General features: G+C 72.3%; 57 protein-coding genes, 1 pseudogene and 1 riboswitch (1 of these 59 cut by a window edge). Of the genes and pseudogenes, 40 read left to right on the top strand and 18 right to left on the bottom strand.

Features of this window, described 5'->3' with window-relative positions; translation table 11 throughout:
• From ABIA35_RS19275 to ABIA35_RS19265, 3 genes are all read left to right on the top strand, one after another.
• A protein-coding gene (locus ABIA35_RS19275) for a DUF5304 family protein (protein WP_370341317.1) crosses the window boundary here: on the top strand, positions 1-39 show its final stretch. Its footprint begins 489 nt before the window's first position; the window shows 39 of its 528 coding nt (coding positions 490-528); its start codon lies beyond the left edge, outside the window; its stop codon occupies positions 37-39.
• The gene (locus tag ABIA35_RS19270; RefSeq protein ID WP_370341316.1) at positions 39-977 is read left to right on the top strand and encodes an ROK family glucokinase; all 939 of its coding nucleotides are present in this window, start codon (positions 39-41) and stop codon (positions 975-977) included. The genes ABIA35_RS19275 and ABIA35_RS19270 overlap by 1 nt, the downstream gene beginning before the upstream one ends.
• Positions 978-1,044: 67 nt before the next feature.
• Complete coding sequence (locus ABIA35_RS19265) at positions 1,045-1,752, top strand: endonuclease/exonuclease/phosphatase family protein (RefSeq protein ID WP_370358776.1); 708 nt, start codon at positions 1,045-1,047, stop codon at positions 1,750-1,752.
• Here ABIA35_RS19265 and ABIA35_RS19260 read toward each other — a convergent pair whose 3' ends face one another.
• Positions 1,753-2,397, bottom strand: coding sequence for a hypothetical protein (locus ABIA35_RS19260; RefSeq protein WP_370341314.1), 645 nt, complete (start codon positions 2,395-2,397; stop codon positions 1,753-1,755).
• Between the two features lies 1 nt (position 2,398).
• On the bottom strand, positions 2,399-3,172 hold the full coding sequence (locus ABIA35_RS19255) for an alpha/beta hydrolase (protein WP_370341313.1): 774 nt from the start codon (positions 3,170-3,172) through the stop codon (positions 2,399-2,401).
• Between the two features lie 143 nt (positions 3,173-3,315).
• Between ABIA35_RS19255 and ABIA35_RS19250 the strand changes: the two genes are divergently transcribed.
• From ABIA35_RS19250 to ABIA35_RS19230, 5 genes are all read left to right on the top strand, one after another.
• A complete protein-coding gene (locus ABIA35_RS19250; RefSeq protein WP_370341312.1) occupies positions 3,316-4,125 on the top strand; it encodes a lysophospholipid acyltransferase family protein in 810 nt (269 codons plus the stop codon).
• A gap of 10 nt (positions 4,126-4,135) precedes the next feature.
• Entirely contained in the window at positions 4,136-5,491 is a 1,356-nt protein-coding gene (gene macS / locus ABIA35_RS19245) for a MacS family sensor histidine kinase (protein ID WP_370358775.1), read from the top strand.
• 19 nt (positions 5,492-5,510) lie between these two features.
• A complete protein-coding gene (locus ABIA35_RS19240; protein WP_370341310.1) occupies positions 5,511-6,215 on the top strand; it encodes a response regulator in 705 nt (234 codons plus the stop codon).
• On the top strand, positions 6,215-6,646 hold the full coding sequence (locus ABIA35_RS19235; RefSeq protein ID WP_370341309.1) for a GNAT family N-acetyltransferase: 432 nt from the start codon (positions 6,215-6,217) through the stop codon (positions 6,644-6,646). The genes ABIA35_RS19240 and ABIA35_RS19235 overlap by 1 nt, the downstream gene beginning before the upstream one ends.
• A gap of 91 nt (positions 6,647-6,737) precedes the next feature.
• The gene (locus tag ABIA35_RS19230; protein ID WP_370358774.1) at positions 6,738-7,451 is read left to right on the top strand and encodes a maleylpyruvate isomerase family mycothiol-dependent enzyme; all 714 of its coding nucleotides are present in this window, start codon (positions 6,738-6,740) and stop codon (positions 7,449-7,451) included.
• Positions 7,452-7,500: 49 nt separating this feature from the next.
• Here ABIA35_RS19230 and ABIA35_RS19225 read toward each other — a convergent pair whose 3' ends face one another.
• Entirely contained in the window at positions 7,501-8,802 is a 1,302-nt protein-coding gene (locus tag ABIA35_RS19225; RefSeq protein ID WP_370341307.1) for an alpha/beta hydrolase family protein, read from the bottom strand.
• 220 nt (positions 8,803-9,022) lie between these two features.
• Here ABIA35_RS19225 and ABIA35_RS19220 point away from each other — a divergent pair, with 220 nt between their 5' ends.
• The 10 genes from ABIA35_RS19220 to ABIA35_RS19175 all read left to right on the top strand — a co-directional run bounded on the left by ABIA35_RS19220 (position 9,023) and on the right by ABIA35_RS19175 (position 18,633).
• Complete coding sequence (locus tag ABIA35_RS19220) at positions 9,023-10,051, top strand: 6-phosphofructokinase (RefSeq protein ID WP_370341306.1); 1,029 nt, start codon at positions 9,023-9,025, stop codon at positions 10,049-10,051.
• Positions 10,052-10,126: 75 nt separating this feature from the next.
• A complete protein-coding gene (locus tag ABIA35_RS19215) occupies positions 10,127-11,152 on the top strand; it encodes an SMP-30/gluconolactonase/LRE family protein (protein ID WP_370358773.1) in 1,026 nt (341 codons plus the stop codon).
• A gap of 110 nt (positions 11,153-11,262) precedes the next feature.
• Positions 11,263-12,540 (top strand): sensor histidine kinase, encoded by a 1,278-nt coding sequence (locus ABIA35_RS19210; protein WP_370358772.1) that lies wholly within the window; start codon positions 11,263-11,265, stop codon positions 12,538-12,540.
• Positions 12,537-13,211, top strand: a complete 675-nt coding sequence (locus ABIA35_RS19205; RefSeq protein ID WP_370341303.1) for a response regulator — start codon at positions 12,537-12,539, stop codon at positions 13,209-13,211. Before ABIA35_RS19210 ends, ABIA35_RS19205 begins: the two co-directional genes overlap by 4 nt.
• A 233-nt stretch (positions 13,212-13,444) precedes the next feature.
• Positions 13,445-14,809, top strand: a complete 1,365-nt coding sequence (locus ABIA35_RS19200) for a class II 3-deoxy-7-phosphoheptulonate synthase (RefSeq protein ID WP_370341302.1) — start codon at positions 13,445-13,447, stop codon at positions 14,807-14,809.
• Positions 14,810-14,874: 65 nt separating this feature from the next.
• Positions 14,875-15,921: a low specificity L-threonine aldolase gene (locus tag ABIA35_RS19195; RefSeq protein WP_370358771.1), complete on the top strand. Its 1,047-nt coding sequence runs from the start codon at positions 14,875-14,877 to the stop codon at positions 15,919-15,921.
• A gap of 56 nt (positions 15,922-15,977) precedes the next feature.
• Positions 15,978-16,784, top strand: coding sequence for a hypothetical protein (locus tag ABIA35_RS19190; RefSeq protein WP_370341300.1), 807 nt, complete (start codon positions 15,978-15,980; stop codon positions 16,782-16,784).
• Positions 16,785-16,917: 133 nt separating this feature from the next.
• Entirely contained in the window at positions 16,918-17,160 is a 243-nt protein-coding gene (locus ABIA35_RS19185; RefSeq protein WP_370341299.1) for a hypothetical protein, read from the top strand.
• 60 nt (positions 17,161-17,220) lie between these two features.
• A complete protein-coding gene (locus ABIA35_RS19180; protein ID WP_370358770.1) occupies positions 17,221-17,964 on the top strand; it encodes a methyltransferase domain-containing protein in 744 nt (247 codons plus the stop codon).
• A gap of 81 nt (positions 17,965-18,045) precedes the next feature.
• Positions 18,046-18,633 (top strand): hypothetical protein, encoded by a 588-nt coding sequence (locus tag ABIA35_RS19175; protein WP_370358769.1) that lies wholly within the window; start codon positions 18,046-18,048, stop codon positions 18,631-18,633.
• Between the two features lie 13 nt (positions 18,634-18,646).
• Here the strand turns inward: ABIA35_RS19175 and ABIA35_RS19170 are convergent, their stop codons facing one another.
• The 4 genes from ABIA35_RS19170 to ABIA35_RS19155 all read right to left on the bottom strand — a co-directional run bounded on the left by ABIA35_RS19170 (position 18,647) and on the right by ABIA35_RS19155 (position 21,489).
• The gene (locus ABIA35_RS19170; RefSeq protein ID WP_370358768.1) at positions 18,647-19,315 is read right to left on the bottom strand and encodes a LuxR C-terminal-related transcriptional regulator; all 669 of its coding nucleotides are present in this window, start codon (positions 19,313-19,315) and stop codon (positions 18,647-18,649) included.
• Complete coding sequence (locus ABIA35_RS19165) at positions 19,308-20,432, bottom strand: sensor histidine kinase (RefSeq protein WP_370358767.1); 1,125 nt, start codon at positions 20,430-20,432, stop codon at positions 19,308-19,310. Before ABIA35_RS19165 ends, ABIA35_RS19170 begins: the two co-directional genes overlap by 8 nt.
• Positions 20,433-20,523: 91 nt before the next feature.
• Positions 20,524-21,006, bottom strand: a complete 483-nt coding sequence (bfr, locus tag ABIA35_RS19160) for a bacterioferritin (protein ID WP_370341292.1) — start codon at positions 21,004-21,006, stop codon at positions 20,524-20,526.
• Between the two features lie 147 nt (positions 21,007-21,153).
• On the bottom strand, positions 21,154-21,489 hold the full coding sequence (locus tag ABIA35_RS19155) for a (2Fe-2S)-binding protein (RefSeq protein ID WP_370341291.1): 336 nt from the start codon (positions 21,487-21,489) through the stop codon (positions 21,154-21,156).
• Positions 21,490-21,619: 130 nt separating this feature from the next.
• Here ABIA35_RS19155 and ABIA35_RS19150 point away from each other — a divergent pair, with 130 nt between their 5' ends.
• Positions 21,620-22,267 (top strand): sulfite oxidase-like oxidoreductase, encoded by a 648-nt coding sequence (locus ABIA35_RS19150; protein ID WP_370358766.1) that lies wholly within the window; start codon positions 21,620-21,622, stop codon positions 22,265-22,267.
• A 71-nt stretch (positions 22,268-22,338) separates the two neighbouring features.
• Here ABIA35_RS19150 and ABIA35_RS19145 read toward each other — a convergent pair whose 3' ends face one another.
• Positions 22,339-22,518, bottom strand: coding sequence for a hypothetical protein (locus tag ABIA35_RS19145; protein ID WP_370341288.1), 180 nt, complete (start codon positions 22,516-22,518; stop codon positions 22,339-22,341).
• Positions 22,519-22,623: 105 nt separating this feature from the next.
• Positions 22,624-22,750, top strand: a riboswitch (cobalamin riboswitch).
• 87 nt (positions 22,751-22,837) lie between these two features.
• On the opposite strand from ABIA35_RS19145, the gene ABIA35_RS19140 reads away from it, so the two are divergent.
• From ABIA35_RS19140 to ABIA35_RS19075, 14 genes are all read left to right on the top strand, one after another.
• The gene (locus ABIA35_RS19140) at positions 22,838-24,910 is read left to right on the top strand and encodes a putative cobaltochelatase (RefSeq protein WP_370358765.1); all 2,073 of its coding nucleotides are present in this window, start codon (positions 22,838-22,840) and stop codon (positions 24,908-24,910) included.
• Complete coding sequence (gene cobO, locus ABIA35_RS19135; protein WP_370341286.1) at positions 24,910-25,530, top strand: cob(I)yrinic acid a,c-diamide adenosyltransferase; 621 nt, start codon at positions 24,910-24,912, stop codon at positions 25,528-25,530. The genes ABIA35_RS19140 and cobO overlap by 1 nt, the downstream gene beginning before the upstream one ends.
• Positions 25,524-26,909 carry a cobyrinate a,c-diamide synthase gene (locus tag ABIA35_RS19130; RefSeq protein ID WP_370341285.1) on the top strand — a complete coding sequence of 462 codons (1,386 nt, stop codon included), beginning with the start codon at positions 25,524-25,526 and terminating at the stop codon, positions 26,907-26,909. The genes cobO and ABIA35_RS19130 overlap by 7 nt, the downstream gene beginning before the upstream one ends.
• An 11-nt stretch (positions 26,910-26,920) precedes the next feature.
• A complete protein-coding gene (gene cobI / locus ABIA35_RS19125; protein ID WP_370358764.1) occupies positions 26,921-27,667 on the top strand; it encodes a precorrin-2 C(20)-methyltransferase in 747 nt (248 codons plus the stop codon).
• Positions 27,664-28,503, top strand: coding sequence for a precorrin-4 C(11)-methyltransferase (gene cobM, locus ABIA35_RS19120; RefSeq protein WP_370358763.1), 840 nt, complete (start codon positions 27,664-27,666; stop codon positions 28,501-28,503). The genes cobI and cobM overlap by 4 nt, the downstream gene beginning before the upstream one ends.
• Positions 28,504-28,594: 91 nt before the next feature.
• Complete coding sequence (locus ABIA35_RS19115; RefSeq protein WP_370358828.1) at positions 28,595-29,719, top strand: cobalt-precorrin-5B (C(1))-methyltransferase; 1,125 nt, start codon at positions 28,595-28,597, stop codon at positions 29,717-29,719.
• Positions 29,716-30,894: a precorrin-6y C5,15-methyltransferase (decarboxylating) subunit CbiE gene (gene cbiE, locus ABIA35_RS19110; RefSeq protein ID WP_370358762.1), complete on the top strand. Its 1,179-nt coding sequence runs from the start codon at positions 29,716-29,718 to the stop codon at positions 30,892-30,894. The genes ABIA35_RS19115 and cbiE overlap by 4 nt, the downstream gene beginning before the upstream one ends.
• On the top strand, positions 30,891-32,618 hold the full coding sequence (gene cobJ / locus ABIA35_RS19105; protein ID WP_370358761.1) for a precorrin-3B C(17)-methyltransferase: 1,728 nt from the start codon (positions 30,891-30,893) through the stop codon (positions 32,616-32,618). Before cbiE ends, cobJ begins: the two co-directional genes overlap by 4 nt.
• Positions 32,615-32,821 carry an indolepyruvate ferredoxin oxidoreductase subunit alpha gene (locus tag ABIA35_RS19100; RefSeq protein ID WP_370341280.1) on the top strand — a complete coding sequence of 69 codons (207 nt, stop codon included), beginning with the start codon at positions 32,615-32,617 and terminating at the stop codon, positions 32,819-32,821. The genes cobJ and ABIA35_RS19100 overlap by 4 nt, the downstream gene beginning before the upstream one ends.
• Positions 32,818-33,432, top strand: a complete 615-nt coding sequence (locus ABIA35_RS19095) for a precorrin-8X methylmutase (protein ID WP_370358760.1) — start codon at positions 32,818-32,820, stop codon at positions 33,430-33,432. Before ABIA35_RS19100 ends, ABIA35_RS19095 begins: the two co-directional genes overlap by 4 nt.
• Entirely contained in the window at positions 33,429-34,295 is an 867-nt protein-coding gene (locus tag ABIA35_RS19090; protein ID WP_370358759.1) for a sirohydrochlorin chelatase, read from the top strand. Before ABIA35_RS19095 ends, ABIA35_RS19090 begins: the two co-directional genes overlap by 4 nt.
• The gene (cobC, locus tag ABIA35_RS19085; RefSeq protein ID WP_370358758.1) at positions 34,288-35,331 is read left to right on the top strand and encodes an Rv2231c family pyridoxal phosphate-dependent protein CobC; all 1,044 of its coding nucleotides are present in this window, start codon (positions 34,288-34,290) and stop codon (positions 35,329-35,331) included. The genes ABIA35_RS19090 and cobC overlap by 8 nt, the downstream gene beginning before the upstream one ends.
• 23 nt (positions 35,332-35,354) lie before the next feature.
• Positions 35,355-36,794 carry a TldD/PmbA family protein gene (locus ABIA35_RS19080; protein ID WP_370341276.1) on the top strand — a complete coding sequence of 480 codons (1,440 nt, stop codon included), beginning with the start codon at positions 35,355-35,357 and terminating at the stop codon, positions 36,792-36,794.
• Positions 36,791-38,194: a TldD/PmbA family protein gene (locus ABIA35_RS19075; protein WP_370341275.1), complete on the top strand. Its 1,404-nt coding sequence runs from the start codon at positions 36,791-36,793 to the stop codon at positions 38,192-38,194. Before ABIA35_RS19080 ends, ABIA35_RS19075 begins: the two co-directional genes overlap by 4 nt.
• Before the next feature lie 11 nt (positions 38,195-38,205).
• On the opposite strand, the gene ABIA35_RS19070 is transcribed toward ABIA35_RS19075, so the two are convergent.
• Genes ABIA35_RS19070 through ABIA35_RS19060 form a run of 3 tightly spaced genes read right to left on the bottom strand, consistent with a single transcriptional unit; the run spans position 38,206 to position 42,161 of the window.
• On the bottom strand, positions 38,206-38,985 hold the full coding sequence (locus ABIA35_RS19070) for a 1-aminocyclopropane-1-carboxylate deaminase/D-cysteine desulfhydrase (protein ID WP_370358757.1): 780 nt from the start codon (positions 38,983-38,985) through the stop codon (positions 38,206-38,208).
• The gene (locus ABIA35_RS19065) at positions 38,982-41,210 is read right to left on the bottom strand and encodes an ATP-dependent RecD-like DNA helicase (RefSeq protein ID WP_370341273.1); all 2,229 of its coding nucleotides are present in this window, start codon (positions 41,208-41,210) and stop codon (positions 38,982-38,984) included. The genes ABIA35_RS19070 and ABIA35_RS19065 overlap by 4 nt, the downstream gene beginning before the upstream one ends.
• An 18-nt stretch (positions 41,211-41,228) precedes the next feature.
• Positions 41,229-42,161 (bottom strand): EamA family transporter, encoded by a 933-nt coding sequence (locus ABIA35_RS19060; protein ID WP_370341272.1) that lies wholly within the window; start codon positions 42,159-42,161, stop codon positions 41,229-41,231.
• Positions 42,162-42,270: 109 nt separating this feature from the next.
• Here ABIA35_RS19060 and ABIA35_RS19055 point away from each other — a divergent pair, with 109 nt between their 5' ends.
• Together ABIA35_RS19055 and ABIA35_RS19050 are read left to right on the top strand one after the other, a co-directional pair.
• Positions 42,271-43,167: a LysR family transcriptional regulator gene (locus tag ABIA35_RS19055; RefSeq protein ID WP_370341270.1), complete on the top strand. Its 897-nt coding sequence runs from the start codon at positions 42,271-42,273 to the stop codon at positions 43,165-43,167.
• The gene (locus ABIA35_RS19050) at positions 43,164-44,714 is read left to right on the top strand and encodes a cobyric acid synthase (protein WP_370358756.1); all 1,551 of its coding nucleotides are present in this window, start codon (positions 43,164-43,166) and stop codon (positions 44,712-44,714) included. The genes ABIA35_RS19055 and ABIA35_RS19050 overlap by 4 nt, the downstream gene beginning before the upstream one ends.
• 134 nt (positions 44,715-44,848) lie before the next feature.
• On the opposite strand, the gene ABIA35_RS19045 is transcribed toward ABIA35_RS19050, so the two are convergent.
• Complete coding sequence (locus ABIA35_RS19045; RefSeq protein ID WP_370358755.1) at positions 44,849-45,808, bottom strand: ArsR/SmtB family transcription factor; 960 nt, start codon at positions 45,806-45,808, stop codon at positions 44,849-44,851.
• Between the two features lie 122 nt (positions 45,809-45,930).
• Between ABIA35_RS19045 and ABIA35_RS19040 the strand changes: the two genes are divergently transcribed.
• The gene (locus tag ABIA35_RS19040; RefSeq protein WP_370358754.1) at positions 45,931-46,467 is read left to right on the top strand and encodes a hypothetical protein; all 537 of its coding nucleotides are present in this window, start codon (positions 45,931-45,933) and stop codon (positions 46,465-46,467) included.
• A gap of 16 nt (positions 46,468-46,483) precedes the next feature.
• Here the strand turns inward: ABIA35_RS19040 and ABIA35_RS19035 are convergent, their stop codons facing one another.
• From ABIA35_RS19035 to ABIA35_RS19015, 5 genes and pseudogenes are all read right to left on the bottom strand, one after another.
• The gene (locus tag ABIA35_RS19035; protein WP_370358753.1) at positions 46,484-47,503 is read right to left on the bottom strand and encodes an acetamidase/formamidase family protein; all 1,020 of its coding nucleotides are present in this window, start codon (positions 47,501-47,503) and stop codon (positions 46,484-46,486) included.
• A gap of 20 nt (positions 47,504-47,523) precedes the next feature.
• Positions 47,524-48,065: pseudogene (locus ABIA35_RS19030) on the bottom strand (MFS transporter); the annotation flags it as partial.
• 78 nt (positions 48,066-48,143) lie between these two features.
• Positions 48,144-48,608, bottom strand: a complete 465-nt coding sequence (locus ABIA35_RS19025) for a MarR family winged helix-turn-helix transcriptional regulator (protein WP_370358752.1) — start codon at positions 48,606-48,608, stop codon at positions 48,144-48,146.
• A gap of 111 nt (positions 48,609-48,719) precedes the next feature.
• On the bottom strand, positions 48,720-49,061 hold the full coding sequence (locus ABIA35_RS19020; RefSeq protein ID WP_370341264.1) for a hypothetical protein: 342 nt from the start codon (positions 49,059-49,061) through the stop codon (positions 48,720-48,722).
• Between the two features lie 28 nt (positions 49,062-49,089).
• Entirely contained in the window at positions 49,090-49,839 is a 750-nt protein-coding gene (locus ABIA35_RS19015) for a hypothetical protein (protein ID WP_370358751.1), read from the bottom strand.
• A 97-nt stretch (positions 49,840-49,936) separates the two neighbouring features.
• Between ABIA35_RS19015 and ABIA35_RS19010 the strand changes: the two genes are divergently transcribed.
• Both ABIA35_RS19010 and ABIA35_RS19005 read left to right on the top strand, forming a co-directional pair.
• A complete protein-coding gene (locus ABIA35_RS19010) occupies positions 49,937-50,734 on the top strand; it encodes a DNA alkylation repair protein (protein WP_370341262.1) in 798 nt (265 codons plus the stop codon).
• Positions 50,735-50,877: 143 nt separating this feature from the next.
• Complete coding sequence (locus tag ABIA35_RS19005) at positions 50,878-51,951, top strand: winged helix DNA-binding domain-containing protein (RefSeq protein WP_370358750.1); 1,074 nt, start codon at positions 50,878-50,880, stop codon at positions 51,949-51,951.
• Positions 51,952-52,060: 109 nt separating this feature from the next.
• On the opposite strand, the gene ABIA35_RS19000 is transcribed toward ABIA35_RS19005, so the two are convergent.
• Positions 52,061-53,122: a phosphodiester glycosidase family protein gene (locus tag ABIA35_RS19000; protein WP_370358827.1), complete on the bottom strand. Its 1,062-nt coding sequence runs from the start codon at positions 53,120-53,122 to the stop codon at positions 52,061-52,063.
• Positions 53,123-53,251: 129 nt separating this feature from the next.
• Here ABIA35_RS19000 and ABIA35_RS18995 point away from each other — a divergent pair, with 129 nt between their 5' ends.
• On the top strand, positions 53,252-53,833 hold the full coding sequence (locus ABIA35_RS18995; protein WP_370341260.1) for a DUF4365 domain-containing protein: 582 nt from the start codon (positions 53,252-53,254) through the stop codon (positions 53,831-53,833).
• Entirely contained in the window at positions 53,830-54,642 is an 813-nt protein-coding gene (locus tag ABIA35_RS18990; protein WP_370358749.1) for a hypothetical protein, read from the top strand. The genes ABIA35_RS18995 and ABIA35_RS18990 overlap by 4 nt, the downstream gene beginning before the upstream one ends.
• The last annotated feature ends 64 nt before the right edge of the window (positions 54,643-54,706 follow it).

Here is a 54,706-nt window from a genome sequence, read left to right as displayed (position 1 = left end):
GACCGGATCGATCCGTCCGAACAGAAGAACAGGGACTAATGACTCTCACCATCGGCGTAGACATCGGCGGCACGAAGATCCTGGCCGGCGTGGTCGACGAGAAGGGGAAGATCCTCGACTCGGTCAAGGTCTCCACTCCGGAGAACTCCGACCAGACTGCCGACGCCATCGCCGAGGCGGTGCGCAAGGTCCGCGGTGACCACGAGGTCGTCGCCGTGGGCCTGGGCGCCGCCGGCTTCATCGACGCCGACCGCGCCACCGTGCTGTTCGCCCCCAACGTCTCCTGGGTCAACGAGCCGCTGAAGAACCGCATCGAGGAGCGCATCGGCCTGCCGGTGGTCGTGGAGAACGACGCCAACGCCGCGGCCTGGGGCGAGGCCAAGTTCGGCGCCGCGGCCGGCCACGACGACGTCGTGGTGATAACCGTCGGCACCGGCATCGGCGGCGGCCTGATCCTGGGCGGCTCCCTGTACCGCGGCCGCTTCGGCATCGGCGGCGAGCCCGGCCACTACCGCGTGGTCCCCGACGGCCGGCCCTGCGGCTGCGGCAACCGCGGCTGCTTCGAGCAGTACGCCTCCGGCAACGCCCTGGTCCGCGCCGCCCGCGAGCGCGCCGCCGCGGCCACGGGGCGGGCCAAGGAGCTGCTCGCGCTCGGCGACGGCACCGTCGAGGGCATCCAGGGCTCGCACGTCACCGAGGCCGCCCGCAACGGCGACACGATAGCGCTGGCGGCCTTCAACGAGATCGCCGACTGGCTCGGCCAGGGCATGTCGGACATCGCCGCGCTGCTGGACCCCAGCGCCTTCGTGCTGGCCGGCGGCGTCTCCGAGGCCGGCGACCTGCTGCGCGCCCCGGCCGCCGAGGCCTACCGGCGCAAGCTGGCCGGCAAGGGGCACCGGCCGTACGCGCAGGTGCTGACCGCGACGCTGGGGCCGGACGCCGGTCTGATCGGCGCCGCGGACCTCGCCCGGGTCTGAACCTCTGGTCTCACAAGGACCCCAGCACTTTCCTCCATAGCGATCACCGCTTAGCGTGGTGATCGCTATGGAGGAGACGATACGGGTACTCACTTACAACGTGCGGTCCTTACGAGACGACCGCGCAGCCCTGGCACGCGTCGTGCGCTCATGCGCTCCCGACGTGGTGTGCATCCAGGAGTCGCCGCGCTTCTTCGGGTGGCGCCGCGCCGCCCGGACGATGGCGGCCTCGTTCGGCCTGAAGATCGTGGCCGGCGGCGCCGACGCCTCGGGCAACCTGCTGCTGGCCGGGCCGAACGTCACGGTGGAGGACACCGAGGTGCTCTACCTGGAGCACCGCCGGGGCTACCACCTGCGGGGACTGGCGCTGGCCGCGCTCAAGATCGGCGACAGCCGGTTCACCGTCGCCGGGACGCACCTGAGCATGAACCTGGAGCAGCGCGTCTACCAGGCCGGGGAGGTGCTGGGGCATCTCGACGGGTTCGCGGAGCGCAACCAGACCAAGCCGCGGATCCTGGCCGGGGACTTCAACAGCTACCCCGGCAGCGTCGAGTGGGGCATCCTCACCGACCGCTTGGCGGACGCGTGGATGGCCGCGCCGTTCGGGGCGGAGTTCACCTCGACCGGCAAGAACCCGTATCAGCGGCTGGACGCGGTGTTCGTCTCCCGGGACATCGACGTGGTGCGCGCGGGGGTTCCCACGGACCTGGTCAGTCCGGCCGACACCGCGCTGGCCACCGACCACCTGCCGGTGCTGGCGGTCCTGCGGATCTGATCAAACCACCGCGCCGTTGTCGGGGTCGTCGTACTCGTCGCGGTCCGGCTTCATCCGCATCACCAGGGAGATGATGCCGCCGAAGACGCCGATCACCGCCAGCCAGCCCAGGTACTCCGGCGTCTGCCACTGAAGCAGCGTGTGCAGCACCAGGAAGCCCACGCCGCCGAGCAACATCACCCAGGACGCCAGGGTCGCGGCGGCGACCTGCGGCAGCGGCGGATCGGGCTGCTCGTAGTGCTCGACGTGGTCCAGCGGGTCCGAGGTGGTCTCGTCGCTCGGCTCCAGGATCTCCGAGGGCCACTCCGGGCGCGGGTCCAGCACCGGGTAGCGGACGATCTTGCGCGGGGCCGAGCTGTCGGGGCGGTTCGGCTGCGGGTCCGGGGCCGACTCGCCGTGGAAGGCGGCGACCAGCTTGTCGAACTCCACGCGCTCGCGGGCGACGCGCTCTTCCTCGGTCTCGGGATGGTCGGCGGGGGCGGTGGGCTCGTTCTCGGGCTCGGACGGCTCCGGCGCTTCGGCGGCCACGTCGGCGCCGGCCCCCGCGGCCGTCGCCACCTCCTCGGCGGGCCCTTCGGCCGGCTCCATGGACTCGACGGGCTCCTCGGGCAGACCGGGACCCGGTTGTTCGCTGGCGGTGCTCACATCAATTCCCCAACCCGGCGACCCGCCGGACGAATTCCACGCTTCCGGCAAAGATCCGCTCCGCGTCGTGGTCCAGGGTGGCCACGTGCGAGCTCTTCTCCAGCACCTGCTCGGTGACGTCGGTGGAGGAGATGCGGGACAAGATCACGGCGCTGTTCGACGGGTGCACGACCGGGTCCGCGGTGGACCGGAACAACAGGGTCGGCTGCGTGACCTTCGGCAGGTCGGCCGCCACGGTCCGCCAGCCGCCGGCGAAGGAGTCCAGGGCCTTGAGCGGCACCCGGTCATAAGCCAGTTCGCTGACACCCTGCTTGTTGATCGCGTTGCCGATGCCGGCGACGCTGGGCACCAGGTGCTTGAGCACCGGCACCGCCTTCAGGACCGCCTTGTCGGGCTTCACCGAGGCGTTGACCAGCACGATCCCGGCCACCTCGGCCCCGTGCCGCTCGGCCAGGCGCAGGGTGAGCGTGCCGCCCATCGACAGGCCCATCACGAACACCTGCTCGTAGCCGGCCCGCAGTTCGTGGAAGGCCCGGTCCACCTCGGCGTACCAGTCGTCCCAGGTGGTGACCTGCATGTCCCGCCAGTGCGTGCCGTGGCCGGGCAGGCGCGGCAGCCGCACCCCGAAACCGGCCTCCACCAGGTGCTCGGCCCAGGGGCGAAGGGATTGCGGGGAGCCGGTGAAGCCGTGGCACAGCAGTACGCCGATGCGCGGGCCTGCGGGCTCGGAGTCGTGCGAGAAGGGTTCGGCACCGGGGAGCACGGGCGCGGTCATGGTCACCATCGTTCCACGGCGGACGGGGGGAGTACAGCGACGCCGCACGCAGTAGTGTTCGCTTCGGAAACCCGAAGAAGACCCCGCGCGTTGACGGTATGGAGTCACTGTACGCGCATACCGCCCTACGGAGAGGCAGACGGTTGTTCTACGGCTTGCTCAAGGTGATCTTCCTGGGGCCGCTTCTCCGGGTGCTCTTCCGTCCGTGGGCCAAGGGCCTGGAGAACATCCCGGCCGAGGGTCCGGTCATCCTTGCCAGCAACCACATGTCCTTCTCCGACTCCTTCTTCATGCCGCTGATGGTCCCGCGGCCGGTGTACTTCCTGGCCAAGAGCGACTACTTCACCGGCAAGGGCGTCAAGGGCCGGCTGACCGCGGCCTTCTTCCGCGGCGTGCGCTCGGTGCCGATCGACCGCTCCAGCGGCAAGGCCGCCGACCCGGCGCTGAAGACCGCCCTGCGGATCCTGTCCGAGGGCAAGGCCCTGGGCCTGTACCCGGAGGGCACCCGTTCGCCCGACGGACGCCTGTACAAGGGCCGCACCGGCATCGCGCGCATCGCGCTGGAGTCCGGCATCCCGGTCGTGCCCTGCGCCATGGTCGGCACCTACGAGATCCAGCCCACCGGCCAGGTGATGCCGAAGATCAAGCGGGTCGGCGTCCGCTTCGGCGAACCGCTGGACTTCTCCCGCTACCGCGAGGTCCCCGGCGCCGTGGACGACCGCTACATCCTGCGGTCCATCACCGACGAGATCATGTACGCGCTCCTGGACCTGTCGGAACAGGAGTACGTCGACATGTACGCCACCGACGCCAAGAAGATCCTGTCCGCCGAGAAGGCCGCCGAGCGCGCCGAGCAGCGGGCCGAGGCGAAGAAGGCCGCCGCCGAGGAGCGCCGCGCCGCGATCGAGGAGCAGCGGCAGCAGGAGGCCGACGAGGACGCCCGGCGGCAATGAGCGGGGAGCGATGAGCGGGCTGGGGGAGCCGGCGGCGGCTGCGGTGCCGCAGCCGGTCATCGAGGGGGCTGTGGAGGCGCTCGCCGGGTCGGCCGGGTCGATCGAGAAGACCGCCACGCCGGCTTTTGCCGCCGCCGCGCCGGAGCCGCGCTCGGCCGTCGACACCGCCCTGTGGCGCGCGCTCGGCTTCTTCCGCTCCCTGGCCCTCCTCTACGCCATAGCCCGCTTCGCAGCCTCCTACAACCAGTACGCGCACATCGGCCCGGCGATCGCGGTCCTGTTCACCATGTCCGTGTGGACCGCCTGGACCGGCATCGTCTACCACCGCACCACCACGCCCCGGCGCGCGCTGCTGTCCTTCCTGGCCGCCGACCTCGCCGTCGGCGCGGCCGCGGTCCTGAGCACCGTCCTGGTCGACACCCCGACGCGGATCCAGGACGGCGCCCTGACCCTGCCCACCGTCTGGTCCTCGGCCCCGGTGATCGCCGCGGCCATCGCACTGGGATGGCGCGGCGGCGTGGGCGCGGCGGCCCTGATGGGCGGCGCCGACCTTCTCGAACGCGGCGCGCTGAGTCCGGACTCGATCCACAACATCGTGCTGATGGTGCTGACCGGCGCGGCCATCGGCTACGTCACCGAGCTCGGCCGCACCGCCGAGCTCACCCTGGTGCGGGCCCAGCGCCTGGAGGCCGCCACCCGCGAGCGCCAGCGCCTGGCCCGCGACATCCACGACGGCGTGCTGCAGGTGCTGGCCCTGGTCCAGCGGCGCGGCGCGGAGATCGGCGGCGCGGGCCGGGACCTGGGCCTGATGGCCGGGGAGCAGGAGCTGGCGCTGCGGGCGCTGGTGCACAGCTGGCACGAGGTCGAGCAGGAGGCCGGAGCCGACGGCGCCGACCCCGTCGACCCCGTCGACCTGGACCTGTGCGCCCTGCTCGGCCGGCTGACCGGCCCGCGGGTGACGCTGGCCGGGCCCGGGGCGCCGGTGGCGCTGCCGAGCCCGGTGGCGCGCGAGGTGGCCGCGGCGGCCGCGGCCGCGCTGGACAACGTCCGCGCGCACGGCGGCCCCGGTGCCGACGGCCTCGGCGCCCGCGCCTGGATCCTGGTCGAGGACGAGGGCGACGGCGTCATCGTGACCGTCCGCGACGACGGCCCCGGCATCCCCGAGGGCCGCCTGGAGGAGGCCCGCCGGGCCGGCCGCCTCGGGGTCGCGCACTCCATCCGGGGCCGGCTGGCCGACGTCGGGGGCAGCGTCGAGGTGGTCTCCATCCCGGGCCAGGGCACCGAGGTCGAGATGCGGGTGCCGCGCCCGCCGGTCCCGCGCGGCGCGGCCCCGTCGGTGTCGGCGCTGCGCAAGGCCCTGCGGTGAGCGCCACAGGGATGGTGCGATGAGTGGGCAGCCCTCGATAGGGTCGGGGACCGTGGACACTCAGGTCAGGGTCATGGTCGCCGACGACCACCCGATGTGGCGCGACGCGGTGGCCCGCGACCTCGCCGAGGCCGGGTACGACGTGGTGGCCACCGCGGGCGACGGCGAGGAGGCGGTGCGGCGCGGGACGGCCGCGCGCCCGCAGGTCGTGGTCCTGGACATGCAGATGCCCAAGCTCTCCGGCGCGGAGGTCACCGCCCGCCTGGTCGCCGCCGACCCGGACGTCAAGGTCCTGGTGCTCTCGGCCTCCGGCGAGCAGCAGGACGTGCTCCAGGCGGTGAAGGCCGGCGCCATCGGCTACCTGGTGAAGTCCGCCAGCCGCGAGGAACTGCTGGCGGCGGTGGAGCGCATCGCGGTCGGCGACCCGGTGTTCACCCCCGGCCTGGCCGGGCTGGTGCTCGGGGAGTTCCGCAAGCTGGCGATCACGCCGGCGGGCTCCGGCACCGGGGCCGGCGCGGACGCCCCGCGGCTCACGGAGCGCGAGACCGAGGTTCTGCGGCTGGTCGCCAAGGGGCTGTCGTACAAGCAGATCGCCGACCGCCTGGTGCTCTCGCACCGGACGGTGCAGAACCACGTACAGAACACGCTCAACAAGCTTCAGCTGCACAACCGTGTCGAGCTGGTGCGTTACGCGATAGCCCAAGGGCTCGACGAGGACGACTGATGACCACCCTGACCACCCTGACCACCGGCGGCCGCGACCCGGAGCTCTCCGAGGCTCTCGAAGCCGGGCTGGACGAGTTCAACTTCGCCGCGACCGGCACCACCAAGGCCGACCAGGACGTCTTCTCGGTGAAGGTGACCGACGACGCCGGCGCGATCGTCGGCGGCCTGACCGCCTGGACCTGGGCCGGGCTGTGCGGGATCAGCATGCTGTGGGTGCGCGCCGACTCCCGCCAGGACGGCTGGGGCTCGAAGATCCTGCGCGCCGCCGAGGACGAGGCCCGGCGGCGCGGCTGCGACCGGGTCGCGGTGTCCTCGTTCACGTTCCAGGCCCCGGAGTTCTACCAGCGCCACGGCTACGTCGAGACCGGCCGTACGCGCGGTATCCCGGGCGACGCCGAGGACGTCCACATGTTCAAGCGCCTCGACTGACGGCCGCTGCCTCCCAGTACTGCCACTCAGTACTGCCTCTCCTGGCGGTCATCGGACGCGGCGGCGGGGCCGCTCCGGTAGGTTCCGGCCCATGGGTGAATTCGACTTCTTCGGCGTCCTGCGCTCCGAGCTGGACACTTTCGGCACGCTGCTCGTCGGCCTGACCAAGGAGGACCTCGGCCGCCAGGTGCCCTCCTGCGCGCCGTGGACCCTCTACGAGCTGGTCGACCACCTCGGCAACGGCAACCTGTGGGTCGCCACGGCGGTCCAGGAGGGCCACGGCCGCAACGACCAGGAGCGCACCGCGCCGCACGACCCGGCGTCCCTGCACACCTGGTACCTGAGCACCGTCGAGGAGATCACCACCGCGCTGTCCGCCGACGCCGCCACCGAGGCCTGGACCTTCAGCAGCCTGATGCCGCGCACCGTCGGCTTCTGGCAGCGCCGGCGCGCGCACGAGACCCGGATGCACCGCTGGGACGCGCAGAACGCCCTCGGCGCCGCCGAGCCCTTCGAGCCGGCGTTCGCCGTCGACGCGGTCAGCGAGGTGTTCGAACTGTTCGCGCCGCGCATGGTCCAGCGCGGACTGGCCGCCGAGCCCGCGACCGCGCTGCGGCTGACCGCCACGGACGTCGGCCGGTCCTGGGAGCACGGGCCCGGCGAGCCGGTGTCCGAGGTCGCCGGGACGGCCTCGGACCTGGCGCTGATGCTGTGGGGCCGGATCGGGACGGACGCCTCGGGGCTGGTGTGGAACGGCGACCGGGAGGCGGGGGAGCGGGTGGTCAAGGCGCCGCTGGTGCCCTGACCTGCTGGTGCCCTGACCCGCCCCGATCCAGTTCGGACCGCTCCGGCCCTCAGGCCACGAACTTCACCGAGGGGAACTGCGGCGAGGGCCCGTCCAGCAGCTTGCTGTGCCGGTTCCGCAGGTGCAGGTCGAAGAAGGCACGCGGGTAGGCCTGCTGGATCCGGACGCCCTCGTTCGGGTCCATGGTGCCGACGAAGCCCTGGACTCCGGCCTCGTCCAGCCCGAGGAGCGCGGCCGCCGGCAGGATCAGGCCCTCGCTGTCGGTGAACGAGATGTGCTCGGCGCCTTGGAGCTCGCAGTACCGCCGCCAGCCCTTCAGGTGCGTCCAGAACTCCTGGGCGTCGGGGTCGCTCTCCCGGGTGAAGACCGCGCTCATCATCATGAACGGCTTGTCCAGGTCGGTGGTGATGGTGGGCTCCATCGGGCCGTCGAAGGCCAGGCCGGCGCGGACCCGGTCGTCGGCGATGGTCTCCAGGGTGGCCGCGGTCCCGCCCTTGGACCAGCCGAAGACGCCGACCCGCTCCAGGTCCAGGCTGCCGGCCAGGCCCGCGGGCAGCGGTTGCCGGTCCACGTCGGGGTTGTGGCCGGCGGCTATGGCGTGGACGGTGTCCAACAGGAACTTCAGGTCGGCGGCGAAGTCGCTCGGCGACTCCGGGACGTTGACGGCGCCGACCGGGCTCAGGACCGGGCCGCCGGGGAACTGCGTGAAGGCGTCGTAGGTGTGGTCCACGGTGGCCACGACGTAGCCGTGGCTGACGAGTTCCTGCACCACGGTCGTGGTGTCGGAGCGGTGGTCGTGCGCGCCGTGGGAGAACAGGATGACCGGGCGCGGGCGCCGGCCGCGCTCCACCGGGGCGCCGAGGTGCCCGGCGGTGTCCGGGACCGGCAGGCTGGTCGGGGGGAAGCCGACGTCGGCCAGCCAGGCCTGGAAGGTGCCGGGCGTCATCCAGGGCGCGGTCGGGAAGCGCTCGGTGTCGCGGGCCGGGTACCAGATGCTGGCCATCAGCGGATAGCGCTGGCTCGGGGTCAGCGGGTCGGGACGGGAGTCGTCCACCAGGTGCAGGTTGACGGTGCCGACGCGGTGCGGGCCGGTCGGCGGCGGGATGGTCAGACTCGCCGGGGCGCCGGAGTTCTTGGCGGCGGCCGGTCGCGGCGAGAAGGCGTGGGCGGCGCCGGCGGCGTTCGTGGTGGCAGCGGCATTTGTGGCGGTCATGCCGTTTGCGGCGCTCGCGGCGGCCGAGGCCCGGTCGGCCAGGCTCAACGGAACCGCGGTCCCGGCGGCCAGCGCGGCCCCCAGGACGGTGCGGCGGGTCGGGCGCCGGGTGCGGCCGGTGATCGGTGTGGTCGTCATGTTCGAACCCTGTCACGCGGCGATTCCGCAGCACATCGGCCCGCGGGTGTAAGCCCCCGGGCGACACGCCCCGACTGACATGGCCCGGGACGAAGATCACCAGATGTGACCGGCGTGTCTCGGCAGGTGATCAACCGCTTCTCGTTACCGTCTCGTAGCGGTTACGGTGGCGGTGATCGTACGGTGACCCAGATCACATCGTGAACATTGGAGTGTGGCCATGCGCATCGGAGTGCTGACCGGCGGCGGCGACTGCCCGGGCCTGAACGCGGTGATCCGCGCTGCGGTCCGCAAGGGCGTGCAGTATTACGGCTTCGAGTTCGTGGGCTTCCGGGACGGCTGGAAGGGCCCCCTGGAACGGATGACCAAGCCGTTGGACGTCGAGGCGGTGCGCGGCATCCTGCCCCGCGGCGGCACCATCCTCGGATCCTCGCGGACCAACCCGTTGAAGGTGGACGGCGGTGTCGAGCGGATCAAGGAGAACTTGGCGGCCGAGGGCGTGGACGCCCTGATCGCGATCGGGGGCGAGGACACCCTGGGTGTGGCCACCGTGCTCGGCGACGACCACGGCATCCACGTGGTGGGCGTCCCGAAGACCATCGACAACGACCTGAACGCCACCGACTACACCTTCGGCTTCGACACGGCGGTCCATGTCGCGACCGAGGCCATCGACCGTCTGCACACCACCGCCGAGTCCCACTCCCGGGCGCTGATCGTGGAGGTGATGGGCCGCCACGCCGGCTGGATCGCCCTGCACTCCGGCATGGCCGGCGGCGCCAACGTGATCCTGATCCCGGAGGTCACCTTCGACATCGACGAGGTCTGCGGCTGGATCGAGTCCCGCTTCGCCCGCGGCTACGCCCCGATCGTGGTGGTCGCCGAGGGCGCGACCCCCAAGGACGGCCAGATGGAGCTGGCCTCCGGCGAGTTGGACGCCTTCGGCCACGTCCGCCTCGGCGGCATCGGCGAGCGTCTGGCGGCCGAGATCGAGCGCCGCACGAAGAAGGAGGCCCGCACCACCGTCCTGGGCCACACCCAGCGCGGCGGCACCCCCTCGCCCTTCGACCGCTGGCTGGCCACCCGCTTCGGCCTGCACGCCATCGACGCGGTCCACGACGGCGACTACGGCAAGATGGTCGCGCTGCGCGGCACGGACATCATCCGGGTGCCGCTGAAGGACGCGACGGCGACGCTGAAGACGGTGCCGATGTCCCTGTACGACGAGGCGAAGGTCTTCTTCGGCTAGGCAGCCCCGGCATCTAGCGCTTTCGCCCCCTCCCCGCTAGCGTCCTCATTTTCGGACCGGCGGGAGGGGGCGTTCATGGCTCAGCGCACTCAGGGCTCTCAGGGCTCTCATCGGACGCGGATGGCCGCGGTGCGGTGGACCCCGCCGCCGAACCCGCAGCCGGTGCGCCGCCGTGGCGACGTGGCGACGCTGCCGCCGCTGAAGCGGATCCCCTTGCCGGGCGCCGGACCGGAGCACATCGCGGTCGCCGCCTCCGGCGAGCTGTTCACCGGCCTGGCCGACGGCCGCATCCTGCGCGTCTCCCCGGACGGCGGGGTCGGTGCCGTCACCACCACCGGCGGGCGCCCGCTCGGGCTGGAGCTGCTCGGCGAGGACGCGCTGATCGTGTGCGACGCGTACCGGGGACTGCTGAAGGTGCGCCTGTCCGACGGGACGGTCGAGGTGCTCGTCGCCAAGGTCGAGGGAGAGCCGCTGATCTTCTGCAGCAACGCGGCCGTCGCCGCCGACGGGAGCATCTACTTCACCCAGTCCTCGCGGCACTTCAATATCGACGAGTACCGGGGCGACCTGTTCGAGCACTCCACGACCGGCCGCCTGTTCCGCTACCGCGACGGCGCCGTGGACCTGGTCGCCGACGGCTTCGCGTTCGCCAACGGCATCGTGCTGATCGAGGACGGCGCGGCCGCGGTCGTCGCCGAGACCGGCGGCTACTGCCTGACCCGGGTCGAGCTCGCGGGCCCCGACGCCGGCCGCACCTCTGCCTTCGGCGCCCCACTGGCCGGCTTCCCCGACAACCTCACCCGCGACGCCGACGGCCTGATCTGGATCGCCATGGTCTCCCCGCGCGACCCGGCCCTGGACTGGCTCCTGCCCCGCCACCCGCGCCTGCGCTCGCTGGTGTGGTCCACGCCCGAGCGGCTCCAGCCGGGGGAGAAGGACCTGGCGTGGGCGATCGCGGTCGACGGCACGGGGGAGAAGGTGCGGGAGCTGCGGGGGTGGGGTGTCGGCTACAAGGCGGTCACCGCTGTGCGGCGGAGTGGGGAGACCTTGTATCTGGGCAGTCTGACGGAGGCTGCCATCGCAGCGGTCGGGCTGCGCTGAGGGACGGTCATGGCGGGACCTGCGCATACTCCCCCCGGAGTAGGCGGCGGCGCGACACAGCCTCCGCACGACGGATACCCGCGATCCGCGATCTGATCTAGCGTTCAACCATGACCGAACAGCCGCCGCCGCCCTCACGTCCCTGGCTGGCGTGGCTGTGGATGGAGCGGTCGACGGTCGGGCTGCCGTTGATCATTCTGGTGTTCGACGTGCTCGGGACGTGGGGCGCGTACGGCCACTGGCACAGCTCGAGCAGTTCCACCAGCCAGTACGACATCCGGTCCCTGGACTGGTTCGCCTGGGTCCTGGTGGTCGCCGGTCCCGTCGCGCTGCATCACCGGCGGCGCTTTCCGCGCACCGCGCTCGCCGTCTGTCTCGGCGCGACCCTGCTCTACCTCCTGATGGGCTACGCCTACGGCCCGATCTTCCTGAACGCGCTGGTCGCCGTGATCGTCATCGGCGGCACCGGGTACCGGCGCGAGGTGTGGACCGCGTCGGTGCTGTTCGCGATCGGGATGATCTTCGTCCCGACCCACAGCGCGCCGGGCCAGCTGCGCAGCAGCCCGGCCGAGATCCTGTTCACCGCCGGCTGGCTGCTGGCCCTGCTGACGCTGGCCGAGCTGTTCCGCGTGCTGCGCCAGCGCGCGCTGGAGGCGCAAAGGGCCCGCGAGCAGGAGGCCAAGGCCCGGGAGCAGGAGTCCCGGCGGCAGGCCAGCGAGGAGCGGCTGGAGATCGCCCGCGAGCTGCACGACGTCCTGGCGCACTCGATCTCGCTGATAGCGGTGCAGGCCAACGTGGCGCTGGAGGTCATGGACCGCCGCCCCGAGCAGGCCCGGATCGCGCTGTCGGCGATCAAGGACGCCAGCCGCTCGGCGCTGGGCGAGGTGCGCTCGGTGCTGACCGTGCTGCGCGGCGACCGGGCCGCGCCCCGGGACCCGGCCCCCGACCTGGGACGGCTGGGGCACCTGGTGGAGCTGGCCGAGGCCGCCGGGCTCAAGGTCGCGCTCAGCGTGGTCGGCGACCCCGAGCGGGTGCCGCTGGCGGTCAGCCAGGCCGGGTACCGGATCGTGCAGGAGTCGCTGACGAACGTGGTCCGCCACGCCGGCGCCGGCCGCGCGACCATCCTGGTGGAGGCCGCCGACGGCCTGCACCTGCGCATCGCCGACGACGGCCGGGGCTGCCCGCTCGGCGAGACCGCGACCGGCGGCAACGGCCTGCCGGGCATGCGCGAGCGGGCCGGCGCCTTCGGCGGCACGCTCACCGCCGGTTCCCAACCCGGCGGCGGGTTCCGCGTCGACGCGCACATTCCCTATGCCGCGGTGGTCGATTCGACTGAAGCGCCCGCCGCCGGACCATCCACCACCCTCACTGACCAGGAGCACCGATGATCAGGGTCCTGCTCGCCGACGACCAGGCGCTGGTGCGCGCGGGCTTCCGCGCACTGCTGGAGGTGCAGGACGGCATCGAGGTGGCCGGCGAGGCCACCGACGGCGCCGAGGCCCACCGCATGGCCGCCGAGCTGGCCCCGGACGTGATCCTGATGGACATCCGCATGCCCGGCACCGACGGCCTGGAGGCCACCCGCCTGATCACCGCCGACGAGAAGCTCTCCGGCGTCCGCATCCTCATCCTGACCACCTTCGAACTGGACGAGTACGTCTTCGAGGCCATCCGCGCCGGCGCCAGCGGCTTCCTGCTGAAGGACACCGAACCGGCCGACCTGCTCCGCGGCCTGCGCGCGGTCGCCGCCGGCGAGGCCCTGCTGGCCCCCAGCGTCACCCGCCGCCTGATCGAGGAGTTCGCGGTCCGCAGCAAGCGCACCGGCCCCAACCCGGCCGCCGAGCAGATCAAGGCCCTGACCGACCGCGAACGCGAGGTCCTGGCCCTGGTCGCGGCGGGCCTGAGCAACGAGGAGATCGCCGACCGCCTGGTCCTGAGCCCTCTGACCGCCAAGACCCACGTCAGCCGCAGCATGGTCAAGCTCGGCGCGCGCGACCGGGCGCAACTGGTGGTGCTGGCGTACGAGTCGGGGCTGGCGCGGCCGGGGTGGCTGGACTGACGAGTGGGAGCACGGCCTAAACTGCGCGCCCCTCAACCCCCGCCCTAGACTGCGAACATGCGTTCGAAAACCATCGCGCCCGCATCCCCGCCGGACCTCCACAGAACCGACTACCCCACAGACACCATCCGTCACAGCCGGTCAGCACCCGGCGGTCCTGCGACTCGGTCTTCGCGGTCCCACGCTCTGGACGTGTCCGCGGGGCACGGCGAAGCTTCGCGTACGCTGGCTCAATGAGCGAAGTTGTCAGGAATCCGGCCGGGACCGGATCCATCGAAGACACGTGGTCCGCGCTCCCCGCGGGCCAGCAGCCGGAGTGGCCGGACGCCGCCGAGCTGAGCGCCGTCGTCTCCGAGCTCCGCTCGTATCCGCCGCTCGTCTTTGCCGGGGAGGCGGATCAGCTCAAGGACCGGATCGCCGCGGTGGCCCGGGGTGAGGCGTTCCTGCTCACCGGCGGCGACTGTGCCGAGACGTTCGCCGGCGTCACCGCCGACGCGATCCGCGCCAAGCTCAAGACCCTGCTGCAGATGGCGGTCGTCCTCACCTACGCGGCCTCGCTGCCGGTGGTGAAGGTCGGGCGCATCGCCGGGCAGTACTCCAAGCCCCGCTCCAGCTCGATGGAGACCCGCGACGGCGTCACCCTTCCGGCGTACCGCGGGGACTCCGTCAACGGTTTCGACTTCACCCCCGAGTCCCGCATCCCGGATCCCAAGCGCCTGCTGCGCATGTACCAGGCCAGCGTCTCCACGCTGAACCTGGTGCGCGCGTTCACCACCGGCGGCTACGCCGACATGCGCCAGGTGCACGCCTGGAACCAGGACTTCGTGGCCGGTTCGCCCTCCGGGGAGCGCTACGAGGTGCTGGCCGGGGAGATCGACCGCGCCCTGCAGTTCATGCGGGCCTGCGGCACCGATCCTGAGGAGCTGCGCACCGTCGAGTTCTACGCCGCGCACGAGGGCCTGGTGCTCCCGTACGAGTCGGCGCTGACCCGCATCGACTCGCGCACCGGCAACCCCTACGCCACCAGCGGCCACTACATCTGGATCGGCGAGCGCACCCGGGACCTGGACGGCGCGCACGTGGAGTACTTCAGCCGGATCAGCAACCCGATCGGGATCAAGCTGGGCCCGAAGACCAGCCCGGACGACGCGCTGTCCTACCTGGACCGGCTGGACCCCGACCGCGAGCCCGGCCGGCTGTCCTTCATCGTGCGCATGGGCGCGGGCCAGGTGCGCGAGAAGCTGCCGGCGCTGGTGGAGAAGGTCCGCGGCGAGGGCCACCAGGTGGCCTGGATCTGCGACCCGATGCACGGCAACACCTTTGAGGCGCCCTCGGGCCACAAGACCCGCCGCTTCGACGACGTGCTCGACGAGGTCAAGGGCTTCTTCGAGGTGCACCACGGCCTCGGCTCGCACCCCGGCGGCATCCACGTCGAGCTCACCGGCGAGGACGTCACCGAGTGCGTCGGCGGCGGCGAGGAGATCGCCTTCGACCACCTGCACACCCGCTACGAGACGCTGTGCGACCCCCGGCTGAACCGCAGCCAGTCGCTGGACCTGGCCTTCCTCGTCGCGGAGATGCTGCGCGCCCGCCGCTAGAGCCCGCTGTCCCCCCATCGCTCCCGACCCGGCGCCGCCGGGCCGGGAGCGATACGTTTCACCCCATGGCGACCATTGATTCCCAGTACCCGATCGACCTGCGCAGCGACACCGTCACCAAGCCCTCCGCGCCGATGCGCGAGGCGATGGCCGCCGCGGAGGTCGGCGACGACCAGTACGGCGAGGACCCCAGCGCCCGGCGGCTGGAGGAGGCCGTCGCGGCCCTGTTCGGCTTCCCGGAGGCGATGTTCGTCCCGACCGGCATCATGGCCAACCACATCGGGATCCGCCTGCTGGTCGGCCCCGGCGAGGAGCTGATCTGCGACGCCGACGCGCACATCGTGGCCCACGAGAACGGCGGCCTGGCGGCGCACGCCGGGATCCAGACCCGCACCCTGCCCTCGGCGCGCGGGCTGCTGGACCCCGACGCCCTCGCCGGGATGATCCGCGTCGGCGACCGCTACACCGTTGGTACCCGCGCGGTGGAGGTGGAGAACACGCACAATCGCGGCGGCGGCGCGGTATATCCCCTCGAAACCCTCCAGCGCATCAGGGCCCTGACGGACGCCTCCGGAATCGGCCTGCACCTGGACGGCGCGCGCATCTGGAACGCCCACGCGGCCACCGGCGTGCCGTTGACGGAGTACGGCGCGATCGCGCACACGATGTCGGTCTGCATGTCCAAGGGACTGGGCGCCCCGGCCGGCTCGCTGCTGTTGCTGCCGGCCGGCCGTTCCGAGGAGGCCCGCTCGCTGCGCCGCCGCCTCGGCGGCTCGATGCGCCAGGTCGGCATCCTGGCCGCCGGCGCGCACTACGCCCTGGAGCACAACCTGGGCCGGCTGTCGCAGGATCACGAGAACGCGCGACGGATCGCGACGGCGCTGCGCGCGGCCGGCGCCTCGGTGCGCGAGCCCGAGACCAACATCGTCCTCGTCGACGCCGCCGACGCCCCGGCAGTGGCAAAGGAATGTTTCGCCAAGGGCGTGCGCATCTCCGCCTTCGGGCCCAAACTGCTGCGGATCGTGACTCATCTGGACGTGTCGGCTCAGGACTGTGACACCGCCGCCGACGTGGTTTCCTCCGTCTTGATGCAATCCCCTGAGAGGGCATAGGGTCGGCCCCGGCTAAGCCGGTTGTCGCACGAGCGAGCAAGGTGGGGAGAAGCCCGATGGGCTGGATGAACAAGCTGTTCGGTTCCGAGGAGGAGATCGGACCGGAGGAGGCGCATCGTCGCGCCGAGGCCGAGAAGAAGGCCGAGGCGCCAGAGCACCCGGCGGCGAAGAAGGCTGCCACCGCGGCCAAGAAGACTGCCGCGGCCGCGAAGGCCGACGACAAGGACGACGACAAGCCGGCCGCGAAGAAGGCCGTGCCCGCCCCGCGCGCCGCCGCCAAGGAAGAACCCCACCGCACCGGCTCGCCCACGCACCCGACGGTGTCCAAGGCGACCGGCAAGACGCTCGAGCACGACCAGCTGCTCACCGTCCACGTCCTGACGCACGTCCCCGAGCACTCCCCCCGCGAGGACGACCCGCACTACCACCTCTTCGAGCAGGCCAAGTCGCGCCTGAAGCGCCAGGGCATGTGGAAGTGCATCATCGACGACGACCTGTGCGACGGCGAGCCGGAACTGCACCACACCCACGTGGAGTTCTCGCAGATCAACCAGGTCGACGAGAAGAAGATCATGCAGGCCCTCGGTCTGCACTTCGAGACCGACGAGGACTTCCAGAAGTGGGCCGAGTCCCCCGGCAACCTGGAAGTCCTGTGCGCCAACCACCACCGCGCGCACTACGGCATACACGTCATCCCCGGCCCGCTGTGGGAAGCGCTGCGCTTCCACAAGACCGGCACGGGACCCGCGGCCGAGTTCCTGTCGGCCGACGACGTCAAGGCCCGCGAGGACGCGCAGGACGATGACGACGACGCCAAGAAGCCGGCGGCGAAGACCGCCGCGAAGAAGGCAGCGGCCAAGTAGGCGGCTGATCAGAGCTCTGATACAGCGGCGCCGCCTGACCGGATTCGGTCGGGCGGCGTTGTGTTTTCGGTGGCACGATGGTTGGGGCCGAGTCGACGGCAGTTGCAGTTGCAGTAGCAGGGGACGGGGGAGCATGGGGGGCCTGGTTTTCCTCATCGGGTGGGGCGTCCTGGTCTTGGGGCTGGGCACCGTGTTCGCGTTCAACGTCGGGGGCGCCGTCGACACGATGATGGAGCTCGTCGGCCAGACCAAGCTCGTGGCGAGCATGCCCGACGGGTTGGGTCCGTTCATGACGGCCGTCTTCCCCCGGCTGGTCGGCGGGTTCTTCATGGTGGCCGGTACCGTGGCCATCGGCTTGGGCATCGCGTTTCTGTAGCGCCCACCGGCAGAAAACCCGTCGCCCCTGCTGCGCGCCGTCTGCTAACACTTGGCGCTTATGACCACACCTCCCAAGCTCGGCGCCGGCACCCGCCTGGATTTCCACGGCCCCCTGTCCGCCGACCGCGCCGGCCGCCTGGTCGCCGAGCTGGCCGCCCGCGCCCCGGCCACTGTCGTCGACTACGGGTGCGGCTGGGGCGAGTTCCTGTTGCGGGTCATGGCCGCCGCGCCCGGGGCCCAGGGGACCGGCATCGACGTCCACGGGCCCGACATCGTCCGCGGGCGCGCGCTGGCCGCCGAGCGCGGGCTGTCTGGCCGGGCCGTCTTCGTCGAGGGTCCGGCCGCGGACCACACCGAGCGGGCCGATCTCGTCCTCAGCCTCGGCGCGTATCAGGCCTTCGGCTCGATTCCCGAGGCCCTGCAAGCGTTGCGGGCCCGTGTGAGTCCCGGGGGCCGGCTGCTGTTCGGCTGCGAGGTCTGGGAGCGGACGCCCACCGAGTCGCAGCTTGCCGCGATGTGGCCGGGGATGACCGTCGAGGAGTGCCTGTACCTGCCCGACGTCGTCGACGCGGCCGTCGCCGCCGGCTTCCGGCCGCTGCGCGTGGAGACCGCGACCCGCGGCGAGTGGGAGGAATTCGAGTCCGGGTACGGCGCCGACGCCGAGGAGTGGCTGCTCGCCAACCCCGGCCATCCCGAGGCCGCCGATCTGCGGGCGCAGCTCGACGAGCACCTCTCGATCTGGCTGCGCGGCACCCGCGACGTGTTCGGCTTCGGCTACCTGACGCTGGGCGTCCCGGCCTGATTCCGTATCAGGGTTCGATCAGGGCAAGACCGGGGTCCGTCCCCGATCCGCCGCGGCCCGGCCGCCGACACAGTGGCAGCCATGACGAACAAGCTCTTCACCCTCGCCGGCGCCACCGCCGCCCTGGCCGCCGTGACCGTCCTGGGCTGCTCGGCCGCCACCGCGTCTGCCAAGCCCGTGTCGGCCAAGCCCACCACCGTGCCCGCCACCGCGCCGATCACCGCGGCCCACCTGACCGCCTACGCCACCGACGACGGCCCCACCGAGCAGGTCATCCTCACCGGCGCGGTCGGCGACTACGGCCAGGCCGTCAGCGTCAACCCGGACGGCTCGGTCGATCCCGAGCACAACAGCCAGCTGGAACTGCGCCTCCAACACGGCACCTTCCGCCTGGACATCGCCGCGATCGACAAGGCCTTCGTCGCCGCGATGGCCCACCGGTTCCCGTCCGACCCGGCCACCTGCTCCGGCAGCGTCGCCGTCACCGAGCACGTCCCCGTCGTGGCCGGTTCGGGCACCGGCTCCTACCGGGGCGCCTCGGGCGGCTTCACCCTCACCATCACCCTCGACGAGGTCGACAAGCCCACCGCCGGCCGGCCCTGCGACGGCAGCGCGGCCTTCCTGAGCCAGATGATCGTCTCCACCGGCCCGGGGGAGCTGCGGTTCTAGACAGCGGCGATGTTCATGCCAGCCGCCGGTCGCTCGCCCACCGGGTGAGCTCCCGGCGGTTGGACAACTGCAGCTTGCGCAGCACCGAGGACACATGCGTCTCCACGGTCTTCACCGAGATGACCAACTCGCGCGCGACCTCCTTGTAGGCGTAGCCCCGCGCGATGTAGCGCAGCACCTCCCGCTCGCGCGGCGTCAGGCGGTCCAGTTCCTCGTCGCGCGCGGCCGCCCCGCCGCCGGAGAACGCGTCGAGCACGAACCCCGCCAGCCGCGGCGAGAAGAAGGCGTCGCCGCCGGCCACGCGGCACACCGCCTCGGCGAGCTCGGTCCCGCTGATGGACTTGGTGACGTACCCCCGCGCCCCGGCCCGGATGACCGCGATGACGTCCTCGGCCGCGTCGGACACGGACAGCGCGAGGAACCGGGTCTCCGGCAGCGCCGAGGCCGTCCGCGCGAGCACCTCGACCCCGCCGCCGCCGGGCAGGTGCACGTCGAGCAGCGCCACTCGCGGCCGGGTCGCCGTGACGACCTCCACGGCGCGCTCCGTGTCCTCCGCCTCGCCGACGATCTCGACCGGCGTGCCCGCCGCCTCGGCGGCCCGGCACAGCTCGGCGCGCACGCCGGCCCGGAACATCTGGTGGTCGTCGACGAGCACGACGGTGATCGGCTGCGGATCAGCCATCTTCCATCTCCGAACGCAGCTCCGAACGCAGCTCCGAACGGGACTCCGGGCGCGTCTCCGGCCGCATCCCGGCCTGCGCCTCCGGCCGCATCTCGGCCCGCGCCTCCGACCGCATCGCCAACCGCATCGCCAACCGCACCTCGGTCCCGGCCCCGGGCGCCGTCCGCACCTCGCCATGCCCCCCGTGCCGGGCCATCCGCCCGAGGATCGACTCCCTGATCCCCATCCGGTCCGCGCCGACCGCGCCGAGGTCGAACCCGGGCCCGCGGTCGCGGACGAACACCTCGATCCGGCGGCCCCCGGCGGCCTCGGCCTCGACCTCCGCGAACACCGAGATCGGCGCGCCGCCGGCGTACTTGGCCGCGTTGACCAGCGCCTCGCGCGTGGCGGCGACGCACGCGGCCAGCGCGTCGCCGAGCTCGGCGTCGCCGACCGCGACCACCTCGACCCGCACTCCGTGCCGGTCCTCGACCTCGGCCGCCGCCGCCCGCACCGCCGCGGCGAACGTCTCCGGCGCCTCGGCGTCGGGCGCGCGGCCCCTGCGGTCGTACAACCAAGCCCGCAGCTCCCGTTCCTGAGCACGGGCGAGCCCCGCGACCGCGCCGGGATCAGCCCGCTGAATCAGGGTCAGTGTGTGCAGGACCGAGTCGTGCATGTGCGCGGCGACCTCGGCGAACTGCTGCGCGCGGACCCGCTCGGCCCGCTCGGCGTCCAGGTCCCGCAGCACTCGCAGCAGATACGGCAGGGCGATCAGCACCCCGCCGGAGAAGAGGATGAGCGCCGCGACGACCGCACTGGTCTCGGCGGCCAGCGACGCGCCGTTGGCCAGCAGCCGTACTATCGCGCCGCCGACGACCAGCGCCCCGACCGCGGTGCGCACGTCGACCGGACGGCGCCGCCGGTCCGCGGTGTCCAGCCAGACGCCGCGCCGCTCGGCGGCCAGATCGCGCAGCAGCAGCACCATGCCGAGCACCACCGCCGCCAGCGGTATCAGGGCCCGGATCTGGTCGGCGGGACTGGGGCCGTCGAGGGCGGTCACCATCACGACGCCCGCGGCGACCAGCAGCGGACCGGGGGCGGCCGGCGCCGGCGGGAAGGACGGTCGGACTCGGACCATGCCAGCCATGGTCACACGCCGTTCGAGGGCGGCGCATCAGGGTTCGTCCCCGGGACGTTCCCGGGGACGCCCTCGGGGTCCGGCATCGACCTCAGGAGGACTCGGGCTGCTCGACCAGCTGCGCGATGTACAGCGGCTCCCCGAGCTGGCCGATCAGGTCCAGCTGGGTCTCCAGGTAGTCGATGTGGTGTTCCTCGTCGGCCAGGATCTCCTCGAACAGGTTCGCCGACGTGACGTCCCCGCGCTCGCGCATCAGCTTGATCCCGTTGCGCAGCCGCTCCACCGCGGCGACCTCGACCTTCATGTCGGCCTGGAACATCTCGGTGACGCTGTGGCCGATCTCCAGCGGGAACAGCTTCTGGAAGTTGGGCAGCCCCTCCAGGAAGATGATGCGCTCGGCGAGCTTGTCGGCGTGCTTCATCTCGTCGATGGACTCGCTGCGGGTGTACTCGGCGAGTTTCTTCCAGCCGCGGTTGTCCTGCAGCTTGTAGTGCAGCCAGTACTGGTTGATGGCCGTCAGTTCGGCGGTGAGCTGCTCGTTGAGGAACGCGATGATGTCCTTGTCACCCTGCATGGCGTCCGATATTGCCAGAGCCGCCGACCGGTGGGGTAACGGCGTGTGCGCGGATTGCGCCGAAAGAGGGAGTGCCTGGGCGCGCGGAATCGGGCCGGGACCGGCCGGGGGAGTGGGACTCGGATCAGCCGGTGGAGCGGTCCGCGATCAGCCCAGGGCGGGCAGCGCGGCCGGGCAGTGCGGCGCGTGCTGGAAGACCGGGGTCGCGGTGCGTGCCGCGGGGACCGGGACCGGAGCCGGCTTGTGGGCCGGAGCGTGGACCGGAGTCCTCTCCGGCAGCCGCTCGGCCTCGGGCATGGCCTCCGGCGGCGCCGAGTCCGCGACCCGCGCTGCGGCCAGCAGGCAGCTCAGCCGCTTCACGCACGTCCCGCACGCCGAACCCGCGCCGGTGGCCTTGCGGACCTGCTTGACGGACTTGGCGCCGAGCGCGACGGCAGCGTCCACCTCGGCGGTGGTGACCGCGTGGCATATGCAGGCGTACAAGCGGGGCTCCGGCTGTCTGCGAGGTCGCCAGCGGCGATCGATCGGTACTTAGGGGAGCCTAAGCTACCTATCGCCCGCTGCCAAGTCCCCGCGGTACGTGCCGTGCACCACATCTGGGACGATGGTCTCCATGGGGCAGCCGGGATCAGGGGTGGACACAGACGCCGGGACGGCGCGGGCTGACGAGCGGCTCCCTCCCGGCCAGCGCATGCAGCGCGGCGAGTGGCCGGTGCTGCACTACGGCCCCGTGCCCCGCTTCAAGCCCGCGAGCTGGGACTTCCGGGTCACCGGGGCCACCGCCGACGGCGAGGAGGCGGTCTGGTTCCACGAGGAGTTCGGCGCGCTGCCCACCGTCGAGGTGATCGCCGACTTCCACTGCGTCACCAAGTTCACGATGCTCGACGCCTCCTGGCGCGGCGTCTCCGGCCGCACCATCGTCGATCTGGCGCCGCCGGCCCCGGACGCGACGCACGTCACCGTCTGGGCCGAGTACGGCTACAGCTCGAACCTGCGCCTGGAGGACCTGCTCCGCGAGGACGTCGTGTTCGCCACCCACCACGACGGCGCGCCCCTGACCCCCGAGCACGGGTTCCCGCTGCGGCTGATCCTGCCGCACCGGTACGCCTGGAAGGGGCCCAAGTGGGTCCGGGGCATCGAGTACCTCACCGAGGACCGCCGCGGGTTCTGGGAGGAGCGCGGGTACCACAACATCGGCGACCCGTGGGAGGAACAGCGGTACTCCTATCAGGAGGACCCGGGGGACGGGCCTCCGCTGTAGTCCGGCGCCAGTCAGCCGGCCGTCAGACAGCTGGCCGCCCGTCAGCCGGCCGTCAGTCAGCTGGTCGCCGGTCAGCTGGTCCGGATCCGGCGCAGCACGGCCCGCCACAGCGACCCGGCGGGCCGCCCGAGCGTGCGGAGCGGCTCCTGGGGGTCGGGCGTGTCGCGTTGCTCACCCCGCGCCGGCGCGAACGCGCCGCCGTCCAGCTCGTATTCACCCAGGACACGGGGTCTGCGCCGTCGCTCGCTCACCCTCCCATTGAGGGATACATCCGGACATCGCGCCACCCGGCGCCGCCTGGACGCGGTTTGACGGCCGGTGATCGCTGCGGGATGCTGCACGCGGGACGGTCGGCAGGAATCCGGTGCGAATCCGGAGCGGTCCCGCCACTGTGATCAGGGAGTGCCTCCCGCTTGAGATGCCACTGGAACATCAGTGTTCTGGGAAGGCCGGGCAGGCGCGCGGATCTGAGAGTCAGGAGACTACGACCGCCCCAGGCACGCCGCCCCCGCGGCGTGTTCTCTTGAGGAGACCTGTCGGGCGTGGATACCCGTGAGGAGCTGATCCGGCGTGCCGCCGTACCCGTTCACCGCCGTCGTCGGTCTCGACGACCTGCGGCTGGCCCTGCTGCTCAACGCCGTGTCCCCGGCGGTCGGCGGCGTGCTCGTCCGCGGCGAGAAGGGCACCGCCAAGTCGACCATCGTGCGCGCCCTGGCCGCGGTGCTGCCGCAGATCGCGGTGGTCCCCGGCTGCCGGTTCTCCTGTGACCCCGCGGCCCCCGACCCGGCCTGCCCGGACGGCCCGCACGCGGTGCCCGGCCAGGGCGCTCCGGCCGCCGCCGCGGCCCAGTCACGCCCGGCCCGCCTGATCGAACTCCCGGTCGGCGCCACCGAGGACCGCCTCGTGGGCTCCCTGGACCTGGAGAAGGTCCTGGCCTCCGGCGTCGCCGCTTACGAACCCGGCCTGCTGGCCGCCGCCCACCGCGGCCTGCTGTACGTCGACGAGGTCAACCTCCTGCACGACCATCTCGTGGACCTGCTCCTGGACGCGGCCGCGATGGGCGTCGCCCACGTCGAGCGCGAAGGCGTCTCGATCAGCCACGCCGCCCGCTTCCTGCTGGTCGGCACCATGAACCCCGAAGAGGGCGAGCTGCGCCCGCAGCTGCTGGACCGTTTCGGCCTGACCGTCGAGGTCCGCGCCAGCCGCGAGCCGGCCGAACGCGCCGAGGTTGTCCGCCGCCGCCTGGCCTACGAGGCCGACCCCGAGGGCTTCGCAGCGGCCTGGGAGCAGGCGGACAAGGAGACGGCCGCACGCATCGAGGCGGCGCGTGCGCTGCTGCCCGCGGTGCGGCTGCCGGACTCCGAACTGCTGCGCATCACCCGCATCTGCGCGGCCTTCGAGGTCGACGGGATGCGCGCGGACCTGGTGACGGCACGCGCCGCGACGGCGCTCGCGGCGTGGGCCGGGCGCGACGTCGTGATCGCCGAGGACGTGCGGCAGGCGGCGACACTGGCCCTGCCGCACCGCCGGCGGCGGCATCCCTTCGACGCGCCGGGCCTGGACGAGGAGCGGCTGGACGAGGCCATGGACGACGGGGATGAGGATCCTGATCCCGGTCCCGGCTCCGGCGGGCCCGACGGCGGCGGGCCCGACGGCGGCGGCTCGGGTGGTCCCGACGGCGGTGATACTTCCGGCGGCCCGTCCAACAGTGCCGAGTCAGAGCCCTCTGCAGGCGCCTCACCCGGAGAGTCATCCGCTGAGCAGAAGCAGACGTCCGGCTCCTCGCGCGACCAGGCACCCACCGCGCCCAGCGAGCCCTTCAAAGCCCGCCTGTTACAGGTCGAGGGCGTCGGCACCGGCGCCGAGGGCCGCCGCTCCCGCGCCCGCGCCACCGGCGGCCGCTCGGTCGGCGCCCGCCCCGGCGCGCGCGGTCTCCATCTGATCGCGACCGTCCACGCCGCCGCGCCCCAGCAGGTCGCCCGAGGCCGTCGCGAAGGCGCGCTGCGCCTGCGCTCCGAAGACCTCCGCGAGCCGATTCGCGAGGGCCGGGAAGGCAATCTCGTCCTGTTCGTCGTGGACGCCTCGGGTTCCATGGCCGCCCGCCAGCGCATGGCGGCCGTCAAGGGCGCGATCCTCTCGCTCCTCCTGGACGCCTATCAGCGCCGCGACAAGGTCGGCCTGGTCACCTTCCGCGGCCGCGGCGCCGAGGTCGCGCTGCCGCCCACCTGGTCGGTCGACGCCGGCGCCGCCCGCCTCACCTCGCTGCCCACCGGCGGCCGCACCCCGCTGGCCGCCGGTCTGCTCCAGGCCGCCGACGTCCTGCGGGTCGAGCGCATGCGCGATCCGAATCGGCGCCCGCTCGTCCTGATCGTCACCGACGGCCGCGCGACACAGGCCTCGCACTCCAAGGACCCCCTGGCCGACACCCGCCGCGCCGCCGCCCACCTGCTCCAGGCCGTCGCGGCCCTCGGCGGCACCGCCGTCGTCGTGGACTGCGAAGCCGGGCCGGTGCGCCTGGGGCTGGCCGCGCGCCTGGCCGCCGACCTCGGCGCCGACCACATGCCCCTCACCGACCTCGCCGCCGACGCACTCACCGCGGCGGTGCACGGCAACCGACCCCGTTCCGACCGGAAGGCCGCCTGATGCCGCAGGGCCAGCCCACATCCGTCCCCGACGACGGCCTCACCACGCGCCAGCGCCGCAACCGGCCGCTGACGATCGTGCACACCGGCCCCGGCAAGGGGAAGTCCACCGCCGCCTTCGGCCTGGCCCTGCGCGGCTGGAACCAGGGCTGGCCGATCGGGGTGTTCCAGTTCGTCAAGTCCGCCAAGTGGCGCATCGGCGAGGAGACGGCGCTCAAGGCGCTCGGCGAGCTGCACGAGCGCAGCGGCGTCGGCGGTCCCGTGGACTGGCACAAGATGGGCGAGGGCTGGTCCTGGATCCAGCGCGATCTGCACAGCGACCCCGAGCTCCAGGCCGACAACGCCCGCGCCGGCTGGGAGCGGATCAAGGCCGATCTGGCCGCCGAGACCTACCGTTTGTACGTCCTGGACGAGTTCACCTACCCGATGAAGTGGGGCTGGGTCGACGTCGAGGACGTGGTGAAGACCCTGGCCGACCGCCCCGGGAGCCAGCACGTGGTCATCACCGGCCGGGACGCCGCCCCCGAACTGCTGGAGGCCGCCGACCTGGTCACTGAGATGACCAAGGTCAAGCACCCGATGGACGCCGGCCAGAAGGGCCAGAAGGGCATCGAGTGGTGACCCCGGCCCCGTCGCGGCTGACCGTGCCGCGGATCGTCATCGCCGCCCCGGCCTCCGGCCACGGCAAGACCACGGTCGCCACCGGCATCGTCAAAGCCCTGACAGACCGCGGCTTCACCGTCGCGCCGTTCAAGGTCGGCCCGGACTACATCGACCCCGGCTACCACTCCCTGGCCGCCGGCCGCACCGGCCGCAACCTCGACCCCTACATGGTCGGCACCGAACGGATCGCGCCGCTGTTCGCGCACGGCGCCGCCGGGGCCGACATCGCGGTCGTCGAGGGCGTCATGGGTCTGTACGACGGCGCGACCGGCGAGGGTGAGCTGGCCTCCACCGCGCAGGTCGCCAAGCTGCTCGACGCCCCGGTCCTGTTCGTCGTGGACGCCGCCGCGCAGGGCCGCTCGATCGCCGCGCTGGTGCACGGGTTCCGCTCGTTCGACCCCGCGGTGCGCATCGCCGGGGTGGTCCTGAACCGCGTCGGCTCCGAGATCCATCGCAGGATCCTGACCGAGGCGCTGGACGAGCTCGGCGTGCCGGTGCTCGGCGCGCTGCGGCGCGAGGCCGCCGTCGCCGCCCCCTCGCGCCACCTGGGCCTGGTCCCGGTCGCCGAACGGCGCGCCGAGGCCGTGGCCTCCGTGGCCGCCCTCGGGGCCCTCGTGGATGCGGACACCGGCGTGCAGCTCGACGAGATCTACCGCCTGGCCCGCAGCGCCCCGCCGCTGGAGGCCGCGGCCTGGGACCCCGCCGCCGAGGTCGGCCGCCGCTCCGGCGCCCGGCCGCGCATCGCCGTGGCATCAGGGCCCGCATTCACCTTCTCCTACGCCGAGAACGCCGAACTGCTCGCCGCCGCCGGAGCCGAGGTCTGCCCGTTCGATCCGCTGCACGAGGAGAAGCTGCCCGAGGCCGTCGGCGGCCTGGTGCTCGGCGGCGGCTTCCCCGAGGTCTACGCCCCCGAACTGGCCGCCAACGAGGCGCTGCGCGAAAACGTGGCGGAGTTCGCCCGCCTCGGCGGCGCGATCGCCGCCGAATGCGCCGGACTGCTGTACCTCGGCAAGAGCCTGGACGGCCTGCCGATGTGCGGCGTCGTGGACGCCGAGGCCGTCATGACCGACCGCCTCACCCTGGGCTACCGGCACGCCGTGGCCGCCTCCGAATCGGTGCTCGCCGCCGCCGGGACACGCGTGTCAGGGCACGAATTCCACCGCACCGCCGTCAGCCCCTCGGCCGGCTCGCCCCCGGCCTGGCACTGGCGCCGCGGCGGGGGAGCGGTCACCGAGGGTTTCGCCAGCAGCCGCATCCACGCCTCCTACCTCCATCTGCACTGGGCCGGGGCGCCGTCGATCGCCCGCCGGCTGGTCGAGAGCTGCGGGGTGGCGTGATGGCTGTGCCCATGCCTGTGCTGACCGGTGTCGGCGTCGGTCCCGGCGACCCGGATCTGGTGACGGTGAAGGCCGTGCGCGTGCTGCGGGACGCCGACGTGGTGTTCGTCCCGGTCCTCGCCGACGGCCCCGAAGGCCCGGGGCGGGCCGAGGCCACCGTGCGCGCGCACATCGACGGCGACACGATCCGGGCCGTGCCCTTCGCCCTGTCCGATCGCGGCGGACGCACCGCCGAACGCCTCAACGCCTGGGACGAGGCGGCGCGCGCGGTCGTCGCGGCCTTCGAGGACGGCGCCGAGCGCATCGCCTTCGCCACCATCGGCGACCCCAACATCTACTCGACGTTCAGCTATCTCGCGCAGACTGTTCGAGCCCTGATGCCCGCGGTCGCGGTGGAGACCGTACCCGGCATCACGGCGATGCAGGACCTGGCCTCGCGCTCCGGGACGGTGCTGGCCGAGGGCCGCGAGGTCCTGGCGCTGTTCCCGATGACCGCCGGGCTGGAGGCGTACGAGCGGGCGCTGGAGGCGTTCGACACGGTCGTGGCCTACAAGGGCGGCCGGTTCCTGCCCGAGATGCTGGCGGCGGTCGACAAGGCCGGCCGCAGCGGCGAGACCGTGTTCGGGGCCGCACTGGGCCTGCCGGAGGAAGTCGTGGGCCCGGTCGCGGACCTGGACCCGGACACGATCGGCACCGCGCCGTATCTGTCCACCGTCATCACCACCGCGCAGCGGCGCGGACGAGGGGGAGCACTGTGAGCGCCAGGACGGCGAAGGTCACGTTCATCGGGGCCGGTCCGGGCGCGGCCGACCTGATCACCCTGCGCGGCGCCCGCGCGATCGCCGCGGCCGACATCCTCATCTGGGCCTCCAGCCTGGTCCAGGAGGCGGTCCTGGAGCACGCGCGCCCCGACGCCGAGATCGTCGACTCCGCGGCACTGCCGATGGAGGGCGTCGTCGCGATCTACGAGCGCGCCCTCGCCGAGGGCCTGCACGTCGCCCGCATCCACTCCGGCGACCCCTCGCTGTGGGGCGCGGTCCAGGAGCAGCTGGAGCGCTGCCGTGAACTGGGACTGGAGACGGAGATCGTCCCCGGCGTCTCGGCCTTCTCGGCGGTAGCCGCGATAGCGCAGCGGGAGCTGACGGTCCCGGAGGTCGCGCAGTCGGTGATCCTGACGCGCCTGGGCGGCGGCAAGACGCCGATGCCCGAGAAGGAGTCGATTCGCGCCTTCGCAGCGCACGGCACGACCATGGCCGTGTTCCTGTCGGCGGCCCGCTCGGGCCAGCTGGCCGCGGAGCTGCTGGAAGGCGGCTACCCGGCCGACACGCCGGTGATCGTCGCCTACCGCGCCACGTGGGAGGACGAGGAGGTGGTGCAGTGCACCATCGCGGACCTCGAAGAGACGGTGAAGGCGCGCAAGCTCTGGAAGCACACGCTGTTCCTGGTCGGGCCCGCGCTGGGGTCGCAGGGAACGCGCTCGCATCTGTACCACCCGGGGCACTTCCACGGGTTCCGGCGGGCTGAGAGGGGCGCGCGGCGGGAGTTGCTGGCGGCGGACGCGGTGCTGGCGCAACAGGCCGGGCCTGATGCCTGACACTCCCGACGACGGCGCCTCGCCCGAGCAGGAGGTGCCGGGCGAGCCTGCTCCAGTTCCTGCCCTGCGCGAGCCGGATCTTCCCCGCACCATGAAGGTCCGCCCGAAGGCTCTGCGCCCCGGCTGGACCACCGGCGCCTGTGCCGCCGCCGCTGCGAAAGCCGCCACCACCGCCCTGCTCACCGGCGAGCCGCAGACCTGGACCGAGATCGCGCTCCCCTCCGGCCGCCGCGTCACCTTCGCCACCGACCGCTGCGACCTGTCGCGTCCCGGCCGGGCCGAGGCCGTCGTCGTCAAGGACGCCGGCGACGACCCCGACGTCACCCACGGGGCGCACCTCACCGCGACCGTCTCCTGGCTCCCGGCCGGCGGCATCCAGCTCGACGGGGGCGTCGGGGTCGGCGTCGTCACCAAGCCGGGCCTGGGTCTGGAGGTCGGCGGCCCGGCCATCAATCCGGTGCCGCGCTCGATGATCGAGGCCTCGGTCGCCGAAGCCCTCGGCGCTGATGCCCGCACCGCCGAGTCCCGCGGCCTGCGCGTGGTCATCTCCGTGCCCGAAGGCGAGGTGATGGCGCGCAAGACCACCAACGCCCGCCTGGGCATCCTCGGCGGCATCTCCATCCTCGGCACCACCGGGATCGTCCGACCCTTCTCCACCGCCGCGTGGCGGGCCAGCGTCGAGCAGGCGGTGTCGGTGCTTGCCGCGCAGGCCGCCGAGACGTCGCAGGACCCTGTCCTGGTGCTCTGCACCGGCGGACGCACCGAGAAGGGCGCGATGCTGCTGTTCCCGGATCTGCCGGAGGTCAGCTTCGTCGAGGTCGGCGACTTCACCGGCGCCGCGCTGCGGCGCTGTGTGGAGCACGGGGTGCGGCGCGTGGTGTTCGTCGGCATGGCCGGCAAGCTCACCAAGCTCGGCGCCGGCGTCCTGATGACCCACTACACGCGCTCCCGGGTCGACTGCTCCCTGCTCGGCGAGATCACCCGGGCCGTCGGCGGCCCCGAGGACCTGGCCGAGACCGTCGGCGCCGCGAACACCGCCCGCCACGCCTACGAGCTCTGGGACGCCGCCGGGCTGCTGCCCGTCGCGGGCCTGGAGCTGTGCCGGCGGGTCGCCGCGGTCCTGGAGCGGTTCGCGGCCGCCGAGTGCGGGGGCACGATAAGCGCCGAGGTCGCGATGGTCGACTTCAGCGGGCTGGAAGTGGTGGCGCGGACGTGATCACCGTCATCGGCTTCGACGGGTCGCCGCTGTCCGAGCAGGCCCGGGCCGCCCTCGCCTGCGCCACGTTGGTGGTCGGCGGGCAGCGGCATCTGGACGCGGTCCCGGTCCCCGAGTCGGCGGCGCGCCTCGTGCTCGGCGCGCTGGATGGCTTGTACGAGGCGCTGCCGTCCCATGAGAACGTCTGCGTGATCGCCAGCGGCGACCCGGGGTTCTTCGGGATCGTGCGTCGGTTGCGCGAGAAGGACCTGGATATCAGGGTCCTGTCCGCACCGTCCTCCGTCGCCGCCGCGTTCGCCGCGATCGGCCTGTCCTGGGACGACGCGATCGTGGTCAGCGCGCACGGCCGCGAGCTGCGGCCGGTCGCGAACGTGTGCCGCGCCTTCCCGAAGGTGGCGGTGCTGACCGGTCCGGGCGCCGGGGCCAGGGAGCTCGGAGCCCTGCTGCCGGACCGCACGTTCGTGGTCGCGCAGCGGCTCGGCCATCCCGATCAGAGGATCGCGACGCTCAGCTCGCACGCGGCGGCCCACTCGGAGTTCGCCGACCCGCACGTCCTGCTCTGCCTGGACGAATCGCGCCTGACCTCCGAACGCGGCTGGATCGCGGGCTTCGGCGGCGTGCCGGGCACGTGGGCACTCGGCGAGTCGGAGTTCGCGCACCGCGACTCGATGATCACCAAGTCGGAGGTCCGCGCGCTCGCCTTGGCGAAGCTGGGGCCGCGCCCGGGACGCCTGGTGTGGGACATCGGCGCGGGCTCGGGCTCGGTCGGCATCGAGTGCGCGCGGTTCGGCGCGGCGGTGGTCGCGGTGGAGCGTGACGCAGAGTCCTGCGACCGCATCCGGGCCAACGCCGCCGCCCACGGTGTCGCCGTCGAGGTGGTGACGGCCCCTGCTTCGGCCTCGGTCTTCGACCGGCTGCCGCGGCCCGACGCGGTGTTCGTCGGCGGCGGCGGGGTGGACGTCATCGCCGCCTGCGCCGAGACCCCGGCCGCCGTGGTGGTCGTCGCCCTGGCCGCCATCGAACGCGTGCCGGAGGCGATCAGCCTCCTGACGAAGTCCGGCCGCACGGCGGACGGCGTCCTGCTCCAGTCCTCGCGCCTGTCCGCGCTCCCCGGCGACGCCCACCGCTTCGCCGCCGCCAATCCCGTGTTCCTGCTGTGGGGAGAACGACCTTGAGCCAGAAGACGATCGGGGTGGTCGCCACGACCGCCGCCGGACGCCGTGCCGCCGACGTGCTGGCCGCGGCCTGGCCATCCGAGGTGCGCCTCTACGGCGGTGCGTCCGAACTGCGCACCGCGTTCGAGTCCTGCGACGCGGTGGTGGCCTTCCTCGCGGTCGGCGCGGCGGTCCGCTCGCTGGCGCCGGTCCTCGGCCACAAGAGCACCGACGCGGCGGTGGTCTGCGTCGACGAGTCCCTGCGCCACGCGGTCGCCGTCCTCGGCGGCCACCACGGCGCGAACGAGCTGGCCGAGCGCGTGTCGGCGCTGCTGGGCTGCGAGCCGGTGATCACGACGGCCTCGGACGCGGCCGGCGCGCAGGCGCTGGACTCCTACGGCGCGGACCTCGGCTTCACGGTCGAGAACCCCGAACTCCTGGCCCCGGTCGGCGCCGCGCTGCTGTCGGGGGCGGCGGTCGCGGTGACGGGGGCAGATAACTGGCCCCTGCCGGCGCTGAACGCGGGTGAGGGGGACGGCGAACCCCGAGCGGCCATCGCGATCAGCGACCTCGCCGAGGCGGAGGGCCTGGTCTACCGGCCGAAGTCGCTGGTGGTGGGAGTGGGTGCCTCGCGTGGCGTGACGGCCGACGAGGTGCTGGACGCGGTCGATCGCGCGCTGGCCGCAGGTGGTCTGAGCGAGGCATCGGTCGCCCGCCTGGCATCGGTTGATGCGAAGGCTGACGAGGCGGGCATCCTGGAGGCGGCTCGGAGACGCGGCTGGCCGGTGGTCTTCCACCCGGCCGAGCACCTCGCGAAGGTGGAAGTACCGAATCCGAGCGAGGTGGTGCTCGCCGAAGTCGGCACACCCTCGGTCGCCGAGGCCGCCGCGCGCTACGACGGCCCGAACCGGCCGCTCGCCGAGCTGATCGTGCCTAAGACCAAAAGCGTGCCCACCGCTGATGAGGCCCCCATGGCCACCGCCGCCATAGCCCGCCTCACCCCCCGAGGCCGCCTCGCCCTCATCGGCCTCGGCCCCGGCGCGCGCGACCTCCTGCCGCCGCGCGCCGTCGCCGAGTTGCGGCGGGCCTCCGTCGTCATCGGCCTGGACCAGTACCTCGACCAGATTCGCGATCTCCTGCGGCCCGGCACCGAGGTGCGCGCGACCGGGCTGGGCAGCGAGGAGGCCCGCGCCCGTGATGCCGTCGAGACGGCGCGGGAGGGCCGTGCGGTGGCGCTCGTCGGCTCCGGTGACTCCGGGCTCTATGCCATGGCCAGTCCCGCGCTCGATCTGTTCGCCGACCTTGATGACGTCGACGTCGTCGGCGTGCCGGGCATCACCGCCTCGCTGGCCGCCGCCAACATTCTCGGGGCGCCGCTCGGGCACGACCACGCGGTCATCTCGCTCTCCGACCTGCACACGCCCTGGCCCGCCATCGAGCGGCGGGTCACCGCCGCCGCGCAGGGGGACTTCGTCACCGTCTTCTACAACCCGCGCAGCAAGGGGCGGGACTGGCAGCTCGGGCACGCGCTCGACATCCTTCGGCAGCACCGGCCGCCGAGCACGCCGGTCGGTTGTGTGCGGGACGCGTCGCGGCCCGGCGAGCGCGCGTGGATCAGTACCCTGAGCGAGTTCGATCCCGCCGACGTGGACATGTACACCGTCGTCCTGGTCGGCAGCTCGCACACCCGGGTCGCGGCCGGGCGCATGGTCACGCCGCGCGGCTACACCTGGAGCGGCGTATGAGCGCCCTGATCGCCGAGGTGCGCGCCTGCCAGGGGTGCGGCGCCTGTCTGCTCACGTGCCCCGAGCACGCCATCCGGCCCCGTGCCGCGACCCTTGTCGTCCAGCCCGACCGGTGCACCGGATGCGGGGAGTGCGTCGAGGTGTGCCCGGTCGACGCCATCGTCCTGCTCGAACGACCCATCGAGACGGAGCACCGCCGATGACCGCCCGCACCGTCCATCCCATCGAGGCCGAGTCCTACCGCATCCTGCGCTCGCAGCTCGACACCTCCGCGCTCCCGCCGCACACGCGGGCTGTCCTCGAGCGCGTCATCCACGCCAGCGCCGATTTCGACTACGCCACCGACCTCGTCGTCGACGAGGCCGCGCTGGCGCACGCCGCCGCCGTGCTCGCCGCCGGCGCGCCGATCGTCGCGGACGTCGAGATGGTCGCCGCGGGCATCACCCGCCGCGACGCGTTGTGCGCCATCAAGGACCCCGCCGCGCCGCCGCTGGCCGCCGACCTCGGCATCACGCGCTCCGCCGCCGCGCTGCGCATCGCCGCCGAGCAGGCCGGGCCCGGCGCCGTCTACGTCATCGGCTGCGCGCCCACCGCGCTGTTCGAGCTCATCGCCATCGCCGAGCAGGCCCGTCCCGCGATGGTCATCGGGCTGCCGGTGGGCTTCGTCGGGGCGGCCGAGTCGAAGGCGGCGCTGCGCGAGTCCGCGCTGCCGGCGGTGTCGAACGTCTCGGGCAAGGGCGGCTCGGCCGTCGCCGCCGCCGCACTCAATGCCCTGATCTACCGGGATCTGCTGAAAGAAGGCACCACATCATGACCGCCCTGCTCATCGTCGGCCACGGCACCCGCGACGCCGACGGCGCCCAGGACTTCCGCGCCTTCGTGCAGCGCGTGGCCCGCCGCGCGCCGCAGGCCGTCGAGGCGGTGGACGGCGGCTTCATCGAGCTGTCCGCGCCGCCGGTCGGCGAGGCGGTGACCCGCCTGGTCGAGGCCGGGCACCGGCGGGTGGCCGCGGTGCCGCTGGTGCTGGTCGCCGCCGGCCACGCCAAGGGCGACATCCCCGGCTCGCTGAACCGCGAGCGGCTGCGCCACCCGGGTCTGTCCTTCTCCTACGGACGCCCGCTCGGCGTGCACCCGACCATCCTGGCGCTGCTCGAAGCGCGCCTGGACGCCGTCCTGCCGCGCGAGGAGCGGGCCGAGGCCGCCGTCCTGCTCGTCGGGCGCGGCTCGACCGATCCCGACGCCAACGCTGAGGTCTACCGCGCCGCGCGCCTGCTGTGGGAGGGGCGCGGCATCGGGATGGTCGAGACGGCCTTCGTCTCCCTCGCGCATCCGTCGGTCGAGGAAGGCCTGGAGCGCTGCCGGCGCCTGGGCGCCAAGCGCATCGTGGTCCTGCCCTACTTCCTGTTCCGGGGCGTGCTGCCGGACCGCATCGCCGAGCAGGCCGCCGGTTACGACGTCGCGCCGGTCATCGGGGACTGCGACGAACTCGCCGACCTGGTCCTGGAACGCCACGCCGAGGCCGTCGCCGGCGACATCCGCATGAACTGCGACACCTGCGTGTACCGGATCGCCATGCCGGGGTTCGAGGACAAGGTCGGCGCGGCGCAGGCCCCGCACCACCACCCCGACGAGGACGGCCACAGCCACCACCACGGCCACGCGCACTCGCATGGCTGAGGAAGCCCGGGAGGATCTGCGCCACCACGGTGACGCGGAGCTGCTGGACGCCGAGGTGCCCATCCGGCACGACTTCGCCGTCAACGTCCGCGTGAAGGAGCCCCCGCGCTGGCTGCGCGACCGCCTGGCCGAGGGCCTGGAGACGCTGGCCGCCTACCCCGACGCCCGCGCCGCCACCGAGGCCGTCGCCGGGCGCCACGGCCGCACGCCGGACGAGGTGCTGCTCACCTCGGGCGCGGCGGAGGCGTTCGTGCTGCTTGCCAGGGTTCTGCGACCCCGGCGCGCGCTCGTGGTGCATCCCCAGTTCACCGAGCCCGAAGCCGCTTTACGGGCCGCCGGTCACGCGGTCGAGCGCCACCTCCTGACCGGCGACTTCACCCTCGACCCGGAGAGGGTCCCGACCGGGCCCGATCTGGTGATGCTCGGCAACCCGACGAACCCGACCTCGGTCCTGCATCCGGCCTCGGCGATCGAGAGCCTCCGCGGAGCCGGCCGCACCGTCGTCGTCGACGAGGCCTTCATCGACGGCATCCCCGGCGAGACCGAGTCGCTGGCCGGCCACCCGGATATCGTCGTCATCAGGAGCCTGACGAAGACGTGGGGTCTGGCCGGGCTTCGGGTCGGCTACGTCCTCGCGCCGGCGCCGATTGTCAGGGCGCTGAAAGAAGTGCAGCCGCTGTGGTCGGTCTCCTCGCTGGCCCTCATCGCCGCCCGGGCGGTCTGCGACCCGGACGCCGTGGCCGAGGCCGAGGCCCTGGCCAAGCAGGCCGACCAGGACCGGGACCACCTGCTGGCCCGCCTGGCCGAGGTTCCCGGCCTCGTCGTCCCGGCGGCCTCGCGGGCCCCGTTCGTGCTGGTCAGAGCCCCGGACGCGGTTCGGATCCGGGCCCGGCTGCGGGCCGAGGGCATCGCGGTGCGCCGCGGCGACACCTTCCCGGGCCTGGGCCCCGAATGGCTGCGCGTGGCGGTGCGCGACCGGGCGGCCACCGACCTGCTGGTCGACCGCTGGCACCAGCTCACCGAGGCGGTCCGGTAAGCCGCGGGATAGGGTCGTGACCCATGAGCAGCAGCTACCTCGACGCGGCCGACCAGGCCGTGGAGCACGCGCTCGCGCTGGGGGCCCGCTACGCCGACGCCCGCGTCATGCACCGCAGGACCGAGTCCATGTCCGCCCGCAACGGTGCCGTGGAGGCGCTGGACCAGGGGGAGACGGTCGGCATCGGGGTGCGGGCGCTGGTGGGGTCCAGCTGGGGCTTCTTCGCGACGCCGCATCTGGATGCCTCGTCGGTCCGGGCGGCGGGTCGGCAGGCGGTGGAGATCGCCAAGGCCTCCTCGCGGGTGCCGGGTCCGGCTTCCATGATCACGGCCGATCCCGAGGTCGGGAGCTGGGCCAGCGGGTGCGAGGTGGATCCGCTGGCGGTGCCGGTGTCGGAGAAGGGCGACCTGCTGACGGCGGCGACCGCGGAGATGCGGGCGCAGGGTGCTGACATCGCGACCGGCCTGTACCAGATCTGGGACACCCGCAAGTGGTTCGTCTCCTCCGAGGGGCACCGGATCGACCAGCACATCCGCGAGTGCGGCGGCGGGATCTCGGCCACCGCGGTGGGCGAGCGCGAGACCCAGGTCCGCTCCTACCCCTCGCGGCGCGGCCAGTACGGGACCCGCGGCTGGGAGCTGGTCGCCGAGCTCGACCTGGCCTCGCACGCCGCGCGGGTCGCCGACGAGGCCCAGGCGCTGCTGCGCGCTCCGCAGTGCCCCTCCGGGCAGACCACGCTGATCCTGGGCGGGGAGCAGTTGGCGCTGCAGATCCACGAGTCCGTCGGGCACGCCATCGAGCTGGACCGGATCCTGGGCTGGGAGGCGGCGTACGCCGGGACCTCGTGGCTGGACCTGGCCGAGCTCGGCACGCTGCGCTATGGCAGCGAGCTGATGAACATCGTCATCGACGCCACCCACCCCGGCGCGCTGGGCTCCTTCGGCTACGACGACGAGGGCACCAAGGCCGGCCGGCGCGACGCGGTCCGCAACGGCATCTGGACCGGGGTGCTGGCGGGGCGGGAGAGCGCGGCGGTCGCAGGGCTCGACTACGCCGGCAGCGTCCGGTCGATGGACTGGTCGCGGCTGCCGATCGTGCGGATGACCAACGTCGGCCTGGAGCCGGGCCCGCACACCCTGGAGGAGATCATCGCCGCGACCGACGACGGGGTGTTCATGGACCTGAACCGGTCCTGGTCGATCGATGACAAGAGATTGAACTTCCAGTTCGGCTGCGAGGTCGGCTACGAGGTGAAGAACGGCAAGCTCGGCCGGATGGTGAAGAACCCCACCTACACCGGCATCGGCCCGACGTTCTGGCAGAGCATGGACATGCTCTCCCACGAGATCGTCGCCTGGGGCACGCCGAACTGCGGCAAGGGGCAGCCCGGCCAGGTCGGGCACACCGGGCACCCGGCGGCGCCGGCCCGGTTCCAGAACGTGCGAGTGGGGGTGCGCGGATGAGCCCGGACACCACGGTGCGCACCGAGACCGCCGAGCGGGTGCTCGAGGCCGCGCGCACGGCCGCCGGCGGCTCGGCGGACGTGGACGTGACGGTCGAGCACGAGCACCTCGCGCTCACCCGCTTCGCCAATTCCTACATCCACCAGAACGTCGCCAGCGACACCGACACCGTGACCCTGCGGATCCACGCCGAAGGCCGCACCGCGGTGAACGCCACCACGGTCACCGACGACGCGGGCCTGGCGGCGCTGGTCGAGCGGACGGTGGCCGCGGTGCGCCTGTCCCCGGCCGACCCGGGCTGGGCCGGCCTGTCCGGCCGCGCGGCGCTCCCGGCGGCCTCGGCCGACCCGGACCTGGCGACCGGCTGCGCCGGCCCGGAGGCGCGCGCCGAGCAGGTGAAGGCGTTCGTCGACGCGGTCGGCGGGCTCACCGCGGCCGGGTTCTACCGCAACCGGCTGGTGGTCACGGCGTACGCGAACTCCGCGGGCCAGAGCGTCCACGGCACCGTGGCCGAGGCCACGATCGACGGCATCGCCAAGACCGCCACCTCCGACGGCGCCGCCCGCCAGGCCTCGCGCCTGATGAGCGACCTGGACGGCGCCGCGCTCGGCGCCCGCGCCGCCGCCAAGGCGCTGGCGTCGCAGGACCCTGTCGAACTCGAACCCGGCGAGTACGAGGTCGTCCTGGAGCCCACGGCGGTCAGCGACCTGCTGTGGGTCATGTCCGACTACGGCTTCAACGGCAAGGCGCTGACCGAGGGCACCTCGTTCGCCAGGCTCGGGGAGCAGCAGTTCGACCCCTCGGTGAGCCTGACCGACGACCCCCTGTCGGGCCCGGCCGCCGGCCCGCTGTTCGACGCCGAGGGCACCCCGCGCGACCGCCTGGACCTGGTCCGCGACGGGGTGACCCGGGCCGTCGCGCACGACCGCCGCTCGGCCCGCGAGGCCGGCGCGGGCGCCGTCAGCACCGGGCACGCCGACGCCCGCAGCGCGGTGCACGGGGCGATCCCGATCAACGTGCGCCTGGACCCGACGCTCGGCCTGGCCCCGACCGAGGTCGAAGGCCCGGCCGCGGACTCCTCGGTCCAGGCGCTGGTGGCGCGGGTCCGGCGCGGACTACTGGTGACAGACCACTGGTACACGCGCTGCCTGGATCCGCGCCGCCTGGTGATGACCGGGCTGACCCGCAACGGTGTCTGGCTGATCGAGAACGGCGAGATCACCCGGCCGGTGAAGAACCTGCGCTTCACGCAGTCCTACCCGGAGGCGCTGGCCCCGGGGCGGGTGCTGGGGATCGGGACGCACGCTCCGGCGTTCGCTTCGAGGTACGGGCCGGTTTCGGCGATGGCGCCGGCTCTGCGGCTGGCCGGGTGGAACTTCACGGGCGGGGCCAGCGGGTGAGCGCCCGGCCCTCACCCGGTCGTGATCACCGCGATGATCCGGGCCTCGGGGGCGAACCTCCCGGCCTCGATCATCTCCGTGATGCCGTACAGCATCTTGGCGACATAGATCCGGTCCACCTCGAAGCCGTGCTCGGCCCCGAACTGCTCGGCGAAGGCGTCCAGCTCCGGCGGAACCTTCGCGTAGCCGCCGAAGTGGTAGCCGTTCTCGATGTGCCAGTTGTCGAAGATCTTGCCGTAGGTCTGCCGTTGGAGTTCGGCGACCTCCTTCGTCAGGAAGCCGCCCTTCAGCGTTGCGAATCCGATCGCCGTTTGTCCCGGTGCGAGGCCGGCTGCGATTCCGGCGAGCGTTCCGCCGGTGCCGACCGGGCAGCAGATCACGTCGAAGGGCTCTGCGATTTCGCCCGGTAGTTCTGCGCATCCTCGTACTGCTGCTGGATTCGAGCCGCCCTCGGGGATCAGGAAGAAGTCGCCGAAGCAGCTCTCCAGGAACCGCCGTGTTTTGGCCGACTTCTTTGTCCGGTACGTCTCCCGGTCCATGTACACCAAGCGCATGCCCTGCGATACCGCGAAGGCCAGCGACTCGTTCAGTGGCAGGTGCTCCTCGCCCCGGATCACGCCGATGGTCGCGAAGCCCTCGGCGTGGCCGGCTGCCGCTACTGCGCGGATGTGGTTGGAGTAGGCGCCGCCGAATGTCAGCAGTGTTGAGGCGCCGGACTTGCGGGCCTTCTCCAGGTTGTACTTCAGTTTGCGCGGCTTGTTGCTGTCGAAGTGCAGGATGAGGTCGGTCATCGGAGGCGGTAGTCCAGTCCGGTGTGGCGCTTTCCTGCCGACATCGTGCGGATCGCTTGGGCCAGGGCCCGCTTCGAGCCGACCAGGACCACCAGCTTCTTCGCGCGCGTCACCGCGGTGTAGAGCAGGTTCCGTTGAAGCATCATCCAGGCGCTCATCGTCACCGGGACCACGACTACCGGGTATTCAGAGCCCTGTGAGCGGTGCACGGTCATGGCGTATGCGTGCTGTAGCTCGTCCAGTTCGGCGAACTCGTATGCCACGTCCTCGTCCTCGTCCGTGCGCACCACCAGGGTCTGCTCTTCGAGGGCCATCGAGGTGATGACGCCGCCGGTGCCGTTGAAGACGCCGTTTTTGCCCTTGTCGTAGTTGTTGCGGATCTGGGTCACCTTGTCGCCGACGCGGAAGGTGCGGCCGCCGAAGCGTTTCTCCGGACGGGAGGGCTGTGAGGGGGTCAGTGTCTCCTGGAGCAGACCGTTCAGGGTGCCGGCGCCGGCCGGTCCTCGGTGCATCGGGGTCAGGACCTGGATGTCGCGGCGGGGGTCGAAGCCGAAGCGTTTGGGGATGCGAGTCGTGGCCAGTTCCACGGCGACGCGTGCCGCGTCCTCGGTTTCGTCTTCGACGAACAGGAAGAAGTCGTCGAAGCCGGCCAGCTCCAGTGGTTTGCCGGAGTTGATGCGGTGCGCGTTCACCACGACACCCGACTGTTGGGCTTGGCGGAACACCTGGGTCAGCCGGACGCGCGGCACCCGCGGGGCGGCCAGCAGATCGCGCAGGACCTCGCCGGCGCCGACCGAGGGCAGCTGGTCCACGTCGCCGACCAGGAGCAGGTGCGCGCCTGGGGCGACTGCTTTGGCCAGCTTGTTGGCCAGGAGCACGTCCAACATCGAGGCCTCGTCCACGACCACCAGGTCGGCCTCCAGGGGCCGGTCCCGGTCGTAGGCCGCGTCGCCGCCGGGCTTGAGTTCCAGCAGGCGGTGCACGGTCATCGCCTCGGCGCCGGTCAGTTCGGTCAGGCGCTTGGCGGCCTTGCCGGTCGGGGCGGCCAGGACCACGCGGGCGCGCTTGGCTTGGGCCAGCTCCACGATGGAGCGCACCGTGAACGACTTGCCGCAGCCCGGACCGCCGGTCAGGACGCTGACTTTGGAGGTCAGGGCCAGCTTCACCGCCTCGGTCTGGGCCGGTGCGAGGTCGGCGCCGGTGCGCTCCTTCAGCCAGCCCAGGGCCTTGTCCCAGTCCACGTCGGTGAAGGACCCGAGGCGGTCGTCCGGGGCCTCCAGCAGTCGGCGCAGTTGCGCGGCCAGGGAGGCTTCGGCGCGGTGGAAGGGGACGAGGTAGATGGCGCGGATCGGCTCGTCGGGGTCGTAGCCGTCCAGGTCGGGGATGTCCTCGGCGACGACGCCCTCGGCCTCGATCAGCTCGTCCAGGCAGCGTGCGGCCAGGTCGGTGTCCACGGTCAGGATCTTGACCGATTCGGCCAGCAGTCTTTCGCGCGGGAGGTAGCAGTTGCCGGCGTCAGAGCTCTGTGACAGTGCGTACTGGATGCCGGCCTTCACCCGCTCCGGGGAGTCGTGCGGGATGCCCACGGCCACGGCGATCGCGTCGGCGGTCTTGAAGCCGATGCCCCAGACGTCCGAGGCGAGTTTGTACGGCTCCTGTTTCACGACGTCGATCGCCGCGTCGCCGTATTCCTTGTAGATCCGTACCGAGATCGACGTGGTCACCCCGACCGACTGCAGGAAGACCATGACCTCTTTGATGGCCTTCTGCTCGATCCAGGCCGCGGCGATCAGCTTGGTCCGCTTGGGGCCCAGCGTCGGGACTTCGATGAGGCGCTCCGGGGCCTGTTCGATCACCGCGAGGGTGTCCACACCGAAGTGGCCGACGATCTTCTCTGCGGTCTTGGGGCCGATGCCCTTGATCAGGCCGGAGCCGAGGTATTTCTGGATGCCCGCGACGGTCGCCGGCAGCACCGTTGTGTAGTTCTCTACGGTGAACTGCCTGCCGTACTGCGGATGTGAGCCCCAGCGGCCGCGCATCCGCAGCGATTCGCCGGGCTGCGCCCCCAGGAGCGCGCCGACGACCGTCAGCAGGTCCCCGGCGCCGCGCCCGGTGTCCACGCGGGCGACGGTGTAGCCGGTCTCCTCGTTGGCGAAGGTGATCCGCTCCAGGACGCCTTCGACGACCGCGAGGGTGCCTTGGGGCTCGATGGTCGGTGCGGCCAAGAGTCCTTCTCCCGGGTGTCAGGCGGCCTGTGTGGACTCCTCGACTCTAGCGGCGGGCACGGACGGTTCCGGGACGATTCGCACAGCCTTGCGCTTGGCGCCCGGCCACACGATCGCCACCAGCCCGGCCAGCACCGCCACGGACCCGGCGACCTCCAGCGCGGTCATCCGCTCGCCGTTCGCGATCAGCGCCGCGAGGATCCCGATCGGCGGGACGCCCAGGGTGTAGGGCGCCACGGCCGAGGCCGGGTACTTGGTGATCAGCACCACCCAGGCGCCCATGCCGACGAAGGTCGACAGCAGCACGATGTAGAGCAGGCCGAGGACGGGACCGGCGTGCAGGTGTGCGAAGGCGTGCCCGATCCGGTGCGGCCCCTCGGTCAGCAGCGAGACCGCCAGCAGCGGGGGCGCCGCGTACACGCTCGCCCACACCATCAGCGCGAAGCCGTTCGCGGCCCCGGCCTTGCGGTTGCAGATCGAGCCCAGCGCCCACGACGCGCCGGCGCCGATCACCAGCAGCAGCGAGCCCAGCGGCACGTTCCCGCCGCGTCCGGCGCCGATCACGGCCAGCCCGGCGACCGCTGCCACGATCCCGGCGGCCTGGCGCGGGCCGGTCTTCTCGCCGAGCAGCAGCGCGGCGGCCAGCACCGTGAACGGCGCCTGGCTCTGCAGCACCAGCGAGGCCAGGCCGTCGGGCATCCCGTGCGCCATGCCGGTGAACAGCAGCACGTACTGGCCGAAGAACATGAAGGCGCTGATGCCGCCGATCCAGTACCAGCGCACCTCCTTGGGGCGCGGGACGAAGAACGCGGCCAGGCCGGTCAGCGCGAAGCGCACCGCGGCCAGCAGGATCGGCGGGAAACCTTGCAGGGCGTGGCCGATCGCGACGAAGTTGACGCCCCAGATCAGGACGATCGTCAGCGCCAGGGCGATGTGGCGGGGATTGCGCATGACGAAAGTGTCCGGCCGCGCTATCGTTCAGCACCAGCGAATGATTTTGCTGTGAATCGTTAAGGTGGCCTGAAAGATCGGCCCGAACGGAATGGAACGGAGTGCGGCGATGATCGATGTGCGGCAGCTGCGCACGCTGCGCGCTCTGGCCGACCACGGGACGGTCTCGGCGGCGGCCGAGGCCCTGTACCTCACGCCCTCGGCGGTGTCCCAACAGCTCGCGATCCTGTCCAAGAGTACCGGCTGCGAGCTGCTGGAACGGCGCGGCCGCAACGTGGTGCTGACCGAGGCGGCGCGGGTCCTGGTGGGCCACGCCGACGCGGTCTTCGCCCGGTTGGAGCGCGCGCAGTCCGAGTTGCGCGCCATCTCCCCGACGCCGATGACGGTCCGGATCGCGGGCTTCCCGACCGCCGTGATGGCGGTCATCGCCCCGGCGATGAAGGCGCTGCGGGAGGCGCACCCGGAGTGGGGCTTCCAGATCGCCGACACCGAGAGCGAGGAGTCGGTCGCGCACCTCATCGACGGCACGGTCGATGTCGCCGTGGTGATGGCCGCGCCGAACCGGCCGCTGCTGGGCGACCCGCGTATCAGGATCCTGCCGCTGCTGGAGGAGGTCTACCACGCGGCCGTGCCGGCCGACCACCGGCTGGCCGGGGCCGAGCGGATCGCCCTGGCTGATCTGGTCGAGGAGCCGTTCGTGCTGGCCGCCGAGGGCCTGTCCTGCCACGACCAGGTGACCGCCATCTGCGCCGACGCCGGCTTCCAGCCGCGCGGCCGCTACCGTGCCACCGACTTCAGCGCCGCCCTGGCGCTGATCGCCAACGGTTTCGGCGTGACGCTGCTGCCCACGCTCGGCGTTCCGCCGCAGATACCGGACGGCGTCGTCCTGGTGCCGCTGAAGGAGGACTGGCCCCGGCGGGTCAGCCTGATCGCGGTGCGCACCGGCGCGGAGTACCCGGAGGTGCTCACGGCGCTCACCGAGGCCGCGGCTAAGCTGGTCCGATGATCGATTCTGGCGGCGGGACGGGCTCGCTGCTCGTCGCCGGCACGACCTCGGACGCCGGCAAGAGCTTGCTCACCGCGGGGATCTGCCGCTGGCTGGCGCGGCAGGGTGTGCGCGTGGCGCCGTTCAAGGCGCAGAACATGTCGAACAACTCGATGGTGGTCGGCAGCGGTGGGCCGGGGGAGTCCGCCGGCGCTGAGATCGGGCGCGCGCAGGTGATGCAGGCCCAGGCCGCCGGGGTCGAGCCGGAAGTGGCGATGAACCCGGTGCTGCTCAAGCCGGGCAGCGACCGGACGAGCCAGGTGGTGTTGCTGGGCAAGGTGTTCGCCGAGGCCTCGGCGACGTCGTACCAGGACCTGAAGCCGAAGCTGCGCGAGGCGGTGCTGGCGTCGTATCAGGACCTGAAGTCGCGCTTCGACGTGGTGATCTGCGAGGGCGCCGGCTCGCCGACCGAGATCAACCTGCGCGAGGGCGACCTGGTCAACATGGGGCTGGCCCGGCCGCTGGGGATGCCGGTGGTGGTGGTCGGCGACATCGACCGGGGCGGGGTGTTCGCGGCCTTCCACGGGACCGTGGCCCTGCTGGACGCCGAGGACCAGAAGCTCATATCAGGGTTCATCATCAACAAGTTCCGGGGCGACCCCTCGCTGTTGACGCCCGGACTGCGGCAGATCGAGGGGTTCACCGGCCGGCCGGTGATCGGCGTGGTGCCGTGGCTCCCCGGGATCCGGCTGGACGCCGAGGACGCGCTGCCGATCGAGGCGTACCGCGCCGCGGCAACGACCGAGGGCGCCCGGCTGCGGGTCGCCGTGGTCCGCTTCCCACGGGTCTCCAACTTCACCGACGTGGACGCGCTGGCGATCGAGCCCGGGGTGGACGTCGAGTTCACGGCGTCGGCCTCCGCGATCGAGTCGGCGGACCTGGTGGTGCTGCCGGGCACGAAGTCGACGGTCGCGGACCTGGCCTGGCTGCGCGAGCGCGGCCTGGAACCGGCGCTGGCCAAGCGCGCGGCCCAGGGACGGCCGATCCTGGGGATCTGCGGCGGCTACCAGATGCTCGGGACCGAGATCGAGGACGAGGTCGAGTCGCGCCGGGGGACCGTCGCAGGGCTCGGACTCCTGCCGGTGCGCACCGTGTTCGACCCGGTCAAGACCCTGACTCGGCCCACGGGCTTCGGGCTCGGCGAGGCGGTCGACGGCTACGAGATCCACAACGGCCAGGTCCAGGTCACCGGTGGCGAGACGCTGTTCACCGACGCATCCGGTGCGGCCTTGGAAGGCTGCCGCGACGGCGCGGTGTGGGGGACGATCTGGCACGGTGCGCTGGAGAGCGACGGATTCCGGCGCGCGTACTTGGCGCGGGTGGCGGAGGCGTGCGGGGTGCGCTTCGAGCCGGATGCCTCGGTGTCGTTCGCGGCGGAGCGGGAGAAGCAGCTCGACCGGCTCGGTGATGCGGTGGAGGAGCACCTGGACACCGATCGGTTGTGGCGGCTGATCGAGGGCGGACCGACGGCAGGGCTGCCGCTGCTGGCTCCCGGCGCCGGTTCCTAGCAACACCACAGCTACCGCACCCCGGCCGCGCCTGGCGGGCGGCTGCTGGCTCCGGGCGCCGCTAGAGCTACGGCCGCGCGTCTGGCCGGGCCCTAACCGCGCCTCGGCGCAGCGACCGCGCTTCGGCGGCGCCGCTACCGCACCCCTGTCCGGAGCAACTCCGCTCCCAGCGCGGTGCACCCGTGCCACGCGGCCTTCCCCTCCCGCCGCGTCGCCACCAACCCTGCCTCGCGCAGTGCCGTCGCGTGCTGCGATGCCGAGGCCGCGCTGATGCCCAGATCCCGCGCCAGACTCCCGGTCGTGCGCTGCTCGGCCAGGGCCTCCAGTACCTGCGCGCGGGTGCGTCCCAGCAGGGTGCCCAGCGGGTCGGCGTCGTGCGGTTCGGGGAGGAGTGGCAGTGGTGTGAGTGCCGGATAGACCAGCAGCTTGGAGTGGTCCGAGTACGTGCCGACCAGCGGTGGCCCGCTCCACATCGCCGACGGGTACAGGGTCAGGCCGCGTCCGTTGAGGTGCATGTCGAACTCCTTCTCCGGGGCCAGGTGCCAGACCAGTCCGTCCAGGCGCGAGCCCGGCAGCAGCGCCGCCAGGCCCGGACCGAGTCCGAGGCGTCCCCAGCCGCTGGTACGCCAGGACACTTCCGCGTGGAAGCCCGCCCGCAGGCGCCGCCAGGGCTCTGTCAGGATGCTGCTGTAGGCGGCGTGCAGTCCCGCGAGCAGCTCGCCCCACGCGCCGCGCTCCAGGTCCGCGATCCGCTGCGTCCACGGCGTCTTCGGCTGCCCGAGCCCCACGACCCGGACCAACTCCTGCCGCACCTGGCCGCGCGGCGAGGCCGCCACGCGGTCGAGGCCCTCCTCGACGTCCGCCACCATCGGGTCCAGGAACTGCGGCCCGGCTCCGGAGGCCGGGACCAGGGTCAGCAGCGGCCGGGCGCGTGCCGGGAGCGAACGTGCCGCCTCCCGCCGCCAGCGGGTGAAGACCGGGTCGGCGGCCGGGCGGCGCAGGGTCGCGAGCGCCAGACCCAGTTCCAGCAACGGTGCCGGCTCCTCGGCGAAGCGAATGCGCAGCAGGTCCTCGGGCGTGAAGTGGATCCGCATCTCGTCCTCACGTTTCAGCGTGGGCTGAAGTGATCGCCCCGGAGGGCGGTCGCTTCCAGAGTGAAGACGTGTCCCGCGCCCTGTCAGGACGCGGATCCGAACGACACGAAGGGATAACCATCATGCGCAACCGCATCCTCGGCGTCGCCCTCTCGGCCGGAATGCTCGTCGCGGCCGGCCCGGCGATCGCCTCAGCCGACACGACACGCGGTACAGGCAGTACCGGCGGCACCGGCGGCTGGACTCCGGTGACCTACACGGCGCGGGACTACGCCGCCGGCAACGTCTGCTCCTTCGAGCTCAAGGAGGACTTCCCGACCCAGGGCGTCGAAGAGCGGATCGTCGCGGCCTACCCCGACGGCAGCCCGCTGCGGACCGACTTCCGCGGCCCGCTGATCGCCCGCTTCACCAACGTGGCCACCGGCGCGCAGGCCGAGGGGGACCTGTCCGGCGCCGGCACGCTCTACAACCTCCCGGACAAGTCGAGCCTGTGGACCATACCGGACAACTTCGGCCTCACCGTCCACGCCGGCGACCCCTACCACGCGCAGGGCGAGTGGGTGCTCAGCGGCGGCTCGGTGCTCTCGGTCTCGCCGACCGGGCAGGTCGCGGTGCTGTATCAGGCCAAGGCCACCGACGTCTGCGCGGAGCTGTCGTGATCGCCACCGATCCCTGTCAGCCCGCCAGGTAGGCCGCCGCCCGCTGCCGCAGCGTCTCGTGCACGCTGTAGGCCGAGGTGCCCGAGGGCAGGAACGCCTTGCGCATCTTGGCCACCGATGTGTAGTTCGTGTCGCAGACGTTGGCCAGCGGCGACTCCACCCCCTGCGTCACCAGCTGGTAGGCGTCCAGCTCGCTCAGGCCGTAGTCGCGCGCGACCCACTGCACCAGGTCCAGCTGCGCGATGCGGAACGCGTCCTCCAGCGGACGGGCCGAGCCCGCAGTCATGATGTGGGTGTCGGACTCCAGCCGGGGCCAGGGGGTGGGGACGCCCTTGACCAGCTCGATGGTGACCACCGAGTTCATCGCCGTCTCCACCGCCACCCCGCAGGTCTCGCCCTCGCCCTGGCGCGCGTGGCCGTCGCCCAGGCTGAACAGCGCGCCCTCGACGTTCACCCCGAGGTAGCACGTGACCCCGGCGCGCATCTCGGGGGTGTCCATGTTGCCGCCGTGGGCGTCGGGGACCAGGGCCGAGCGGACCTCCAGGTTGGCCGGGGCCACGCCGACGGTGCCGTGCATCGGGTCCATCGGGAGCTCGACCTCGATGTCGCTGTCGTGCGCGCGGAACAGACAGGTGCGGCGCGCGCGGTCCAGCTGCCAGATCCAGACCCGCTCCGGCAGCGGCGGCTGGAGCGTGGCGGTGGTGTGGGTGGAGGTCAGGGCGCCGAACAGGGGCACGGTGGTGGAGGCGGCCCAGTCCCGGGCCGGCTCGATGGACACGAAGTGGATCGCGAGCGTGTCCCCGGGCTCGGCGCCCTCGACGTAGAACGGGCCGGTCTGCGGGTTGAGGAACGGGAACTCGCAGACCTCGGTGACCAGGTCCTTCTCGGAGCGGACCCGGCCGGCGAAGCAGTCCTCGGTGAACAGCTCCAGGGTGTCGCCGGGCTTCACGCGGGCCAACGGCGGTGCGCCGCCGAAGGTCCAGACGTAGTCGCTTGCGGAGGGGTTGAAGGTCAGGACCGGGAGCGAGTTCGCCATGGTGAGCACTTTAGTCAAGCGGACTGCTCCAACAAGCGGTGCGCGGAGGCCAGGATCACGATGCCCAGCGCGACGACCACGGCCGCGACGTAGAACGCGACGTGGACGTTGTAGTGCTCGGCGAGCCGCCCGGCGGCGTACGGTGCCAGGCCGCCGCCGATGAAGCGCACGAAGCCGTATGACGCCGCCGCGATCGGCCGGTCGACCGGCGCGACGGTCATCACCGCCTGGGCCGTGATCGTGTTGTTCACGCCGATGAAGACGCCGGCGACGATCACCGCGCAGATCAGCACCGCCCTGTGGTCCGCGAACAGCCCGACGACCAGGATGTTGACGGCGAACAGCGCGAGGTTCGCGTACAGGGTCCTGGCGATCCCGAACCCGCGACCAGCACACCCCAGGCGGTGAACACGTAGCCGAGCTGGTGCGTGCCCAGCTTCATCGGGAACGGCGCGTAGCCCAGCAGGGTGAAGAAGCCCCAGTTGTAGCACAGGGCGGTCAGCGCCAAGGTCAGCAGGCCGCGGTGCCGCAGGGCCTTGATCGGCTCGGTGACGGACACCTTGGTTCTTCCTTCCGCACGATCGGACTACGGTCCCGCTCGCGCGTCAGGAAGTCCTGCAGACCTCACAAGGTGCAGACCTCAGTAGCGTGCGGCGAGGCTGTGGACCAGCTTCTGCGCCACCGGAAGGGCTTCCTCGGCGGCGCGTTGCAGCGTCGCCCGCTCCTCGTCGGTCAGCGTCTGGAGCACTTTGTCCAGGTGTTCCAGACGCGTGGCCCACCGGGTGCGCAGCGTCTGTTCCCCGGCGGCGGTGAGCTCCACGAGCACCACGCGGCCGTCGGTGGGGTCGTCGACCCGGGCCACCAGGCCGGCGTCCTCCAGGCGGCGCAGCAGCTGCGTCATCGACGGCTGGGTCACGCCTTGGGCGGCGGCCAGTGCGGTGATGCGCTGCGGCCCGCGCCGCTGCAGGGAGCCGAGAGTGGCGGCGGCGGTGAGGCTGAGCCCGTCGGGGGCCGGCACGTGCCGCATCATCAGCACCGTGACGGTCTCGAACAGTTCGCCCACCGCGGCCGGGTTCTGGTCCACGCCCATGATTGCATCGTCCATCTATATAGTTTGCCTATGTAATCCGGCTCACAGCCGTTCCGATGCCGCCGGGGCTGCCGATGTCGTCGATGTCGTCGATGTCGCCGAATTCGCCGCCGCCGTCCGCGCCGGTCAGTCCCAGGGCGCGCCCTTGGCCAGCAATGTGCGGCCGAACTCGGCCATCTTCGCCGCGTACTCCTCGGTCCACCCGGTCAGCAGCGCCAGGTCCGCCACCGGCATCCGGTCGAAGCGCCGCGGGTCGGTGAGCCGGGCCGCGGCCACCGCCTGGTAGTGCTCGGCGCGGCTGGCCGAGGCGCGGAAGGCGTCGGCGAGCTCGGTGCTGCGCGAGAGCAGCTGGAGCGGGTCCTCGATGGCGTCCAGGCCGAAGAACGACTCGGTGTCGACCGGCACCGCCGCCGGGGGCTCGCCGGTCAGGTGCAGCGGCCGTCTCTTGGGTTCGGGCGTGGAGGGCATGTCTTGATCGTAGGCCGTGGCGCCAGACCTAGTGCTTCTGGAATGCCGCGGCACGCTTCGCGGCAGCCTGCGACGCCGACAGCGTCAGCGGGTCGTTGGTGTGGCCGTCGACCCGGGTCTGCGCGATCAGCACCACCAGGTCGTCCTGCTGCATCAGGACGACGTTCATCTCCATCGAGGCGATGCCGAACTTCGCCGAGGTGTGCCAGGCGTGCGAGGCGGTGCCGACCTGCGGCAGGTTCAGCGGGGTCGCGTGCAGGGTGACCGACAGGCCCTCCTCGGTGACCTTCACCGAGCCGCAGGAGTCCAGCGCGGCGGCGGCCTTCTGGACCAGGCTCGCCGCGCTCTCCCCCTGCGGGGCGATGATGGCCTCGTCCACGTAGTCGTCCAGGGCGCCCTTGGTCCACTCGGCCTGCGCCTGGTCGCCGATGTTCGCCTGCTGAAGCACCTCCAGGCCCGCGCAGCCCTTGATGAGCGAGGGGAGGTTGCGCTGGGTCAGGGGTTCGGCCCGGAAGCCGTCCGGGAGGTCGGACAACTGGATGAGCGCCGGGGCCAGGCGGCTGCTGGAGGTCGACGGGGCGCCCGAGGGGGCCGAGGTGCCGGCGGTGGGTGTCGCGGGCGCGGTGGGGCTCGTGGGCGTCGCCGGCGCCGTGGCGGACGTGGTGGCGGCGGCTTCGCTCTTGGCGGCGGGCGAGCCCGCCGAGCCGCCGCAGCCGGCCAGTACCGTGAGCGCCGCGGTGGCCGCCGCGGCCGCGCCGAGCAGCGTCCTGATCCGCATGGTCGTCCCTCCTGACGGTGAACACTGATCGTCCATCCTGCCCGAACGGACCAGTGGATGCCTCCGCATGGTGGTACCCGATCGTTAGGCTCACCGCGTGACAGATGCGACGACCACCCCGATCCCCGCCCTCGTGTCCGGGTTCGACCGCGACCTGGACGGCCTGGGCACCGCGGCCCGAGCGACCTACGACCAGCAGTACCACAAGAGCGAGTTCGCGCACATGGGCGTCCCGGTCCCGGACCTGCGCAAGCTGGTCAAGGGCATGTACAAGGAGATCGGCGGCCGGCGCGCGACCCACGGCGACGCCACCGGCCTGGCCGCGGCCCTGTGGGACACCGACATCTACGAGCGCCGCCTCGCGGCGGTCTTCGTCCTGGCCCAGGGCGTCCGCCTGCTGACCCCGGCGGACCTGCAGGACGTGACCCTGATGCTCCGCGACGCGCCGATGTGGTCCCTGGTGGACCCGCTCTCCGGCGACGTCGCGGGCAAGGTCGTCCTGCGCGACCGCGAGGGCACCTCCCGCGTCCTGGACCTGTGGGCCGACGACGGCGACTTCTGGCTGCGCCGCGCGTCCCTGCTGGCCCTGATCCCGGCGATCCGCGAGGGCAAGCCGGACCTGGTCCGCTTCACCCGCTACGCCGACCCCATGGTCGACGAACGCGAGTTCTTCATCCGCAAGGCGATCGGCTGGGTCCTGCGCGAGATCGCGCACAAGGACCCGACCTGGGTCGCGGCCTGGGTCACCGCCCGCCTGGACCGCCTGTCGGGCGTGACCTTCCGCGAGGCGGTCCGCCGCCTGCCGGAGGACGCCTCGGCCCGGCTGACCGCGGAGTACAAGGCAGCCGGCGGCGGCCGGGGGAGCAGGACGGCCGGGCCGCGGGTGGCGGCTTGAGCGGGCGCGCGGCCGATCGGGTGGATTTCGCGCGCGAGTACTGTGTTCGGCGGTTGACGGTGGCGGACAATCGATCGAGGGTGGTTGTTCCCCCGGATTGGGGAGGGGCGCGTGTCGTGGGTGCGGCGCCGTAGGTTCGGCCCATGCGGAGCTTGAACGCGGACGAGGTGCGTTGGCTGCGGGTGCGCGCGCAGGGCTTGGCGGGGGATGCCGATGCTGCGAGCCGCACTGTGTCCGACGCGGTCCGCGCCGCCGCAGCCGTCCAGGCCCAGGCGGCGGGCCCGGCCCGGCTCCAGATCTGGTCGCGCACGCAGGGCCTGCGCGCCGCCGACGTCGACGCGGCCGTCGCCGAGGCCGCGGTCGTCCGCACCTGGCTGATGCGCGGCACGATCCACCTGGTCGCCGCCGAGGATCTCCGGGCGTTCCTGGCGGTGCTCGGGCCGGTGAACCTGCGCGCGGACCGGCGCAGGCGCGAGCAGCTCGCCCTCACCGAGCAGCTGTGCGCCCGGGCGATGGAAGCCCTGCCGAAGATCCTCGCCGGCGGCAGGGCCCTGACGCGCGCCGAGATCGTCGCCGAGCTGGCCGGCCACGGTGTCGTCATCGACCTCAAGAGCCAGCAGCCGCCGCACCTGCTCGCCTTCGCCGCGAACAGCGGCCTGATCTGCCGCGGACCCGACGCCGCCCGGGACGAGCCCACCTACGTGCTGCTCGATGAGTGGCTGCCGTCCGCCACCGCCGCGCTACCTGCGCCACCCGAGCCGCCCGAGCGCGAAACCGCCCTGACCCGGCTGGCCACCCGCTACTTCGCCGCCTACGGCCCCGCGACCGCCGCCGACTTCGCCACCTGGTCCGGCCTGTCCGCCGCCGATGCCACCACCGGCGTCGACCTCGTCCGGGACTCCCTCGAAGAGGTCGGCCACGACGCACACCGCCTGCTCGTGCCGCGCGGCATCGAACCCGCGCCGCCGCAGCGTCCGTACCGTCTGCTGGCCCGCTTCGACCCCTACCTGCTGGGCCACCGCTCGCGCGAGCTGATCCTGGATCCGGCCTTCGCCAAGCGCGTCAACGCCGGGGGCGGCATGATCGCCCAGACCATGCTCGACGCCGGCCGGATCGTCGGGACCTGGAAAGCCGGGTTGCTGGAGCCGTTCCAGGACCTGCCGGCCGGCGCCGCGCAAGCCTGGCAGGCCGAACTGGCCGCCGCCGCAGCGTTCTGACCACGCGGACGTCCCTCACGAGGAGTAATCCCGCAGTTCAGCGGGCATCTGCCACCTGGCGGACTTTGCAATACAGAACTCAGCGCAACAGAACCGAGCGCGACAGAACTCAGCGCGCATAGACCACAACGAAATCCCGCTCGTTCCCGGACGTGAAGCGTTCGGCCGGCCCGAGCCAGGGGGCCGGTTTGGTCCAGTGTCCCCCCGCGTACGTCCCGAAGATCGGTCGCGTGAAGTTGATGTCCAACTCCATGGCGCGCACCGCGCCGGCCCGCTGGAGGTATTGCGCGAGTTGCAGGGGGGACGCCCCGTGCACCGCCGCGTAGACCATCTTCCCGTCCGCCGTCACCCCGATCCCCGACCGGTTGCCGTGCACGTCCGCCGAGTTGTTGGTGAAGCCCCAGGTGTGCTCGTCCGCGTCCGTCCCGCCGTTGAGGTCCGTCGCGAGCTTGCCGTCGTTGATCAGCAGGGCCAGGTTCTGCCGGACGCCGGCGACGTCGGTGCTGGGCAGTCCGCCGGGCCAGGCCAGGACGTCCATGGACCCGTCCTTGTAGAAGACCTCGGAGGCGGTTCCGGTCCGCAGCGGTCCGTACGTCGTCCTCCCGCCGAGGTAGAACCCACCCCAGGAAGCGTTGTTGGCCATGAGGAACCCCCCGTTCCACCCGGCGAGCAGCCCGCTCGTGTCCGCGGTGTTGCCGCCCGGCCAGCCGGCCCCGCCGGGGACCTGCGTGCCGGCGTGCAGGACGAAGCGCACCGCTGAGGGGTCGAAGCGCGCCGCGAAGGCGGAATCGTCCCCGGTCAGCTCCACGCCCGCGGCGCCCGGCCGCCAGGTGAGCAGACCGCCGACCAGATCGGCGGCGACGTATCCGGGCACCTGCGTGGACGGCCCCGAGCTGGACGAACCCGGCGCGACCGGCACGTGCGCCGGGGGCTTGGCCGCCGGCGGCGTCGCGGCCGAGGAGGCAGCACCCGAAGGAGCTGTGCCTGAAGAAGAGCCCGAAGCGCTTGAAGAAGCGCTCGACGTCCCCGACGTCGGCGCTGCGGTACCGAACTTCTTGCCCGCCGGAGCCGTTCCGGTGGCAGAACCCGAACCCTCCGACGACGAACACCCGGCGACCGCGGCCACCACCGCGAGGCTCGCGGAGACGATACCGAGGCGTTTCCCGAACATGCTGATCACGGGGACCACCTTAGATGTTCACCCGCAGTCAACGCTAAGTGACCTATCGATGACGGTTAGTCCAGGTTACTCTTGTATCAGGACCCGACAACCCCGATGAGAGTGCGTATAAGGGAAGCCATGACGGGGACGATCGATCAAGGGTTCCAGGCTGACGAGAACAAGACCGGGGGTGCCGGACGCCCCCTGACCCTCGGCGATTCCGGACACCAGGGCGACTTCGGTGAGACCTTCATCAGAGCCCTGGCCGCCGCGGCCAATCTCGACGCCCTGCGCTCCGACCGAGACCGGGTCGGAGTGGACTGGACGCTGCGCTACCCGGCGGCGAACGGCCGCCGCGGGTTCCCGCTCATAGACGCTCAGGTGAAGTCCTGGTCCGACCCGCGCGGAAACGACGTCGCCTGGCGGTACCCGCTGGAGGTGAAGAACTTCAACTGGCTCGCCGGGCGCGACTACCTGGTGCCCCGGTTCCTGTTCCTGGTCGTCGTCCCGAAGGACTCCACGACCTGGACGGACATCACCGCGGACCGGCTAATCCTCAGGCATGCCGCGTATTGGGCGTGTTTCCACGACGCGCTCCCGTTGCCGGGAAGAAACCGGTCAAGTACGTATACAGTGCGCGTCCCTCGTGAGAATCTGCTTAGTATCAGGGCCCTCCACGGGCTGTTCGGCGATGAGTTCCGGGAGATGCTCACGTCATGACCGCCCCCACTTCCGCATCCGGCCGGGCCGCAAGGCTCCGGCCGGATGACGTACTCCGCTATTTGGCAGCGACGGGCTGGCGCCGCGGCCGCGACTACGGGCGCGGCCAGATCTGGGAGCTCGACCCGCCCCGCGGGGTGCGGAACCCGCACCCCTACGAAGTGCTGGTGCCGCTGGACCAGCGGCTGCGCGACTACCCGCTGCGCATGACCGACCTGCTGGAGACCGTCGCGAACGCCGAGCAGCGCGACGCGGACTCGGTGCTCGGCGACCTGGATCTGCGCTGGGCGGACGTGCTCTACGTGCGCCTGAGCGAGTTCTCCCTGGCGGGCCTGGCGCCGGCCATGACCGGCCTGCGGGACCTGGCGCTGGCGTCGGCGCGGGCCGTGGACGCCAAACAGGCCTGGGACTTCGTGCGCGGGGCCGAGGTGGGGTCCTCGCGGACCGGCGTGCCGGTGCTCACGGTGCGCACCGTCCTCACCCCGGACATCGGGGAGCCGGTGGAGCGCAAGGTGACCCGGACGATGTACGAAGGCGTCCTGGGCGCCTTCCGGGCCGCCATAGGGGATCACGAGTCCCAGGCGTACTTCCCGATCGTGAACGGCTACCGGGCGACCCGCCCGACGCTCGCCAAAGAGGTCTGCGCGGCGCTGGCGCGCATGGGGGGACGAAAACGGTCCGGCTATGAGCTGCGCTTCACCTGGTCGCCGGACGTGCCGTTCAAGGGCGACCAGGCGGTCTTCGAGTTCACTCCGCACGTGCTTGGGGAGGTGGCACGAGCGGCCAAGGAGCTGCGCGACTTATCGTGATCTGTATGTCCTCCATCCGCGGCGCCTATGAAGAGTTCGGGGCGGAGGAGTACTACAAGCGTTT

The organism is Catenulispora sp. MAP12-49 (assembly GCF_041262705.1).
In the GTDB taxonomy this organism is placed as follows: domain Bacteria; phylum Actinomycetota; class Actinomycetes; order Streptomycetales; family Catenulisporaceae; genus Catenulispora.
Note: the sequence above shows the minus strand (reverse complement) of the source record. Positions and strands in the feature narration are given on the sequence as shown.

Bases quoted from the DNA above. Each gene is read 5' to 3' on its own strand.
- ABIA35_RS19055 (WP_370341270.1), top strand. From the start codon at position 42,271: ATGATCGATGTGCGGCAGCTGCGCACGCTGCGCGCTCTGGCCGACCAC.
- ABIA35_RS19060 (WP_370341272.1), bottom strand. From the start codon at position 42,161: ATGCGCAATCCCCGCCACATCGCCCTGGCGCTGACGATCGTCCTGATC.
- ABIA35_RS19265 (WP_370358776.1), top strand. From the start codon at position 1,045: ATGGAGGAGACGATACGGGTACTCACTTACAACGTGCGGTCCTTACGA.
- ABIA35_RS19020 (WP_370341264.1), bottom strand. From the start codon at position 49,061: ATGCCCTCCACGCCCGAACCCAAGAGACGGCCGCTGCACCTGACCGGC.
- ABIA35_RS19095 (WP_370358760.1), top strand. From the start codon at position 32,818: ATGACCGCCCGCACCGTCCATCCCATCGAGGCCGAGTCCTACCGCATC.
- ABIA35_RS19215 (WP_370358773.1), top strand. From the start codon at position 10,127: ATGGCTCAGCGCACTCAGGGCTCTCAGGGCTCTCATCGGACGCGGATG.
- ABIA35_RS19070 (WP_370358757.1), bottom strand. From the start codon at position 38,985: ATGACCGACCTCATCCTGCACTTCGACAGCAACAAGCCGCGCAAACTG.
- bfr (WP_370341292.1), bottom strand. From the start codon at position 21,006: ATGCAGGGTGACAAGGACATCATCGCGTTCCTCAACGAGCAGCTCACC.
- ABIA35_RS19000 (WP_370358827.1), bottom strand. From the start codon at position 53,122: ATGTTCGGGAAACGCCTCGGTATCGTCTCCGCGAGCCTCGCGGTGGTG.
- ABIA35_RS19090 (WP_370358759.1), top strand. From the start codon at position 33,429: ATGACCGCCCTGCTCATCGTCGGCCACGGCACCCGCGACGCCGACGGC.
- ABIA35_RS19005 (WP_370358750.1), top strand. From the start codon at position 50,878: ATGCGGAGCTTGAACGCGGACGAGGTGCGTTGGCTGCGGGTGCGCGCG.
- ABIA35_RS19240 (WP_370341310.1), top strand. From the start codon at position 5,511: ATGAGTGGGCAGCCCTCGATAGGGTCGGGGACCGTGGACACTCAGGTC.
- ABIA35_RS19185 (WP_370341299.1), top strand. From the start codon at position 16,918: ATGGGGGGCCTGGTTTTCCTCATCGGGTGGGGCGTCCTGGTCTTGGGG.
- ABIA35_RS19170 (WP_370358768.1), bottom strand. From the start codon at position 19,315: ATGGCTGATCCGCAGCCGATCACCGTCGTGCTCGTCGACGACCACCAG.
- ABIA35_RS19050 (WP_370358756.1), top strand. From the start codon at position 43,164: ATGATCGATTCTGGCGGCGGGACGGGCTCGCTGCTCGTCGCCGGCACG.
- ABIA35_RS19040 (WP_370358754.1), top strand. From the start codon at position 45,931: ATGCGCAACCGCATCCTCGGCGTCGCCCTCTCGGCCGGAATGCTCGTC.
- ABIA35_RS19175 (WP_370358769.1), top strand. From the start codon at position 18,046: ATGACGAACAAGCTCTTCACCCTCGCCGGCGCCACCGCCGCCCTGGCC.
- ABIA35_RS19180 (WP_370358770.1), top strand. From the start codon at position 17,221: ATGACCACACCTCCCAAGCTCGGCGCCGGCACCCGCCTGGATTTCCAC.
- ABIA35_RS19035 (WP_370358753.1), bottom strand. From the start codon at position 47,503: ATGGCGAACTCGCTCCCGGTCCTGACCTTCAACCCCTCCGCAAGCGAC.
- macS (WP_370358775.1), top strand. From the start codon at position 4,136: ATGAGCGGGCTGGGGGAGCCGGCGGCGGCTGCGGTGCCGCAGCCGGTC.
- cobI (WP_370358764.1), top strand. From the start codon at position 26,921: ATGCCTGTGCTGACCGGTGTCGGCGTCGGTCCCGGCGACCCGGATCTG.
- ABIA35_RS19235 (WP_370341309.1), top strand. From the start codon at position 6,215: ATGACCACCCTGACCACCCTGACCACCGGCGGCCGCGACCCGGAGCTC.
- ABIA35_RS19190 (WP_370341300.1), top strand. From the start codon at position 15,978: ATGGGCTGGATGAACAAGCTGTTCGGTTCCGAGGAGGAGATCGGACCG.
- ABIA35_RS19195 (WP_370358771.1), top strand. From the start codon at position 14,875: ATGGCGACCATTGATTCCCAGTACCCGATCGACCTGCGCAGCGACACC.
- ABIA35_RS19255 (WP_370341313.1), bottom strand. From the start codon at position 3,172: ATGACCGCGCCCGTGCTCCCCGGTGCCGAACCCTTCTCGCACGACTCC.
- ABIA35_RS19100 (WP_370341280.1), top strand. From the start codon at position 32,615: ATGAGCGCCCTGATCGCCGAGGTGCGCGCCTGCCAGGGGTGCGGCGCC.
- ABIA35_RS19080 (WP_370341276.1), top strand. From the start codon at position 35,355: ATGAGCAGCAGCTACCTCGACGCGGCCGACCAGGCCGTGGAGCACGCG.
- ABIA35_RS19225 (WP_370341307.1), bottom strand. From the start codon at position 8,802: ATGACGACCACACCGATCACCGGCCGCACCCGGCGCCCGACCCGCCGC.
- ABIA35_RS19220 (WP_370341306.1), top strand. From the start codon at position 9,023: ATGCGCATCGGAGTGCTGACCGGCGGCGGCGACTGCCCGGGCCTGAAC.
- ABIA35_RS19165 (WP_370358767.1), bottom strand. From the start codon at position 20,432: ATGGTCCGAGTCCGACCGTCCTTCCCGCCGGCGCCGGCCGCCCCCGGT.
- cobC (WP_370358758.1), top strand. From the start codon at position 34,288: ATGGCTGAGGAAGCCCGGGAGGATCTGCGCCACCACGGTGACGCGGAG.
- ABIA35_RS19015 (WP_370358751.1), bottom strand. From the start codon at position 49,839: ATGCGGATCAGGACGCTGCTCGGCGCGGCCGCGGCGGCCACCGCGGCG.
- cobO (WP_370341286.1), top strand. From the start codon at position 24,910: ATGCCGCAGGGCCAGCCCACATCCGTCCCCGACGACGGCCTCACCACG.
- ABIA35_RS19045 (WP_370358755.1), bottom strand. From the start codon at position 45,808: ATGCGGATCCACTTCACGCCCGAGGACCTGCTGCGCATTCGCTTCGCC.
- ABIA35_RS19230 (WP_370358774.1), top strand. From the start codon at position 6,738: ATGGGTGAATTCGACTTCTTCGGCGTCCTGCGCTCCGAGCTGGACACT.
- ABIA35_RS18990 (WP_370358749.1), top strand. From the start codon at position 53,830: ATGACCGCCCCCACTTCCGCATCCGGCCGGGCCGCAAGGCTCCGGCCG.
- ABIA35_RS19205 (WP_370341303.1), top strand. From the start codon at position 12,537: ATGATCAGGGTCCTGCTCGCCGACGACCAGGCGCTGGTGCGCGCGGGC.
- ABIA35_RS19075 (WP_370341275.1), top strand. From the start codon at position 36,791: ATGAGCCCGGACACCACGGTGCGCACCGAGACCGCCGAGCGGGTGCTC.
- ABIA35_RS19150 (WP_370358766.1), top strand. From the start codon at position 21,620: ATGGGGCAGCCGGGATCAGGGGTGGACACAGACGCCGGGACGGCGCGG.
- ABIA35_RS19210 (WP_370358772.1), top strand. From the start codon at position 11,263: ATGACCGAACAGCCGCCGCCGCCCTCACGTCCCTGGCTGGCGTGGCTG.
- ABIA35_RS19025 (WP_370358752.1), bottom strand. From the start codon at position 48,608: ATGGACGATGCAATCATGGGCGTGGACCAGAACCCGGCCGCGGTGGGC.
- ABIA35_RS19270 (WP_370341316.1), top strand. From the start codon at position 39: ATGACTCTCACCATCGGCGTAGACATCGGCGGCACGAAGATCCTGGCC.
- ABIA35_RS19200 (WP_370341302.1), top strand. From the start codon at position 13,445: ATGAGCGAAGTTGTCAGGAATCCGGCCGGGACCGGATCCATCGAAGAC.
- ABIA35_RS18995 (WP_370341260.1), top strand. From the start codon at position 53,252: ATGACGGGGACGATCGATCAAGGGTTCCAGGCTGACGAGAACAAGACC.
- ABIA35_RS19115 (WP_370358828.1), top strand. From the start codon at position 28,595: ATGAAGGTCCGCCCGAAGGCTCTGCGCCCCGGCTGGACCACCGGCGCC.